The following is a 44,756-nucleotide window of genomic DNA, read 5'->3' on the forward strand; positions in this document are numbered from 1 at the left end:
TCGCAAACTCGCTGTAAATACTTCCATGTACGCTCCGCAGCCGCTTCCCTGCGGCTGAGGGTTTGCGCCTAATTCTCCACCGGTAACTTGTTGAATTACGAGCAGGCTGCGTTTACACGCCAAGCGGATTTTCAGGTGGACTTCATGTTCGAGTTACCGGTAGATATTTATCGCAAACTCGCTGTAAATACTTCCATGTACGCTCCGCAGCCGCTTCCCTGCGGCTGAGGGTTTGCGCCTAATTCTCTAGTAGTGATTGATAATTCGCTATTTGAAACAAAAGCTTGTGGTAATGAACCCTCAATTCAGTTGATAATAAACAGGCATTTTGTTTCTCAATTGACTCGGGGCGAATCATGGCAAGCTTTTCTTTTTTTTCGCGCGCTCTAATGGCAGCAACAGTCACTTTCCTACTCCTAGCCTGCTCCGCGACGGATCAGCGTAATTTCGTTCAAGCGTTACAAACTAATAAGCCCGAGCAAGCGCTAAAAAGCTTCGCTAAGCGAAAAGAGCTGCAATACAAAAACGATCCTACTGCGCTGGTCAGAGATATCCAAAGCATTAAAAAGCTATTAGATGAGCTACGAGGTAACGCCGGTAAGGTGTGGGGTAAAAAAGAAGCAAAGGTCCCCTCCAAAAAGAAATACGTGAAATATACGGATAACTACCGCTCACGCGCATTAGTGGATTTTGGCGCGGGAACCATCACCGTCGAAACGATTAATACTCAGAATCCCAATCAGCACTTAAAGGATGCGATTGTCACCACGCTTTTAACCACAGATGACCCAACAGCGACCGACATTTTCACCGACAAATCACCACAATTTAACGGTAAACCGTATCTTTATGGGCAGGTGTTGGATCATGACAAAAAACCCATTCGTTATCAGTGGCGAGCGTCACGTTATGCCGATCATTTAATTACAACGCAAATGAAATCGAAGCGCTCTAGCAAAGGCACAACGTACTATGTCACTGTGCCAATGGAGCGGAATCATGAGCAGTTAAGAAAACAGAAATACTCCCAATATGTGTTGGCGTCAGCGTCGAAGTATCAGGTTCAACCTGAGTTGATTTACGCCATTATCGAAACCGAGAGCAGCTTCAACCCTTTTGCGGTAAGCGCCGCTAACGCATACGGTTTAATGCAAGTGGTGCCTTCTACCGCAGGCAAAGATGTTTACACGCGTATTAAAAAGCGTAACGACAAACCGACGAAATCTGTGTTGTTTAAGCCGGAACAAAACATTGATATTGGCACCGCATACTTACACATCCTCGATGACATTTATTTGAAGAAAGTCAGCAATTCTACCAGTCGTGAATACAGTATTATTTCTGCTTACAATGGCGGCGCGGGCAATGTGTTCAAAACGTTTAGTCGCGATCGTAAAAATGCCCCAGCGGTGATTAACAATCTCACACCAAGTCAGGTGTATTGGCGGCTAACGCAAAAACATCCGCGAGCGGAGTCGCGCCGTTATCTGGAAAAAGTGACTAAATTTAAAAGCAAATACTAAAAGTAAATACGACATATCCACGACAAAATATTAGTCACCTGTAGACAATTAAACACAGCTATTTAAACTCGTGCATTAGCGCTGTGCTCAAGGGAATAACATTGAAGAAAATCATTGTATTTGGCAATTCTGGTTCGGGGAAGTCCACGTTAGCGTTGCAGTTAAAAGACGCGTGGCAGTTGGCGCATTTGGATTTAGATAGCATCGCATGGCTACCGCAACATCCTCCTGTACGAAAGCCTTTGGAAGCGGCTCATCTCGATATTACTCACTTTGTGAAAAACAATGAGAACTGGGTGATTGAAGGCTGTTATGCGGATTTACTGGCGCTGGTGCTTGATGAGGCTACAGAGGTTATTTTCCTCGATTTGCCTATTTCTCAGTGCGTTGAGAATGCCCAAAAACGTCCGTGGGAGCCGCACAAATACGCATCTAAATCGGCTCAAGATGAAAATCTGCCGATGCTCATTGAATGGATTGGTCAATATGAGCAACGAGAAGATACTTTTTCTCGCCAAGCCCACAGAGAATTGTTCGACCGCTTCGATGGCACTAAATCCCGATTCACCACAAACAAAGAAGTGTGAACCTGCTTCAAGATTGATGGACGGCTTTTCGACTTAACGTCAGCGCAGCAAGAATAAACAAGCTGCCAATGGCCAGTCGTCCCCAATCTGCTTGCCCTTGCCAAATAACAACATTCACCAAAATGCCAGCAGGAATGAGCATGTTATTCATGACCGCTAATTGTTGTGCCGACACTTTAGTGGAGCCATAACTCCAACCTAAATAACCTAAACCGGATGCAACAATACCGAGCCATAGCAGCACACTAAATTGGGTTGGCGTTGAGGGTAATTTGTTGGTATCACCAAGCATTGTTGTTGCTAATAAAGTGATGCATAACGCACCAAAAAAGAACCAAGCGAACCGAGTTTTATGAGGAATATTGATGTTTTGATTTAGGTGTCGATACCACACTTGCCCAAAAGCAAAGCAGGCGTTTGCCGCTTGAATAAGCAAAAATCCACGCCAATAATCATTGCTTAAATCAGTCCAGCGGATCACCGCTGCACCTGCGACTGCCAACAGTGCCGGGGCCCAAAAATGTTTAGGGAGTCGTCGTGCGAAAATATCGGAAAATAAACTGATATAGATAGGGGTGAAAATGGTGAAAAGCAGCAATTCGGGTACTTTTAAGTATTGGTAAGACTGATATAAAAACAAATACATGATGCCAATTTCAACCGCGCCAATCAGCATTAAAGTAACGGCTAAACGCCAGTTTATGCGACGCCAAAATGGCAGGAAAATCAGCAGCGCAAGCGCCATACGAGAAGTAACGGCAACATAAGCATCAACTTGTCCGGCAAGATACTCGCCAATCAATGAAAAAGAAAATGCCCACAAAAGAGTAATAAGCCAAAGTAATGCCATAGGCTTGATGGTCCTGCTTAAATGATTGGAATGTTATGTGGAGCGGAGGTTATTCTAAATCGCTCCACACCGCAAACTCATTGCCACTAGGTTCAATGAAGTGAAAGCGTCTTCCTCCGGGGAAGGAGAATATCGGCTTCGCGATTTTGCCTTGATTGGCTTCTACTTTGTTCAAGGTCGCTTCTAAATTGTTGCTGTAAAAGATCAATAATGCGCCACCATTTTCGGTCTGGTTACTTAAAGGTGAAGTGAAAAAACCACCGTCTAGTCCCTGATCGCTAAAAGCAGTATATTCTGGACCGTAATCGGTGAAAGACCAGCCAAAAACGGCTTCGAAGAAGGTTTTTGTGGCGGTTAAGTCAGAGGCGGGGAATTCCACATAATTGAGTTTTTCGTGATCAGGCATGGGCAAGTCCATTACAAATTGTTTAAGCTGTTTTTCTCTATGAACAGTAATATGCTCTATATTGTATATGACATCAACAATTGTCTATTTTGCTGTATAAAATGCTATACCGTTAATGTTAACTCGATAATTATATTAGGTTTTTTGGGTTAAAATGATGCTCATTAACACTCGTTTTATACGCTCTTGTTGTTATTGTATAAGAAGATAATTGACGTTCTGCTGTTGTTTTGAATAGCAATGTCACTGCTCTAGGACTTAAAAAATGCCGCAAACTCTATCATCCCGAGCGCTTGCTTTGATGATTTCTATTTTTTTACTTCTACTCTCCGGTTGCAAAGACAAATACACATGGCAGGAAAAACTGTGTGTTCAAGCAATACAGGATAAAGCGCGCTACGGATATGACATTCATGAAGTAAATAGCAAAAAGAATAAGCTATTAAAAACAGTAACGGATGTCACAGGCTTGGTAACAGTGAAAGATGGATTCGGCAAGGAAGAGCGTCAGTCGTTTCGCTGTTCAATCGACAACAGCCTGAAAGAAACCAAACATCCAGAGCAAGTGCGGGTTTGGATGTACTAAACAGCGACGCTATTCTTTTTAAGGTGCGCTATGTCAATGACATTTCTTGCTTCGTTCGGCTGCACTACTGTAAGTTGATACGCAATAAGGCACCATGTAGGTAAGAATGACTTTCCACCACACCACACTCTGATTTAAGAAATTTTCACCTTGGTTGATGATGTTTAAGATGGTGCCAACGATGATGGCTACGATAAATGCGCGCTTAACGACTTGCGGTTGTATAAAAAATTCGGTGAGCTGCGACATCCTGACCTCTGTAATATTGTCCTGTTGTATCGTCATATAAGGCGTAATAGACCACGGTATTCAACGCTGTTTATTGCTCCAACATCTAATGTGATAGTGTATCAATAATTGAAATCATGAGCCTATATTATTAGGCTTATGTGGCGTATTTGTTTGTGAAATATTGTTTCCAAATAACAGGTGTCACTTGGTCAATTTGCGTTAGAAAAACGAAATATTGGGAAGCTAACGGAGCGAGGAACTGAGTCTTGGGGAAGCTTTGAAGAACCATGGTCACTTTATAACCTATGGTTCCCCATACCAGCGTTAGTTAACAACCGCTTGCTGCATGTTAGATGCAAATTCTTTAACGTGTTCTGTTTTTTCAACTAGCTGCTCACCAATTTTCATATTGGTTGCTGAGCCTGCAATGGCTTTTTGGGCACCATCAGCTATTTCAGTAACCGTGTTATGGATTTCTTGCAGATTGTGGATTTGTGTTTGCGTTTGCTGATGAGCGTTATTCAAAATTGTATTTAACACATTCAGGGCTTCTTTAGCCTCACTTGAGCAAGCGTTCACTTCTTTTGAATCGTCTAAAGCGCCGTCCATTGTGTCGGATAAATCGGCAATATTTTTCGTGATAATATCCTGACTACCAACGAGTCGTGTCAAAGTTTGATTGATGCTGTCGGCATTTTCTTTGGAGTTGTTCGCCAACGCCTTAACTTCTTCTGCAACCACTGCAAAGCCCCTACCGGATTCGCCCGCTCTTGCCGCTTCAATGGCAGCGTTTAGGGCAAGTAAGTTTGTTTGTTCGGAGGTTGATGTAATGGTGGTCGCCAAGCCTTTTATCTTGTCGAATTCTTGAAGGAATGTGTTAATTTGCTCGCGCAAGGCATCAGATGCTTTCGCGGTTGTATCAATAGACTCAATCATAGAATTGATATATTGATGCACAATATTGAAGGTGTTTTCAGCCGTTTCTGCCTGTGACACGCCATCTTTAAATTCGGAGGCGAAAGAATCAAAGCTATTAGAAATTTCCCCCATTCTGTTCACCACCTCTTGTGCAAATGAGGCTCTTTCATAAGAAACGTGATTTACACGAGTCGCATTTTCAAAAACCTGTTTGGATAAGGTATCAATTTCGTTAAGCGGATCGAGCAACTTTTCCGCAGGATATTCTTTTGCTCGCTGCTCTTTTAGTTCTGTGGCGGTTAACTCTCTTCTCGCCCTGTCGATGGTCATACTAATTGTGGTAATAATGTAGGGGATAATGTAAGTCAGAACGATGCTATACCAAGTAAAGTCGCCTTCGACTAACCTGCCACCATGACTAACAAGCGTCAAAATGGTTCCGGCTATGATCATGATGATCGTGGCTCTTTCAATAACGGGACGTTCAAGGCAACGCTCCAAAAAGCCTTTTTCTGATGAATGCATAACATTGATCCTAATTTAAACCTAAAGTGGTCGTGTTGGTGGGGTGAAAATTTTTATACAAATGGATAATACCCCATTCATATCTTGATTTAACAGGTTTTTGGGGTACTATTTTTCTTTAAATTATCTGAATGTGAAAAAGACCATTTGCGTCAAAATAATTTGGGCAGGGGTTTAGGTTCAGAATAGAAAAAGCCTTGTTGGAAGTCGCACCCTAGTTTATTCGTGATTTCGTGCTCAATTTCCTGTTCAATACCTTCAACGCATACTCGGATACCGAGGCGGTGTGCCATCTCAACTACGCCTGCGATCATGGCGCGTTTGCCTTCGTCTTGAGTGATGAATTTCGTCATTTCTTTGTCGAAACTGAGAATATCAATGGGGATATTCAGCAATTGTTCCAGTGACACATCATCAACACCAAAGTTATCAAGGGATAAACGAATCCCCGCTTGTTTTATTAAGTCGAAACCAGCGAGTAATCGAGTCGGGTTTTGTCCTACTTCTTTCGATCCCACCTCCAAACAAATTGAGTGCGGAGGTATGTTCAATTCTTCCATTTGTGCAATGAATTGATTGATGTAGTGAAGGCTTGCAATTTGGGACGGTGTTACATTGATTTTAATGGTAATTTTACGGTCGCGGGGAGCAAGGTTTAATAGAAGGTTGGACTTTTGTAAGACCAATAATGTGAGTTGATTTTCCTGCTCGCCTTTGTTGAGTGCTGGAATAAATTCACCGGGCATCACGCTTCCCAAGAATAACGACTTCCATCGCAACAGAGCTTCAAATACAAGATGCTGGCTATCGTGAGTATCAACACCTTGTTGGAAATGTACGTCGAATTCTCCCTGTTCAATGGCATTAGGGATTTGAGTGTGAATTTGAAGCGAACGAGAGAACTGGTGGCGCATTTTTTTTGTATAGAAGCAAACAGGATTGCTAAGCTTCTGCTTTGCTAAATACATGGCTGAATCTGCTTGTTGAGCCAGCACTTCGGGAGTTTGCCCATCGGGATAAAATGCGACACCAATAGCTGGACGGCACGCTAACTGTATTGTATTAAGGTTAAAGTGTGGCTCAAACGCTTTCGTCAATCGGTCAATTAGCGCGAAAACTTCACATCGGTAGTCCATTTGTTCCGTTAAAATAGCGAATTCGTCGCCTCCGAGTCGCGCAAGAAAATCTGTACTTCGGCAGGTTTGACGCAATCTTTTGGCTACGTGTTGCAGCAGCTTGTCGCCTGCATCATGACCAAAGGTATCATTCACATGCTTAAAGTCGTTCAAATCTAAATAAATGAGCGCAACAGGTTTGCCTGAACGCATCGCGTTGTACAAGCGACGACTGATAATTTTATTAAAAGAAGCCCGATTAGGGATGTGTGTTAAATAATCCGTATGAGCAATCTTTTCCAATTCCGATATTCGAGTCTGCGAATCTTCCAGCGCACGTTGTTGATGTTGATCTGTTTGCAAGCGTGTTTGTGCGTTGTTGATTAACATCTTTAATAATTCGGGAGAAACCTCTTGTTGTGTGATGCATTCCTGAGCACCACTTTTCAGAACATCTGAAGCAAGATTGGCATCGTAATGACTGATAATGACAATGATAGGAATATGGGGATAACGTTGACGAATGGTGGCGACAGAGCCGCAATTGTTGGTGCTGTCTTGAATAATGAGAAAGGCGTTTATGGTGTTGAGGGGGGGAAGGGTTGAAATGTTGTCGTCATTGCTTTTTGGAGTTATAAGCGTCACCGGTGGAACCTGAAAATGAGTAGAAGACACGCCGCTTTGTTGCAGCATTTTGTCTATTCTCATGTTCTCTGCTTCACTTCCACCTATCACTACTACGGACAAAATCTCGTTTTTTGAGACGACTAGCGAATCCAGCTTTTTCATTTTTATTTTTCTTTAATTGTTGAATATCTATAATGCTTATCACCGTAGCAATGTACTTCCACAGACATGATAAAATAGAGTATAGACGCAACCAGAAAATGTGTTAGTTAAGCTGAGTATTTTTAGGGTAACTAACGCGCCCCTGTAAAATCGAGTTGGCGCCAAGATTCATAAACAAAAACGCTGACGGCATTTGACAAGTTCATGCTGCGACTATCTGGCAACATCGGGATCCGTAATCTTTGCGCCGCGGGCAAGCTTTCAATGATGTCTTCTGGTAAGCCTCGGGTTTCAGGACCAAACAATAGCGCATCGTTCGCTTTGTATTTGGGCTCAGTGAACCATTGAGTACCTTTGGTTGTGCAAGCATAAACGGTTTTGTTGGGTTTTTTTTCCAAATAAACCTGCAAAGAAGCATGTCGCTGAACATGGGCAAACTCGTGGTAGTCGAGCCCAGCTCGACGCACTTTCTTATCTTCCCAGTCAAAGCCTAGCGGCTCAATTAAATGCAGGTTATAACCCGTATTGGCACATAAACGAATGATATTGCCTGTGTTAGGCGGAATTTCGGGTTGATAGAGAATAATATCTAGCATGATTTATCGTGATAAAAAAACAGGGGCGCAGTATAAAACAAACCAATGGTGGCGTCTTGGGCTGTCACAAAATAGCTATTCAGTGACGACAGGTTGAGAAGGTTTGAACTCTTCAATTTGCGCACCCGTTTGAAAAAACTGTAATGCTTTTTCCAAAGTTGGGGTGCGGTATTGGTCTTGCTCCATGAACAACTCGTGTCGCGCTCCGGGAATAACTTCAAAAAGGCAATTTGGCATAGCGCTACAAACGGGTTGATGGGAAGTGTTATCGATAATGCTATCGCCCTCTGCTTGGATTAACAGCACTGGTGTTGTGATTTTGTGAGCCTGTTGAAGAATTTTGTCCATTGCAATTAAAGCTTGGTCTAGCCAATCAACGGTGACGCCTCCAAGGCGCGAAGCGGGATATTCTTTAAAAACATTATTATGGATGTTGAAGCGGATCTCGCTTTGCACAATATTATTGGTAATAAAGAATTCATTTGCATAAGGTTTTTGTCCGAAAAAGTACCAAGGCGTGCGGCTAAATAAGCGATTGATACGCTTAACAACGGAAATAACCTTGCGAGCTTGTTCTTGGGTAATTGGGCCTGCAATGCCAAACATTGGGGAGCTAAATACAATACGTTGGAAGTCTTTTGGGTATTTTATGGCATAAAGCGCCCCAATAGTGCTACCCATAGAATGGCACAGCAAAAAGGGAAGGGTTTTACTGTTGGGTAGTACAATGGAGTCGTAGAAGGTTTTGAAGTCTTTAACGTATAAATCGAAATTTTCGACATAACCTCGTTCTGGGTCCTTCAGCATTCTGCCTGATAAGCCTTGTCCACGATGATCAGCGGTAAAGACCGAGTAACCATTTTGATACAAGTCGTAGAAAAGCTCTTTAAATTTAACCCCTGCTTCGGTTCTGCCGCCGGAAATAACAATACTGCCTTTAGGCGTGGGATGAATGAGGTAGGCAGCAAAAATCTGAATACCATTTTCCCCTTCAAACCGTGTTTCCACCACATTCTGTTCCCAGAAAGGTTCAATGATATTGGGGAATACTTGAGGTAAATCGTGTTCTTTTGTGAGATAAATGGATGAGGTCATTGCACTAGCCGTATCGAAAAATTCTACACAGATTATAAAAGCTATACCGATAAAATGCTTCATCGCTTTGCCGGATTTTATCACATGTTTGACGTTTATCTCGGGCATACACGATGAAGCCATTCGCTAATAGGTTATCTGCCGTTAAATACTGGTTGCTGCGGCGTTTTATCGTCTTGATTTTCTGCCGCATGGGCTTTGAAATATAAGCCCTCGAATAATGTTTGCCAGCTTAGCCCTTGGTCCTGACTCACTTGCCAAGTTTGTGTGAGTGATGGACGCTGACCTTGCGGCGCGACGGCAAGCTTTTCCCAAACAATGCGGTGCATGATGAGCTTGCCGGATTGATCTAAACCTTTACCCCAAAGCGCCATTTTATTCTCGCTGAGGTTGCCATCAAGTTGCAATACTAACCCTGTGTTATCGACCCATGTTTGATGCCACTGCTGTGTGGATTGATCAAACGTATTTAAGCTTTTACCTTCATATCCATTTGCAGCTACATAATGCTCTTCTAATGCACAACCATTAAGTGAAGGGGAAATAGTATTTGTGCCAGCCACTTCGCCGTTGGCATACCGTACTTCCCATTCTCCAACCCAGAAATCAAAGTCGCTGAAGCGCGTGTCATTACAGGCCAATGCAGAAAATGAGCTGAGCAAACTCAACCCGAGAAGGGATAATCTGGGGTTCAAAGAAATTAACATATACAACCATCCTTAAAGTCAATTTACGACTAATTTTGCGGCCCCGAGGTAGGCAGCATATAATCGCCTCTCTTTTAAAGACTATTACTCGGCGCAATGAAATACAAAGATCTTAGGGACTTTATTAACCAGCTTGAGGAAAAGGGCCTGCTTAAACGCATTTCCCATCCTATTTCTACCGAGCTGGAAATGACAGAAATCGCAGACAGAACACTCAGAGCCGGTGGCCCTGCGTTACTGTTCGAAAATCCAATTGGCTACGATATTCCTGTGCTTGCCAACTTATTCGGAACACCTGAACGTGTGGCGATGGGAATGGGACAAACGTCGGTTTCTGCTTTGCGAGAAGTGGGCGAATTACTGGCATTTTTGAAAGAGCCAGAGCCACCCAAAGGCTTAAAGGATCTGTGGCAAAAAGTGCCAGTGTTTAAGCAAGTGTTAAATATGCCTGCCAAGGAAGTGAGCAAAGCACCGTGTCAGGAGGTGGTACTAACTGGCGATCAGGTTGATTTAACGAAATTGCCGATTCAAAAATGCTGGCCGGGTGATGTTGCTCCATTAATTACGTGGGGTCTTAGTGTCACACGAGGGCCGCATAAAAAGCGTCAGAATTTAGGGATCTATCGCCAGCAGTTGTTGGGGCCTAATAAGCTTATTATGCGTTGGTTGTCGCACCGTGGTGGCGCACTGGACTTTAAAGAGTGGTGTGATGAAAACCCCGGTAAGCCTTTTCCTGTATCTGTTGCCTTGGGGGCCGATCCGGCTACCATTTTAGGGGCTGTTACCCCTGTGCCGGATTCACTATCTGAATTTGCATTTGCTGGCCTTTTACGCGGTGAAAAAACCGAAGTCATTAAATGCTTAAGTAACGATTTACAAGTGCCTGCAAGCGCTGAGATAGTGCTTGAAGGTTATATTGACCCAAATGAAACTGCGCCAGAAGGACCTTATGGGGATCATACAGGTTATTACAACGAAGTGGACACCTTCCCAGTGTTTACTGTTTCCCATATTACGCACCGTAAAAATCCTATTTATCATTCTACGTATACTGGCCGACCACCAGACGAGCCCGCGATTCTAGGCGTGGCATTAAACGAGGTTTTTGTTCCGATTTTGCAACGTCAGTTTCCCGAGATAGTGGACTTTTATTTGCCACCAGAAGGCTGTTCTTACCGGATGGCAATTGTTACTATGAAAAAACAATATCCCGGCCATGCAAAGCGGGTGATGATGGGAGTGTGGTCATTCCTGCGCCAATTCATGTATACAAAGTTTGTGATTGTGTGTGACGATGACGTCAATGCCAGAGATTGGAACGATGTTATTTGGGCAATGACAACTCGTATGGACCCTGCACGAGATACAACAATGGTGGAAAGTACCCCCATTGATTACTTAGATTTCGCCTCTCCAGTATCGGGACTCGGTTCCAAAATGGGGATGGATGCAACAAATAAATGGCCCGGTGAAACGACTAGAGAGTGGGGTGTTCCCATCGTGATGGATGAGGACATCAAAACAAAGATTGATAACATTTGGGACGAGCTTGGTATTGATACTGAGTAACTAAGCCGCCTGAAAAGAAGCCTAAAGTTGGTATTTAAATGACAGAAATATTGTGTCAGGTAGAAAGTATGGAGCCGTTAACTCCAACTGTTACCGCAGTGACCTTAAGACCGAGCGTAGAAGTGAATTTTCATCCCGGTCAATATATTGAAGTGATTATGGCTGAAAATGATCGTCGTGCGTTTTCTATCGCTAATGCACAACGAACAGATAATAAAATAGAACTGCACATTGGCGCATCTGAACAAGAGACTCGCTCTTTAGAAGTGCTAGAACGAATGAAAGAAGGTGAAATCTTCATTAGTTCGCCAAAAGGTGAAGCGTATTTGCGCCGTGAAGATCCGAATCCAATGATTTTGGTTGCGGGGGGAACAGGTTATTCCTATGCACGTTCTATTTTGAATGCAGCATTGGAAGGTGCCTCTAATGTGAATGTCACGCTTTACTGGGGAACGCGTTCGCTAAATGATATGTATGAATATCAGTTATTAAGCGATTTAGCGTTAGAAAATGAGCGATTTACCTTTATTCCCGTAGTGGAAAATGCAGAAGTAGATTGGGTAGGAAAAACTGGCTGGGTACATAAAGCCGTTGTTGCCGACCATCAAGACTTAAAAGCCTTTAGCATTTACGTTGCTGGACGTTTTGACATGGCAAAAGTGGCGCGTGATGATTTCTATACGCAAGGGCTTTTGGCAGAAAACCTCGTAGGTGATGCTTACGCGTTTATCTAACGCGTTTCATTATATTATCGTCAATCGTTCTAGAAAAAAGCGCCGCAAACAGAATTGTTTCCGGCGCTTTTTTATGGGCTTTACGTTTGGTATTTCTGAATTGGCTAGGCGATTAAATCTTTCATTAAAACACCATAACCTTGTGTGACCGGATATTGCTGGTAATAGCCACGTTCAACTAGCAATTTATGTAATTCAGGTAATCGATAACAAGGTACATTGGGTATTAAATGATGTTCAACATGATAGTTAACTTTTGAAGGTGCAAAAAGCAAACGCTCAGCAAAATTAGCTAGTGTTGTACGAGTGTGAGCTCGTGGATCGCGGTTTAATGCGTCTGGCACTGCGCCATGTTCAGCAGCTTGGCGAATGCGTAATACTAGCATGTAGCTAGTGAAAAAGGCCCCAATCCAAAGTGCATAAAGCCACGTTACGTTGAGGCTCCATAACACTGCAACAAACAGCACATTTACCATTACACCTTTCACGACGGTTCGATAATGCTGATCGTCCTTTTCCATTAGCCCTGTTTTGTTCAGTATCAATCCCAAAATAAATTTAATCGCGGTGATACCAAATACATCTCTTCCCACTTTGCGTAAGAAGCTGGCTTTTGATACTGGATAGGCCCTGAAATTAGGGAGATCAGGATCGCGCTCTGTGCCGCTTAAGCCATGGTGGTGGCTATGTTGTTTAGCGTAATGTTCAGTATTCAAAAATAAGAAGTAAGCAGCAAACCAGTTCCCTGCGAATACGTTAGCTTGACGGCTTTTAAACAGCAAATGATGCCCTGCATCGTGCATGATAATCGCAAGGTTTAACTGCCGCCCACCGAGCAGAATAATGGCTGCAATAATTGAAATGGGGTTGGTCCAAAGAACAACCACGGCAAAGATAGCCACGATAGAAAGCCATGCTTTGGCAATCACCCACGCTCCTTGCCATGCATTCTTTTGTGTTAACGATTTTACTTCTTCAGGTTTAATGAATTGGCTTAAGGGCGCGGTTTTCATAATTGTATTCTCGTATCAACACGGGTAATCAGATGGATAAATATTGGGCAATTAACTTAACTTTAACATAGGAATTTGCGAGAAGGGAGAGGAGATGATTGCAGCAGAGTTGACAACGGTTAAGGGGTTTATGTCGGCAGATAAAAAAAACCCCTAGGACCAAAGGTTCTAGGGGTACAAACAAGAGAATGAAACAATTGCAACCACATTGGAGAACAAAGAATGAAATGGAGGTTTTGCTCAACAATGACACCAATACTACAACCCGTTAACTGAATTTCTTAACAACTTAAACTGAACCCTAGTTAAACATGATGATGTCTGTTGTTCTCGCCGAAAAGAATTGAATGTTATGCACAGAAGCTAACGCAACAGTTTTAGGTGTTACGCTTGACAGAGTAATGAAATGTTATAATATAACAGTTCGATATTTAGTGATGAAAATCATAACTCAAATTAGAAATTCTCAGTATGAAAACCAAACACCTCTCGCTTCTTGCTCTAAGCTTTGCGGTTAGCAGTGCGCTAAACGCCGCAACAATCACAGGTAAAGTCACTGATACACAAGGTCAACCCGTTGCCGACGCGCAAGTCACCATTGAAGGAACTAATCGCGTTGTTTATACCGATGAAAAGGGTCAATATCGTTTCGAAGATGTCGACCCAACTCACGTTCACTTGCACGTTTATTCCACCAAATATATTCATGGTGATAACGATGTAGGCCCTATTCCTGACAACTATGTTTCCAACTTTGTATTAAAACCAAGCAACATTGAAAACATCGTTATTCGAGCCAATTCTCTAAAAACCTCGGTGCTTGAATCCGTCACACCTGTTTCAGTTTTAAATGCAGAAATGCTCAGAAAGCAACAAGCGCCAACCCTTGGAGAAACATTAAAATCCACTCCGGGTGTTCACGGCACTTATTTTGGTCCTGTTGCCAGCAGCCCAATCATTCGTGGTACTGATGGCCCTCGAGTGAAAATTGTTCAGAACAGTTTGGATGTTTCTGATGCATCACGCATTGGCCCAGATCACAACGTTGCAGTTGATGTTGCTTCGGCAGAACAAGTTGAAGTATTACGTGGACCTGCCACGTTGCAATATGGCAGCGGTGCAATTGGTGGTGTAGTCAATATCGTTGATAAGCGTATTCCAACTTATGTTCCTAGTGCGTTAGAGGGTGAAGTTGAAGCGCGCTATGAAACGGCAGGCGATGAGCGTTTTGGTAAAGTTGATTTAACCGGTGGCGCAGGCAATTTTGCATGGCATATCGACGCGTTTGATCGTGATACCGGCGATTACACCATTCCCGGTTTTGCTGAACTCGAGCCTCATGAAGAAGATGAATCTGGCACGTTAGAAGGAAGCTCCATCAATACTTCCAATTTCACCGCTGGCCTTTCGTATATAACAGATGCGGGTTATTTAGGCTTTGCCGTTCAAGAATTAGATAACTTTTATGGTGTACCGGGTCATGGTCATCCGGGAGAAGAAGACGATCACGAGCATGAAGAAGAACATGAGCACGAAGCGTCACTAATGCCAGAAGAGGAAGAGTCGGTCAATATTGATGTAGATATGTCTCGCTATCAGTTAGCGGGCGAATTGTTCTCGCCATTTGAAGGCATTAACACCATTCAATTAAAAGCGGCTTATACGGATTATCAGCACGCTGAAATTGAAGAGGGTGCGGTAGGAACAGTTTTCACTAATGAAACCAGTGAAGCGCGCCTCAAAATGCACCATGATGAAATCAACGGTTGGCATGGTGTTATTGGCTTACATTACAACAATATTGAGTTCTCGGCAGTCGGTGAAGAAGCGTACACGCCTCCTAGCGAAACCGATTCCTATGCTTTATACATTCTTGAAGAAAAGCGTTTTGAAAATGTCACCGTACAGCTCGGTGGGCGTTTAGAAAGAACCGAGTTAGAAGCCGACCCGTTTAGTGTTGAGCTTGAGATCTTTGAAGAACATCATGATGAAGATGAGCACGAAGATGAGCACGAAGATGAGCACGAAGATGAGCATGAGCACGCGGTGGAAATCTTTGAGATTGCAAAGCAAAGCTTCACAAGTTTATCAGTTTCTGCTGGCGCAAATTGGGAATATGCACCCGGTTATTCATTAGCTTTCTCGGTCTCGCGTTCAGAAAGAGCGCCAAGTCATCAGGAAATGTTCTCTGCGGGAAATCATATTTCAACGCAAAGCTACGACTTAGGTTTGATTTATACGCTCGATGACGAACATGTAGAGCTTGATGAGATTGATGTTAAAGAGGAAGTGAGCACTAATATCGATCTGACGTGGAGGAAGTTCACTGGCGACTGGAGCTATACCGCGTCCATTTTCTATAACCAAGTCGACGACTATATTTATCAAGTCAATACGGGCTTAGTTAGTGTTGCTGAAGCCCATGAGCATGGGGAAGAAGAAGCAGAGCACGAGGAAGAAGCCGGTCATGAAGAAGAACACGATGAAGCCGGTTTCCCCATTTATCGCTTCTATCAAGATGATGCCGACTTATACGGTGTAGAAATGGAAGCCAAATACCACATAAACAGCAATTGGCGTGTGAGCTTATTTGGTGATTACATTCGTGCAAAAATCGATTCAGATAACTTGCCTCGTATCCCACCGTTGCGCGTAGGGTCCGAATTGAGTTATGAAACACAAAATTTCTACGGTGATTTAGAAGTAATTTGGTACGACGACCAAGACGACATTACTGAATTTGAAACCGAAACCGACAGCTATACCTTGGTTAATTTGAGCTTGAATTATCAATATCAAACCGAGGGCTTAGATTGGACTTTCTTCACTCGATTAACCAACTTAACGGATGAAGAAGCCAGAGTTCACAGTTCCTTCCTGAAAGATCGTGCGCCGCTACCTGGTCGAGGGTTGACCATGGGGGTCCGTGCGACGTTTTAAGTCTAAAGTTGCGAGAATTGGACGGCACAAGGACGTGTTATTTTTTGAGTCGCAATATCCATACTTAAGACAATTTTCAGTACCTATAAAAGCTTGCAACCCCTGCAAGCTTTTCGCATTATCCAGCACACAAAACATCACGCTAATACTACGCCATGTAAAGAAGGCGCATAAGGTGATGTAAAACGGATAGTTAGCAAAGGAGATGCTATGTCACTTGCTGTTGTGCACACTCGTGCCAGTGTGGGAATTGAAGCCCCACTGATCACTGTTGAAATTCATCTTGCCAATGGTCTTCCTGCGTTCAATATAGTCGGTTTGCCAGAAGCATCGGTGCGTGAATCTCGAGACAGAGTAAGAAGCGCGTTAATTAATGCAGGGTTTGAGTTTCCCGCCAAGAAAATCACCGTGAATTTAGCGCCCGCCGACTTACCCAAAGAAGGTGGGCGTTTCGATTTAGCCATTGCTATTGGCATTATTTCAGCCGCCGGGCAAATTCCCGAAGCCGCGCTACAGCCCTATGAATTTGTTGGGGAGCTAGCTCTTTCCGGGGAAATTCGGCCTGTGTCAGGTATTTTGCCTTTTGTTTTAGCGGCTAAAAAAGCAAAAAAATCGGTGATTTTACCCCAAGAAAATGCACCTGAAGCGAGCCTAATCAGTAACGCCACGTTATTACCTTCACATCATTTAATTACGGTTTATCAACACCTCATTCAGCAAGAGCTACTTGCGCCAGCGAATGCCGCCACTTTACAAGAAAAGTTAGCGCTACCAGAAGACGCTAATCACCTTGATATGAGTGATATTGTTGGTCAAGGCTTAGCCAAACGCGCGCTGGAAATTGCCGCCGCAGGTGAACATCACATCCTGTTTACAGGGCCGCCCGGAACAGGCAAAACGATGTTGGCGAACCGATTACCTAACCTACTACCGGATATGACAGAGCAAGAAGCACTCGAAACCGCCGCTGTTAATTCCATCTCACAGAAAGGCGCGATTACACAACTTTGGAAACAAAGAAGTTTTCGGGCACCTCATCACACTTGTTCAGCCGTTGCTTTGGTGGGAGGTGGCAGTCATCCGCGTCCGGGAGAAGTGTCGTTGGCAAACCACGGCGTATTATTTTTAGATGAATTGACGGAGTTTAATCGGCATGTATTGGATGTCTTGCGACAGCCTCTAGAATCGGGGTTTGTCACCATTTCTCGGGCTGCAAGGCAAGCTACGTTTCCCGCAAAATTTCAGCTGGTGGCTGCCATGAATCCAAGTCCAACCGGTGATGTGGATGATGGAAGAACCAGTTCCGACGTTATTTTGCGTTATTTGAGTAAAATCTCTGGCCCATTTTTAGATCGAATCGATTTACAAGTCGAAGTGTCGCGTCTTCCTAATGACCAATTTGAAAAAGAGATTCATAACAAAGGCGAAAGCAGCGAAGTTATTCGAGAACGCGTGAATGCCGCTCGAGAAAGACAAATGCGTCGGCTAGGTAAAACCAATGCACAAATGACCGGTGTGGAGATTCGTGAAGCTTGTGTATTAGCGCCTCAAGATCAAGTGTTTCTAAACGCTGCGGTGCTTAAGCTCGGGCTATCTATTCGCAGTTATCATCGTATTTTAAAAGTGGCGCGTACCATTGCGGATTTAGCCATGTCGTCACAAATTCAAAGGCAGCATTTAGCTGAAGCGATGAGTTATCGCGCATTGGAACGGTTAATTACACGTTTAAGAAATAATTAATGTGAAGCTTGTCGTCAGTTGAAACGCCATATCTGGGTTTACTGCGGATGCATAAAAGCACGGATTGCAGCCTCATCTTTGCGTTTTTTCAGGCAAGCAAGGCCAAGCTGATAAGGCTCAATATTAGGAATATCCAACATTTTGATTTTATTGCTAACCACAGAATATTCAACAACTACACGAGGCACAATACCAATGCCGCACCCGAGCGCGACCATACTTACTATCGCTTCGTTGCCCGCAACGTTGGCGTATACATTCGGTTTAATACCACGTGAATTAAACCAATCATTGGTAATGCGTTTTGATGGCCCAGATTCTGGTAAAACCACAGGTGACGTTTGCCAGTTTATTTGTTCCCAATGAGACTCGGGCGTATTGATGGGGGTAACAAGCACCAAAGGAATTTTATCGATTTCGAAGAAATATAAGGCTTCTGGAAAGTCAGGACGATGAATCGCAATAGCAACATCAGCCTTTTGCGTTAACACTCGTTGTTCCGCTTCAGCGGGATCGCCCGTAAAGAGCTTTATATCAACTTGAGGGTATTGCGTGGTAAAGCGGTCGAGTAATCCAGACATATGACTAAAGCTTGCGGTTACTGAGCAAAACAAACTTAGATTGCCATGTAATGCCGTGTTTTGTTCATTGATATTTTGTTGCAGTGTGCGCCATTCATCTAAAAATTGATCGCAAAAGAGCAGCACTTGTTTGCCAATAGCGGTGAGTTTAACGGAACGATTATCTCGAATGAACAAGGTTGCGCCACATTCTTCCTCAAGGCGTTGAATGGCGCGGCTTAAGGTTGAAGGGCTAACAAACATTGCTTCTGCGGTGCGGGTAAAGTGCAAAGAATAAGCAAGGTGTTGAAATAAACTCAGTGTGCGAATGTCCATGATGTGTTTGTTGCCTACTGCCAGTCTGTTTTGGTTTTACAACCGGTATTGCGTAATTTGCAATAAAGTATTGCATATATATCATTTTAAACAATACGAAATTAGCGTTACCTTAAGCCCACTCGGCGGAAATTATCGTACATTACCAGCAGTTAATGACGGCAACACAATTAAACACAGGTCTAAAAATGGCAAATTATTTCAATACATTGTCGCTACGCGAACAGCTTAAACAATTGGGTCATTGTCGCTTTATGCAAAGAGAAGAATTCGCAAACGGATGTGAGTTTCTTAAAGGCAAGAAAATCGTCATTGTCGGTTGTGGTGCTCAAGGTCTGAATCAAGGGCTTAATATGCGCGATTCAGGTTTAGATGTTGCTTATGCGTTACGGCAAGCCGCTATTGATGAAAAGCGTGAATCTTTCAAACGTGCTAGTGAAAATGGCTTTGAAGTGGGTAACTATGAAACGCTTATTCCGCAAGCTGATTTGGTCTATAACCTAACCCCAGATAAACAACATTCTAGCGTTGTTGATGCGGTTATGCCGTTAATGAAAGAAGGCGCTACGTTAGGCTACTCTCATGGTTTTAATATCGTAGAGGAAGGCAAGCAAATTCGTTCCGATATTACGGTGGTAATGTGCGCGCCTAAGTGTCCCGGCACAGAAGTACGAGAAGAATATAAACGTGGATTCGGTGTACCCACACTCATTGCGGTTCATCCAGAAAATGATCCGAAAGGTGAAGGGCACGATATAGCAAAGGCGTTAGCGTCGGCAACCGGTGGTGATCGTGCTGGCGTTCTTGAATCTTCATTTGTTGCAGAAGTGAAATCCGATTTAATGGGCGAGCAAACCATTTTGTGTGGGATGCAACAAACTGCCGCTATTTTAGCCTATGACAAAATGGTCGCAGAAGGTGAAGACCCCGCTTATTCCGCAGCCATTGTTCAATATGGCTTAGAAGCCGTTACCGAAGCCCTGAAAATTGGTGGCGTAACCAATATGTTGGACCGCTTGTCAAACCCAGATAAATTAAAAGTCATGGCGCTATCGGAAGAGATCGAAGGGTTGTTACGCCCGTTATTCGAAAAACATTTTGACGACATCATTAAAGGCGAGTTCTCTAAAACCATGATGCAAGATTGGGCCAATGATGACGCCAACTTATTAAGGTGGCGTGCAGAAACTCAAGATACTGGTTTTGAAAACGCACCTGTTTACGATGGCAAAATTGATGAGCAAACCTTCTTCGACAAAGGCTTATTCATCATCGCCATGATTAAAACTGGTGTGGAAGTGGCTTTTGAAGTCATGGTTGAAGGTGGCGTTCTGCCGGAGTCTGCTTACTATGAGTCGTTGCATGAAACCCCGCTTATCGCTAACACGATTGCTCGTAAACGTTTGTACGAAATGAACGTGGTGATTTCTGATACCGCCGAATACGGTAACTACTTATTTGCTAATCAAGCGGTGCCTATTTTGCGTGAGAAGCTCATACCAACATTGGATAAAGCTCTTGTTGGCGTTGGTTTGGAAGTAACAAGCACGAGTGTGGATAATCAAGCGTTGGTGGCCGCGAACGCGAAGCTGCGTCAGCATCCAGTAGAAACCGTGGGCGCGGAACTTCGAGGTTACATGAAAGACATGAAAGCGATTGTTGAGAGTAGCCAATAATCAAGTGATATTTACTTTTCCCAAAGAGGCAGTTTCTGTCGTTAAGTGCTGGCCGAGCACTTTTGGCCCTACCCATTTTGGGTAGGGCGTTTTTATTTCTGAGGGATGGTTTCTAGTTCAATCGTTTAGATGACTCACGCAACAGACATCGCCAGCGCTAATGCGCCTAAAATGCCTGAACGCTCTCCTAATGTTGGAGGGACAATAATCTCGCTTAACTTGCTATCCATTGCTAAGTAGTGATTTAAGCTGCTCTCTGTTTCTTGGGTAATGCTTTCTAATAACCCGGGTTTCGCCATTACACCACCGCCTAAAATCAATCGCTCAGGGCTAAAACTTACCAACAGATTATGACAAAACTTGGCTAATACCTTAGATTGTATCGCCCATGCTGGGTGATTGTCCGATAACTCTTGAGCTGGAACTCCCCAAATTGCCTTCATGGCTGCACCGGAAGCTAGACCTTCAACACAACTGCCGTGATAAGGGCAAACACCTTGTATTTCTTGAATATCACCTATCAAAATATGGCCCATTTCTGGGTGTAAAATTCCTTGTAATGGTTTGCCATTGATAAGCACACCAGCACCTACGCCTGTACCAACAGTTACGTAAATACTAACGTTAGTATTCATACTGGCGCCCCATAAATACTCAGCACGAGCGGCGGCGTTCACGTCTGTGTCGATTGCAACATTACAATTGAGCGCTTCGGCTAAGGTGCGCATTAGTGGTGCGTTTTTCCAACCGGGTTTTGGCGTGGTGGTTAAATTGCCGTAAGTGGGCGATGTGGGATTTAAATCCACAGGACCAAAAGTCGCCAATCCTAATTCAGAAAATGCTAAACCGGCTTCACGTTGTTGCTGAAAAAACGCGATGCATTGCCCCAATGTTTCTTCTGGTGATGTGGTGGCGATGCGGGCTTCTGCCACTATGTTTTTTTGTCGATCAAACAACGCACAGTTGAATTTGGTGCCGCCTGCTTCTATCGCAGCGAATAAATCAGACATAAATACCTCTTAGTGATGTGCGCTTAAGATAAAGTGCTTAGTCACGCTGTTTGTTTGGAGTAACTAAAACGGTGTTTAACGGTCAGTCACCTACAGAGATTTATCGCAAGCTCGCCGTGGATACTTTCATCTAAGCTCCTCAGACGATTCCTTGCGGCTGAGGGGTTACGCTTAACTCTCTGTAAGTGAACGATAATTTGGAACAGGTCTTTAGGCATAAGCCACCACCAACCATGTGGTGACAGCAAGCAAAATCACAGATAACACAAGGTAGTTCTTCCACCACGGCAATTTAAATTCAGCATCAATATCTTGCTGAAATTGCGCTTTGCTCCACATGTATTTTTGCTGCTCTTCGCTAGCACTATTTGGCTGAAGCACGCTGATAAAAATGCTGACGCTACAGGCAATCACAAACAAAAGCGCAGCAATATGTAAAAAATGAATGTTCAGCAAACCGATGGATTGGCTAACGAGTAAAGCGATGGAAATGACAAGCGATACCATGAAGCTAATAAAAGCGGCGTTTGCGGTGATGCCTTTCCACAACACGCCGAGTAGGAAAACAGCGACCACAGGCGGGGCAATGTAAGCCAAAACAGTTTGTAAGTATTTAAATAAAGAGCCGAATTGCTCGATGAAAGGTGCCCACGCTGCTGCGGCGAGCATGAAGCAGAACGCGGTAATACGACCTGTTTTCATTAATTGTTCAGACGTTAAGTTAGGCTTGGCTTTTTTGATGAAATCCATGGTCACAAGCGTGGAAGCGGAATGCAATGTTGAGTCGATACTGGACATTAGCGCCGCCAAAATACCTGCTACTACTAAGCCTTTTAAGCCAACCGGTAATAAATCGAAAATGAGTGTGGGATAAACCATGTCAGGGTTTTCTAAATCGGGATACAACAAGCGCGCCATGGTGCCGGGGAATACCATAATAAACAGTACGGGCAATTTTAACGCAGCGGCAAGGAGCAAGCCCCAGCGACCATGTTGATTGTTCTTAGCACTGAGTACCCGTTGCACCATGAATTGGTTGGTACACCAAAAGTAAAAGCCGAGAAGTGGCACACCAAACAGCAATCCTGTCCACGGCATGGCAGCATCATCGCTAGGGCGAATTAGGCTCATGGCTTCAGGCGGTGTAACTGCCATCACATTGTCCCAGCCTCCTACTTTTTCGTACGCAGCAAAGGTGACGGCGATAGCGCCGGTTAAAATCAAGACGGTTTGCATGGCATCGGTATAAATAACGGCTTTTAAACCACCTACAACCGTGTATAGACCAGCAGCTAACGACAACAATGCAATGATTAGCCAAAGCTCGTATTCGGGGAAAATCAACTTAAGTAACAAGCCGCCAGCGAATAAAGATGCGGCGGTATCAATTAGAATGTTACCGACTAGGGTCACGCCGGAAAAATAGAATCGAGAGCGCGCATCGAAGCGTCGCTCTAGGTATTCAGGCATGGTGTACACTTTGCTGTTTAAATAAACGGGCAACAAGAAAATGGCGAAAAACACCAAAATGACTGAGGCCATCCATTCGTAGTTAAAAACGGAAATACCCGTGGCGTAAGCATCGCCGGAGAGACCGATGAGTGTCGTGCTGGAAATATTCGAAGCAAAGAGTGAAATGCCCACAAAAGGCCAAATCATACTCCGACCAGCAAGAAAGTAGTCCTGTGCGTTTTGGTGATCAGAACCCACTCTTATCCCAACGTACATAACTACAAGAAAATACATGCCAATAAAAGCAAGATCGATCTGACTGAGACTGAAATCCACCATGTGCTACTCGTTATTCGTTGTTATCGTTTGTTGTTCCAAATTATCAATCACCTACAGAACGTTAAGCGTAAACCCTCAGCCGCAGGGAAGCGGCTATGGAGTTTCTGTAGGTGATTGAAATTGATACACCGCTACTTAGAAGGTGTACTTGATACTCACATTGGTCGTACGTCCGTTTAAAGGACGCGCACGAATAATGTCGCCAATGTTGGCTGAACCTTCCTCTGATTCCGTGATTACAAATTCATCGGTTACATTGTTCACGTTAATGGATGCCGAGAAATCATCGGTGATAAACCATGTGGCGAATAAATTAGTGATGACATACGCATCTTGTTGCAAATCGTTGTTATCTTGAACGTAGAAGTCGTCGGAGCCTTGGAAAGTGGCACCAATCAGAAAATCATCGTGTTCATATTGTGGCGTGATGGTGTAAATGTAATCTGCTTGACGGCGCGGCGTGTTGCCTACCAACGCAGGATTGAATTTGTCGTCGCTAATTTCAGCATCGGTCCACGTTAAGTTACCGGAGACCGAAAATCCTGCGCCAAATTCATAGCGTCCTTCAAGTTCGATACCCGTTGCTTCATACTCTCGGATAAACGTAAGGCCACTAGTGACTTCTGCTTGAGTATCTTCAGTTACTGTGTCGAATAAGGTAGCGTTGAGCTGATAGTCGCTAGTGCCAATTTTAATCCCCATTTCAAATTGTTCAGTTTCATCAAAGCCAGAAGTGGTGCTAGTTAAGCTGCCATCTGTGTTGAGTGTACCGGCAATTTGCAGTAAGCGGTCAGCAATGGCGCGTCCACCTTCGCTGTAACGCGCAAAAAAGGTAACGCTATTAGAATATAAGTATGAACCGCCCAACGAGAAGGCGTTATTGTCGGCTTCATAATTGACGATTTGGCTGCTCGCACCTGCGCGGTTGAGGTTAATAACACCGCCACCAAAACCAAACCCGTTAACCGATGAGGCGTCTTCGGTATTGCCATCAATAATGCCGTTTCCGTTTACATCGAAATCGGTATTACCCCCGCAACAGCTGCTAATTAATTCGCCATCGGCGTCCACGGTATCGCGACGCGCACTGATGTCGAACAACCACTTGTCACCCACTTCAAAGCCAATGTTGATATAAGGTGCAGTGGTGGTGTATTGCAGATCCCAATCCCACGATAAGAAGCTCGGTGTCCACAAACCGTTGTTGACTAACGCAGCGCCGTTGGCGTCGGTAATGTGTAAGTATTGAGAGTCGCTACCATCAACGGTTTGCACGAAGCTTTGCCAGCTATTCCAACTGGTGTCGATGTCTTGTCTGGAATAGTAGTAACCAAGGGTAACGGAAACGCCATTGTTGAATTCTTTTTTAATGTTGAGGTCGTTAATGGTGTTGCCTAAATCTTCAAATTCGGTATCGAAGAGCAGGTTAACAAAAGCTAGCCCATCATATTGTTCTCCTGCGCTCGAGCCATTGGCAAGACTAACGTTGGTACTTGAACAGTCAAACGTATTACCCTCACCATCGCGCGCGGCGGCGCAAATAGCGGCTGCCATACTACTCGCGCTCTGTGGGCCATAGTCACCAAATGTATCGGTGAACGGAGCGATAAAACCACCGTCGATGTCGCTATTTCTAAATTTGTTAACCAAGGTAATGCTGTTGGTCAGTTCCAAATTGGCTTCGAAGCCGAATGACGTTACGTTAGATTCAATGCCGTCAGTAAGATCGCGATTACGCGGGTTTCCGTAAGCATCAAAGCTGGAAATGTTCGAGGTAAAGGCTGAGTGCAACGTTTGATCACTCGCATCAAAGTTAGGTAAGGCATCGTAATCACCGTTACTTTTAACTAACACTGGTGCGGGCAAATAGGTAGTGGCGTTGTCATCTAAATGTTTGAAGTGAAAGCGAAGAAAACCGTTGTCTAATTCGCGAGTCAGGTTAAACCTTACCTGTCCGCCGCTATCGCCATTAAAGCCGGTTTCACGAGGACCTTCGCCGTGCCTTGAATGGCCTGCAATATGAAAATAGGTGTTGTTATTAATTTCGCCACCGTAAGCAAAGTCAACGCGGAATTCATCGTATCCCACACCAAATGAGGTGCCAATCGCACCGCCTTCTGTTTGTCCTGTGGCACTGATTAAGTTGATCACACCACCGGGAGAGTTGCTGGCAAAGGTAGAGGCTGAGCCGCCGCGCACCGATTCAACCAAAGCAACGGACCAATCATAGCGTAAGAAGTTGTCGGTATTACCAAAGTTAATGTCGCCAAATTCGAGAACCGGTAAGCCATCTTCGTGAATTTGCATAAACTTAGAGCCACCCGTCGCTAGTGGAATACCGCGAATGGTTAGGTTAGCGTTACCGCCGCCACCAGAAGACTCTGCTCGAATGCCGGGCAGGGCTCTGAATACCTCTGCTGTTGATCGAGGTGCGAGTTTCAAAATATCTTCATCATTAAAAGAGCTTACCGATACACTGGCTTCTTGCAGTGTGGCTCCGGCAGGGGAGGCGGTAACAACAATTTGTTCATATTTTGCTTTTTCAGTGGATTGTTCGGTTTCCTGAGCTAAGGTCAAAGGGCTCAAGATGGTACCAAAAGTAAGTGATAACGCGGTGGCGATGGTTGTAGGGTTAAGTTGCGCTTTCATCGAAAACTCCAAGCGTGAATGTAAACAGTGCTTTATCAAGAACATCTAAATGTTCAGTAATATTTTTTAATCATTTATGTTTAGTTCAACATGCACTAGTTAACAAATCGGTTGATCTAAAAACTTAAACGATTAAGATTAAAGTTAACAAACTTAATTTCTCTTGTAAAATATTTGTTAAGTGATCGATTTTTTTAATGACGATGGTGCTGCTGATTATGACCTTGAGAAGTGTTAGAAAATGGGGGTTATTGTGAAAAATGGCGTTGATTATAAAGATTATTTGTCGAATGCATTGCGTGTTTCTTCTTCACTTTTAAAGTCTAATAAAAACAAAGATGTATTTGAAAAACGTTTAGCACAACACTTTCCTCGATTGTTTAATTTACTCTTCGATGTTTATGGGGAACGTTACGATTTTGCTTTTTATATTAATCGTTTAACATGTTTCTTATGCAAATCTTTTATCGAGAGAGAAGATAAATTAAAGTCAATGGATGCGGCTCGCCAAGGCAATGCAGACTGGTTTCAACAAGAAACGATGTTAGGTATCGCGGTTTACGTAGATTTATTCGCAGGTGATTTAGTAAAACTGCAATCGCGTATTTCCTATTTACAAGAATTAGGTGTGACTTATTTACATTTGATGCCTTTATACGCCGTCCCTGAAGGGGAGAGTGATGGCGGTTACGCTGTGTCCGACTATCGAAAAGTCAATCCCGCATTAGGTAATATGAACGACTTAAAACGCTTGGCTGATTCTCTTCGTGAGGCGGGTATTAGTTTAGTGTTGGATTTTGTGTTTAATCATACTGCCGATGATCATGCGTGGGCAAAAGCTGCGAAGTCCGGTGATACCGAGTTTCAAAATTACTATTGGATGTTTGACGACAAAAGCATTCCTGAACGTTACGAAGAAAATTTGCGCGAGATATTTCCGCAAGTTCGGCGCGGAAATTTCACCTTTAATAATGAAGCCAATAAATGGGTGTGGACAACCTTCAACAGTTTTCAATGGGATTTGAATTATTCTAACCCAGCTGTGTTCAATGCCATTGTTGAAGAAATGTTGTTTTTGGCCAACGTTGGTTGCGAAGTATTGCGTTTAGATGCGTTAGCCTTTATTTGGAAAGAAATGGGCACAAACTGTGAAAACCAGCCCAAAGCTCATGCGCTCATTCAGGCATTTAATGCTTGCTTAAAAATAGTCGCGCCCGCCGTCAGCTTTAAATCTGAAGCCATTGTTCATCCCGACGAGGTGGCAAAATACATCGCCCCAGATGAATGCCAGCTTTCCTACAACCCGTTATTAATGGCGCTATTGTGGGAGTCGCTAGCAACGCGGCAAACCGAGTTGTTAACCAAGTCGATGCAAAAGAGCTTTGCGATCGATGCGGACTGTACATGGGTGAACTATGTTCGATGTCACGACGACGTTGGTTGGACATTCGACGATGCAGTATCGGCACAATGCGGCATAAATGGCTATGATCATCGTTATTTTCTCAATCAATTTTACACAGGTCGCTTCGAAGGAAGCTTTGCTAAAGGTGTGGCATTTCAGGAAAACCCAAGTACCGGAGACTGTCGTGTTTGTGGCTCGGCAGCTTCACTTGCGGGGTTAGAACAAGGACTGATTGAAAACAACGAATTACATATTGAACATGCTATTCAACGAGTGTTGTTGCTCCACAGTGTGATTTTAAGTATTGGCGGTATACCGCTTTTATATGCAGGCGATGAGTTAGGTGTACTCAACGATTATCGCTATTTGCATGATCCACATAAACAACAGGATTCACGATGGGTCAACCGTATTGCCCATAGCGAAGAGGTGATCCAGCAAGCGCAAAACCCAGAAGCACCTCAAAACCGAATTGCTCAAGGTCTGCAAAAGCTGATTGGCTTAAGAAAGCAGTATCCGGTGCTGGGAAAAGGATCAACTCATATTATTACCACGGATAACCCCCACCTTTTTGCTTATCATCGCCAACTGGGTCAAAACAATGTGTTGGTGATGTGTAATTTTAGTGAATCGACGCAACAAACGAGTCGATTAATTTTGGGTTACTTACAAGCAGAAAAAGGTGAAGACTTAATATCAGGTAAACATTACGCATTGCAGGGAGAATCGCTAGAGTTACAGCCCTATCAGGTTATGTGGATTAAGGCGTAACTCACACGATGCACTATTATGCGCTGCGCGTTGTTCCCCTGATGACCAGATCCGTTTTCACCGTGGTTTCGTTTTCTGCTTCAGGGTCGAGTAATACCGAGGCGGCAATGCGGCCTTTTTCAATGCTTTGTTGGCAAACCGTGGTAAGTTGAGGCTCGCAGCGTTCTGATTCAGAAATGCCATCGAAACCGACAATTTGGACTTGTTCTGGCACGCCAATATTTAAGGATTTCGCGACACGTAGTACCGCTAATGCCAACACGTCACTCATACAAAGCACGGTGCTTGGAAGAGGTCTGGTTGTCAGGATTTCGCGGGCGGCAATTTCTGCATTCTCGGGATCGTTTACCGGAACATGCCATACCATATGCGGTTGCAGTTCTGTTTTTGTTTCTTCTGCTGCTTCAAGATATCCCCTTAAGCGACGATGGGCGACGTCATTTTGCTCGCTAATCAAGTCGGCTTGCGTTAGGCGGCATACTCGATTGGACTCGATCAGTTTTAATCCTAAAACAGCAAGATTGCCTCGGTGACTTTTGAGGGCGTGAAGCGTAATATTTTTTGCGGCTTTTTGATCCTCGATTTGCACAACTTTCATATTACTTTCTGCTTGGAAGTCAACAGCAACAGCAGGCTTTCCTAAACGCATGATACGTTTTTCACAGTCACCAGAGGGTGCACCACAAAAAATAAAACCATCAGGTAAAGATTCCGCGCTGTTTTGCTCTTTTCCTCCTACTTGGCTGGATAAAAGTAATAATTGTTTATTATGTTGGGCGAGCACTTCAGCAACACCTTGCAAAAATTGGCTGGCAACAGGATCTGAAAAGCTATAACTCAATGAGTCGGCTAAAACCACTGCAACCACATCGGATTTTCCGCGGCGTAAAGAGCGTGCTGCGAGATTCGGGCCGTGATAACCCAAGGTTTCGCATTCCTTTAGAATTCTCTCTCGTAAACGTTCAGAAAGTTGATTCGGACGGTTAAAGGCATTGGATACCGTAGCCGTTGAAACACCCAAAATTCGGGAGACTTCTTTCAAGTTCAGAGGCTTTTTTTGATTCGGCATCAATTTGTAAACTTATGTAAATAGAATTAATAGAGGTTCAACCATAGCACAAGGTTACGGGGATAAAAAAGGGTTAATATCCGAGTTTTTGTGTAGGTAATTTAAATAGGCAAAATGAAACTCTAACAGAATATAAATAGGAATTCGCATTAAAATGTTACCGTAAATGCGTTGCTATCTTCTATTCGGTTTGCTAGCTTTTACGGCCATTTAATCGACTGTTGTAAAGTGCGTAAATGTGCATTAAACGTTTTACATTTCTCTCCCGCTTTTTATCTCTTTTAGTATTTTATTTGCCTTTTTCAATTTTGACACAAGCGCAAGAATCTCAGCAAAATATCACGAGTTTAGAAACGATTGTGGTGAGTGCTTCCAAGTTAGAATCGACGATTTCTTCAACAACCAGCAATATTAGCTTTCTAACCGATGAAGATATTAAGCGCATATCACCCACACACATCAATGAGTCTCTAAAACGTATTCCGGGTGTCTGGATAAGTCGAGGTAATGGTCAAGAACATCTCACCGCTATTCGCTCTCCTGTTTTGACTGGGGCCGGTAGCTGTGGCGCTTTCTTTATGGCGGAGGATGGCATTAGTTTGCGTGCTCCGGGATTTTGCAATGCAAATCAACTTTTTGCAGCCAATACCGAGCAAGCGGGCAGAATTGAGGTATTGCGTGGACCACATAGTAGTGTGTTTGGAGCCAATGCCTTGCACGGCGTGTTGAACATATTAACACCTGACGTCGCTAATATGGATAAATTAAGCTGGCAATTAGACGCAGGTGGATACGGTTATTTACGCGGTCGATTTTCAGCTACTTACGCGCAGAATGAGCAAGCGTTCGCGGTGTACGGTCATGCTAATAAGGATGAAGGTTTTAAAGACAATAGCGGGTTTGATCAGCAAAAACTTAACTTTTTGCATCAGTTTAGCGGGCAAGAACTTTCGGTAAAAAATCATTTATCGTTAACAAATTTGAATCAGGAAACAGCGGGTTTTATTGAAGGGTTTAAAGCTTATGAAGAGCAAGCGTTTAAAAGGACGAATCCAAACCCGGAAGCTTATCGTGATGCACAATCGGTTAGGGCGTATAGCCGTTGGTTGTTATCGCTAGGTGAGGATACTTCGCTTTTGGTGACGCCCTATGCTCGCTACAACAATATGACGTTTTTAATGCATTTTGTGCCTTGGCAACCAGTCGAAACAAACGGGCATCGTAGCTTGGGTATTCAAAGCCAGTACCAGCGTGACTTTGCCAATGTACAGCTTGCGCTTGGCGTAGATGTAGATTGGTCTGAAGGTTGGTTGAGCGAAGTGCAAGACGCGCCTTTTACGCCGAACTTACCGGCTGGTGTGCATTACGATTACCAAGTGGATGCGTTGAACTATTCTTCTTATTTGAATATAAACTGGTTGCTGACCGCGCCACTGAAATTGGAAATGGGATTGCGCTACGATGTGATGGAGTATGATTATGAAACCTTTGTTCCAGCAGGTTCAGCTTGTGAACCAAATGTGAGTAATTGCCGTTTTACGCGGCCCGAATCTCAACGCAATCAATTTAATGATTTATCGTACAAAATTGGCGCAAACTACGAGCTTACCAGTCAGCAGCACTTATATATGCAATATGCTCAGGGGTTCAGGCCACCTCAAGCCGCAGAGCTATATCGATTGCAAGCAGGTCAAAGTATTGCCAATTTGGACTCTGAGGAAATTCAATCCTTTGAAGTGGGCTTTAGAGGCCAATCAGGGTATGTGTTTTATGATGTCACTTGGTTCGACATGAACAAGGAAAACTATATCTTTCAAGATACTCAGCGGCGAAATATCGACAACGGCGAAACTCGACATCAAGGCGTAGAGATTCGAGCGCGTGCTAATTTAGGGGATTGGTATTTAGGCGCGTCGGCCACTTTTGCCGAACACGAATACGCCAATGATATTCAAATTAGCCGTAGTGGTAGTATTTTGGGGAACGAAATCGATACCGCGCCAGATACCCTAGCGAATATTCAATTAGGTTGGAAAAAAGACGGGCACTTTTGGGAATTAGAATGGAGCAAAATGGGGGATTATTATCTTGATCCCGAAAATACCGCTTCTTACGATGGTCACGAATTAGTGAATTTCCGCACGGGATGGCAGCTAACGGAGCAATGGCAATTATCCGTGCGTTTACTGAATTTATTAGACGAAGATTACGCCGAAAGGGCCGACTTAAGTTTTGGCAATTACCGTTATTTTGTGGGTGAACCCAGAGCGATTTATTTTTCTTTAGGCTTTCGCCAATAAACCTTGGATAACACGATGGCAAATGAAGACAACTATCAGCGAATTTGGAAAACCGCCAAACTCATTCCTGCGGGGAAAGTGGCAAGCTATGGGCAAATTGCTGACTTATCGGGTTTGCCGGGAAGAGCAAGGCTAGTTGGCAAAGCTATGGGTTATGCGCCAAAAGACATGCAAGTGCCTTGGTTTCGCGTGCTACGTACATCAGGGCAAATCTCTTTTCCCAAAGGTTCAGACATGGCAGCAAAGCAGAAGGGGTTGCTACAAGAGGAGGGTGTCGTTGTGTTAAACAACCGCGTTAAAATGGCTGAGTTTCAGTGGCAACCGGATCTTGCTGAACTACTTTTTAGCTTGGAATATTAGCGGAACATCAATGCTGCGCTATTTTCACAATAGCAGCAAGTTGATCGGGAGTGACGTAAGACGGACAAACACCTTTTCCCACCAGTTCATCCCGCAATTGCTCAGGCGATACACGCGTAGAATGCCGTAAATGACTGCGTATATATTTGCACAATGTTTTTTGTAGATTCCGAGTTAAACAAGCCATAACCACACCTCAAAATGTTAGGTAAATGAGCTATTGAATAGAACGGCTTCCTTTTTCTATCGACCAAATTCTCGACTTATATAAGTAACACTAGTGTCATGTGAGCACGTTTAACATAAGACTTTAGTCTTCTTTTATGAGGTTTTATTTATTTAGTGGTGCTTCGGAAAGATTACCATCCGTAATAACTGCGATTCGGCTTGAAAAGTCTAAATCTTTTGCATTATGAGTTACCATCACAATAGTTTGTCCATCTTGGTTTAATTTATAAAATTCTCTCATTATTGACTCTCCATTTTTAGAATCTAAGTTTCCTGTTGGCTCATCCGCAAAAAGTATTTCAGGAGAGGTGATTAATGCTCTGGCAATGGCAACCCTTTGTTGCTGACCGCCAGAAAGTTGGGACGGATAGTTATTCGCTTTATCAGTTAATTTAACAAGTTCTAAATACGTCTTCGCTTCTCGCTCTAGCTCGGTTTTGCTTAGCTTTTTTTTGTAGGTTAAAGGTAAGGCAACATTTTCCCAAATGTTTAGTTGAGGAATAAGATTGAAGGATTGAAAAACAAAACCAAAAAGCTGATTTCTAACAGCAGCAGCTAATTCATCAGAAAACTGCCCTACCTCTTGACCTTGCAATAAATAGCTACCAGATGTTGGAGGCTCAAGGAGTCCTAAAATTGATAATAACGTTGACTTTCCCCCGCCAGAAGGCCCTGTGAGAGTGAGAAAGTCGCCTCTATTAATGGTCAAGTCAATGCCGTGTAGGATTTGTTGGGATATACCTTCTTGTGAGTAGGATTTGGTTATACCCTTGAGCTTAATTTCTGTTTTCATCGCTATTTAATTACCTCTGGTTGTGTGCGCCTCCAAGTTTCTTTTGGATCAGACATAAGAATCTTTTGCGATGGTAATAAGCCGGAAATGACTTCTATTTGTCCGGAGGATACTGCACCCAATTGCACTTTTTTATTAACAAGCAGTCCATTTAGCTCATCAAAAAGCCATACCTCATTTTCGCTCATTGGTTGAGTGTTAGGTGGGCGCTCTACAAATAACGTGTTGGGAATTACCTGAGTAATAATTTCAACTTTTGCAGACAGAGCTTCTTTTAGCGCTAGATCTTGTTTATCTAAAGAAATGAATATGTCGATATATCCATTGTTTACTGTTGGGCTGATTCTTTCTATTTTTCCCGTTAGCCAAGCATTATTGACTCTGATTTTCGCTGAATTATTAACGTTGGTCTTTTGAGCTTCGCGCTCTGGAACTTGTGCTACAAAACGTAAATCATCTTGTTTTGTGAATTTCAACAGGGCTCGACCTAATTTAACTTTTTCACCAAGTTGTACATCGATAGACTGAATTTGTCCCACTTCGGGCGCTTTTACTATTAACTTTTCAATATCGTTGGCCGCAGAATTTAGTTCATTTTGTGCTTCCGCAATCTTTGAACGTGCAAGTTTGAGCTCCTTTTCAATTAATCGAGTCAAACTTTCAACTGTGCTGCTAGCCAGTTGAGCCTTCTTTTCTGCATTTTCTAGACGGACTTCTGTTTCCAGTATGTCTAATTTAGAGATAACCCCTGTCTTAGCTAATTTATTTTGAGCTGCGAATTTTGCTTTTAATATGTTTCTTTCACCAATAGCGGAAGCAAGCTCGGTTTCTTGTTTAACTTGATCGAGCTCCAATCTTACTTGCTTCAGTTCAAGTTCCAGCTTTGCGTAATTGAGCTGAGATTTAAGCTTTTCATATTTAATTTCAAGGTCGTCGTTATATAGCTTGAACAACCTTTCTCCAGGTTGGATTGCTTCTCCTGGTTCTATATATATTTTTTGAATAATACCTTCTACTGGGCTGGTAATTAATTTGGGTTGTCGGGATTCAAATTGCCCATTTGCTACCAGCTTAATTTTGAAATCACCTTTTTGTACTTCTGCAAATATTAATTCTGATAATTTCACTGTATTCGTTGAGGAGAAAGCTCCTAGAGCTGAAATCAGAATTAGAATCATAATGGCTATTGCTGACCCAATAAAAAGGCGTTTTTTTCGTTTTTTATCTACAGCCTTTTGTATATCTTGAAGTTCCATTTAGTTTTTTTCTCTCAATAAATCAGACGGTGTGTACGCAAATATTAATAAGCTTTTACTTGAAACGTATAAATGTAGGATGAGTAAAATAAACAAAGTAGAGCCTAAAAGAACGAATAATCCCGTTAAGAAATTAGCATTAAAATAGTCTTGTAGTAACGATGAACCTGCTATGAGTAGTAATAGGTTTATTAAAAAGGCAATACTTAAATCAACAGTATTTTCTTTGGTTAGCAATTTGAGTAAACTGCTTTTATCTGCTCCCATTGCTCTCATTACTCCCCATTCTAGGGAGCGCAATTTAAGAATTTTGTTGAAGTGCTGTGTGTAACCTAATGCCAAAGCCACTAAACAAGAAATCATCAGAATGGCGGTTAATTGCATAATTGCCCGATCATTTACTAATTCCTTTTCGATATATTCCTTAAGAGAACCTTTAAAGGTGATGTCGTATTCTAGATTAAACTCTTTGAGATTTTTATTTAACGTATTAAAAATTGCATCTGAGTCTTGCTTGTCGGCAAATAAAATTTGCCGGAGGTTTTCTGGTGTACTCGCCTTTCGGTAAAAAACGTATTGAGGGGATGTAACATGTAAATCATATCGAATGTCATCCACTACGCTGTTTATTCTATAGCGACTGCCAGCTTCATCTACTAAATATTGACCAATCGCTTCCTTTTCTGACCAGTTACAACCCTGCAACATACTTCTTGAAATAGCTATATGGTTAGAATCCCAATTATCCAGTGAAGAGGGAGACTCTAAGAGTAATTGGAAAGGGTTGCCAAAGAATTGATTAGACCAACTTTGAAAAGTATAAGAGCACTTCTCGTCATCGATGGTAAGAGGCTTGTGAGTCAATCGGCGATCACCAGGCATGGTTTGCAGTAATGATAGAGAGCTCGTTATTTGTCTTAAATTGTTGATTGTTGATTCCCATTGAGTTCCCGTTTTTTGATCTGATGATTTGAATAGTGAGATAGCATGAACATTTTCGTTTATCGAACCTAACGCTAAGGAAGAAATCTTATACCAATTTTGGTAGATAAACGAAATGACGAATAAGCTAAACACCATAAGTGTTATCAGTGACCGGGTTAATATTCTAACTGCAACAATAGTGCCGCGAGAATGGGATGCAGTTCTACCTGAAATGCCTTTTGTTAATATGTCCGCATTACATATGCTAGGGATGGTTAATAAAGTACCAATGGAAATAACTGCATAGTGAAGAGCAAGTTGGTGTGTGTATTGTTTATCTAAATTTGGAAGCTCTAGTAGTAGCGTTTTAAAGATAGCGCTTCCTAGAGGTAAAGACAAAAAACCCAATATCGTTCCGAGTATGAGAGGAAGTAAAATAAAAAGGTTTTCGTTAATGAATAAGCTTACCTTACTGCTGCCGATTGAAAATCTTAACGCTCGTTCAGGTGCTCGTCGTAAGCGGTGGCGAGACACTATGCTGATAAAAATCGCTGCCGAAACAAATGTAAGCAATAAGGCAGATATGGAAAATAAAAAAACTCTTGTTTCTGTTCGATTTTTCGTTGCTCTATCGAAATAAGCGCCTTCAATTAATCCGAGCTTCAAGTTATTGCTACCTGCCAAGTGAAACATTTTAGATAACTGGCTAGTTCTTGAGTTTTGGTATTGTTCCAATAGCTGTTGCAAGTATTGTTCTCGCTCAGATGCTGTTACCGCATTTGAAAGTTCAACAATAGTTTTAAATATTGGGAGGTGCTGCGTTATTTGTTCAGGAGTAACAGAGTGACTAAATAGCCCACTAATTGTGGAGAAGGTTTGTTGAAAACTGGATATGTTGGGAAACTCACTAATGTCTAAAACAATTTTCGCCGTGTCCCCATCTGGGAATTGAAGCGCATTTTTCGAGAGAATTCCTGATACTGGGTATAGATTACTACCTATTTGAATGTTTCCATTTTCGACTAAATGTTGTAGATCATAGCTAATGGCAACGCCAATGAGATAGCAGCGATCAAGCTCGCATCGAGATAGATGCCGACCCGCTGAGAATTTAGGCTTAAGTAAATGAATGTACTGGTCATTAATAAAAGCTACAGGTAACTCTTTTGCCACTTGGCTAGGACCAACAGATAGATTGTCAACATACCAACGAGTGTGTTGAGTAACGATATGTGATTCTGAAAGTAGATTGCTAAGAACTGCATCTGTTCTGTTGAGAACACCTGTGCTTGATTCGGTTCCAAATGCGGCAATTTTTTCTGAGAACGGTCTAAAAAGTGATTCTGATAACGCAGTAATTGAAAGGAGTGTTATTAGTTGAAAAATGATAGAGAAAGACAGAGCAATTAAAGTGAACTCTGTCTTGTTGTTGGACCAGTAACGCCATAAGCCAAACCACATAATGTAGAATATTTACTTTGACACTGAGACCGTAACTATATGATATTCAGATGCTTTGTTTTCAGGAAGGCTGTTTAAGTAGTCTTGGGTAATATTACATGGTTCACAGTTAACGACGGATTTATCGAACTTCACGAAAACTAATGTTTTACTTTCTTGATTCCACTTCTTCCCACTCTTGACTAGCTTCTCTAAAAAGCTAAAACCTTTATTTGGTTTTTCTTTAGAAAGCGCCACATTATCAATGTTAAAACCAGCACCAGAATGGGAATATGTAGCTTCCTTAGAGGCATCCCAAATGTAAATAGCCGGTAATGTTTTGCTTATTCCTGAGTTGAAATAATCGTGAATGTTAAGTGGGATGTCGCTATTTTGAGCGAAGGCTGAAAATGAAAGGACATAAAACAAAAATGGGAATGAAAAATATTTCTTCACAGATTTTCCTTATCTATAAGCATTTAGATGAGCCGACATGAATCGCCGGCTCAAGTCTCCTATTAATTACATTTAACAGAAGCTTTAGCTGTGCAACCGCTAGAGTTACACTCTACTTTAAGTGCTACTTCACAGCCACTAAGGCTACTGAATGAAGGCAAGATTAACATGGCAAAGGTAAAGATTGAAACTAAGTTTCTTGTGGTTTAGTTGCTATTAGTATCCTTTTTTATAAAAAATAATCCATCTCACTTACTTCAAAGAGTAAAAAATATAACTCTCAGCCTTCTACCCAAATGAAAGCTAGCAGAAAGGGCGTTTAGGAGAGTTGTATGCTGGGTGTACAATGTACCTGGTCGTGTCAACAAAGTAATGGATTTAAATGTTACCTATGTTATTTTCTGGGCGTTAGCCTGAAATAAGCCGTTTTTCACACTCCCGCCAATCCGGCATGAATTGCGTCATCAGATCGTAAAAACGTTGGTTGTGGTGTTTTTCATGTAAATGCACTAACTCATGCACCAATACGTAATCTAAGCAAATAGGCGGTTTTTCCGCTAACGACAAACTTAACCAAACACGCTTTGCTGTGATATTGCATGTGCCCCAACGCGTTTTCATTTTCCGAATACCCCAGTCGTTGACCTGTTTGCCAACCACAGGTTGCCAGCGTAATAACGATGTAGGAATGCGCTTTTTCATTTCTTGACGGTATAGGTTATCCAGCAGTTTAATTTTGTCTTCTTTTTCGCTGTTATCGGCGAGTTGCAATTCTATTTGCTGGTGATTGTTAACCAAGGCGCGCTTTTGTTTCCCTTCGGTAATGCATAATTCGTGTTGTTCTCCCCAAAGGTGCACGATGTCGCCGTTCTCATAACGCAATTTCGGCTTTGGATTCAGCTCCGCTAGTTTTTGTTGAAGCCACGCTAGGTTAGTTTGTACGAAGTTAAACACATCACGTTCTGAAAATTGATAGGGAGCGGAAACGCGAATTGTGCCGTCCTGAGCATCTATGCGCATCCGCATACTACGAATATCTTTAAATTGGATGTTCAGATCAATATCGAACCATTGTCGTTCTATCGTCTGGATGATTCGACCTGATGAACGAGAGCGTTTTCGCACGAAATTCAACCTTTTGGGTGATGGATAGGGTAGCTCCCGAACGATAACCAGAATGCGCTGGGTTGTCTACGTGTCATCGGTGCGAAATAACTGCGTTTACACTCCACTTCCTGCATAGAAAATGTCTTTCTTATATAAATTAACTTATTAGTATGAGGTGGCAAGTTTTCAAGGCAATAAAGTGAAAGGTAGAAGCGTTCTGGCTTTTTAAAGCCTTCTAATCCAATGCCAGCGTACTCTTGTACTCACCCTCAAAGCGAGAACCCTTGTAAAGTTAAGTAAGCGCCGCTATCTCGTCGTTTCTCAGCAAGATTATTGAATAAAACTGCGTTTTAAAACAATTGTCATTTGCTCAATATATTGCTCGGTATTCCAATCACAATCTCGAATTAATTGTTCCCAATTCTGAATAGACACTAAAGCCCAAAATAATTCGGTTGCCAATTCGGGTTGTAAGTGTGTCACAAGTAAGTTTTCAGCGTGTAAGGATTGGATCACTAATTCACTCATACCGTGCAAGTGAGACATACAGCTTTCCCATGCAGAAGCCGCCGCTTCGTCGGTGTCTCGAGTGTTTAGTAAGGCTTTAGCCAAGCCATAAATTTCAGGGATGTAGTTGCCCCAGAATTGCATGAAAGCTTCAAGCTGCTCGGTGGCGTTTTGCGCTTGTTGAATTTGTTCGATGCGTGCGTTTACGTCTTTAATTTCATCCACATATTGCACCGTGGCGAGCATTAACTCGGTACGAGAGGCAAAATGTAAGTACACCGCTTGACGGGAAATGCCCACATCTTTAGCAATGTCGCTCATTTTTACGTTCACGCCTAACCGTTCCTCCATCAATTTCCATGTGGAAGCGAGGATGCGAGTTCGCGTATCTATTTTCTCAATATTTTCACTTGACATGATGTAAAGCTTACCATAACTTGACACGGCGTCAACCCGTGTGGTTTTTAGTTTGAACTACCCAAACTGATGACTAACTGACCAAAACAAGTAGCGCGAAAGCTAAGCAGAAAGTGCCCTAAGAGAATTGTCAACCTACCTCTTAGGACAGGTGATCTCTGCATTTAGCGCCTTAGAATCTAAAGTCTACTTATCATTGGAGTAACTAAAGTGGCTGAACAAGATACTCTTGTAACAAAATTTAGCAACCTGATACTAAACAACAAATGGCTGGTCATTTTGCTATCTGTTGTGCTCGTTGTCCTTGCGGCAATGGGAGCAAAATATACTGTTTTTAACCCAGATAACCGTGTTTTCTTCAAAGAAGACAATCCCCAATTGCTCAACCTTGAACACATGGAAGAGACCTACAGCGGCCGCGATGAGAACGTCTTTATTGTGCTTGGTCCAAAAGATGGCAATGTGTTTACCCGCGATACCCTCGCCGTGGTTGAGAAATACACCAATGAATCATGGCAAATCCCAAATTCTACGCGCGTTAACTCCATCACTAATTTTCAGCATTCTTACGCCGAAGAAGATGATGTCATTATTGAAGATTTGGTAAAAGATGCAGAATCATTAAGCGATGCGGAATTAGCTCAAATACGCGAAACAGCGATGGCTGAACCGCTTTTGTATCGACGCTTAATTTCAGATAAAGGCCATGCTACTGGCATTAATGTCACTATAAAACTGCCGGAAGGCGTGGACAAAACGGCAGCAGAAATTGAAACCGTTGCGTACGCGAGAGACATGATTGCACGCATCAAAGCAGAAAACCCTGAAATGGAAGTGCATTTAACCGGTTTGGTCATGTTAAACACGGCCTTTAGTGAGTCTTCTCAAACCGATTCGTCTACCTTAATGCCACTGGTTTTCCTCATGTTTATCTTAAGCGTTGGCTTATTAATGAAAGGTTGGACAGCCGCATTTGCAGTATTTTGGGTGTTCTCGTTTTCCATTGCAGCAGCAATGGGATTAGCAGCATGGTTCGGGATTGAATTAACGGCCGTTTCTGCTTCAGCACCGACGATTATCACCACTTTGGCAATTGCTAACGCCGTACACATTCTGGTGAGTTTTGTGGAATTGATGCGGCAAGGGCGAGATAAACGCAGTGCCATGGCAGAAAGTATGCGTATTAACTTCCAGCCTGTGTTCTTAGTGAGCTTAACTACAACACTTGGCTTCCTAACCATGAACTTCAGTGAAGCGCCGCCGTTCCATGATTTAGGCAATATCATTTCCATGGGCGTTGTGGTGTCGTTTATCTTGTCACTGACGTTCTTGCCTGCATTAATGATGGCATTGCCTATGAAAACGCCGAAGCCGGAATCTTCCTCAAAAGGCTACATGAACAAAATGGCGGATTTCGTTATCGCGAATCAAAATAAGCTGCTTTGGGGAGGCGCTGCGCTTTTCATTGCAATCGTGTCTTTCCTACCACGCAATGAGTTAAACGACGAATGGGTGCAATATTTCGATGAGTCTTTGGCATTCAGACAAGCCAGTGACTACATGTCGGATAACCTAACGGGCTTCTATCGTATTGATTACTCCATTCAAGCCGACGGCCCAGATGGTATCAGTGACCCAGAATACTTGAAAAACTTAGCGGCGTTTATCGATTGGTACCGCGAACAACCAGAAGTGGTGCAAGTGAATGGCTTAACGGACATCGTGTCACGTTTAAATAAAAACATGCATGGTGATGATCCGTCTTATCATCGCGTACCAGACAGCAGAGAAGAAGCCGCACAATACATTTTATTGTATGAAATGTCGGTGCCGTATGGTTTGGATTTGAACAACATGGTGGATATTGAAAAATCATCTTCGCGTGTCACCGCCATTATTCATGACGTTACTATTCAAGAAACGTTGGCATTAGAAGCCCGCGCACAAGCATGGTTAGCGGAAAACGCCCCTGAAATTGCCGGCCCCGGAACAGGTAATAGCATCATGTTCTCGCACATTGGCATGAGCAACATTGTCGGCAGCTTAGGTGGAACGGCTTTCGCACTGGTGCTGATTTCCATACTACTGATCTTCGCCTTCCGTTCTGCGAAAATTGGCGCGCTGAGCTTAATTCCTAACTTGATGCCGAGCTTAATGGGCTTCGGTTTATGGGGATTACTCGTAGGTGAAGTGGGCATGGGCCTAGCCACGGTAGCAGGCGTGACCATGGGGATTGTGGTGGATGACACGGTTCACTTCTTATCGAAATACTTACGTGCGCGCCGAGAGCAGAATTTACCGCCTGAAGAAGCTGTTCGTTATGCTTTCTCAACGGTAGGTAAAGCCTTGTGGTTCACATCATTTGCGTTAGTTGCAGGCTTCGCGGTACTGAGTTTGTCAACGTTCAGAATGAACGGCGATATGGCAACACTCACCGCCGTTACTATTGCTATTGCACTTGCGGCTGACTTCCTGTTCTTACCGCCATTGTTGATGAAGCTCGATCGTGGTCAATACCCACAAAAGTCTAAAGGTACGGCTTCTGCCGCTGAAGACTTAAAACAACGTCAGGCGTAACAAGAAAACCGAAGGAGAAATAACATGCTAAAAGCATTCACATTGGTCGGAATAAGTTTCATGATGTCGGCTTCTGCGTTCGCCATGAGCGCAGAGGAGCGCGGAATGGAAATTGCCGTTGAAATGGATAAACGCGATACCGGTTGGACCGATCGCACCGTTGATATGGAAATGATTCTACGAAACGCTGCGGGCAAAGAAAACGTGCGTAAAATGCGTAATTTCCAACTAGAAGTTACGGGTGATGGTGATAAGTCGTTGACGATTTTTGACGAACCTCACGACGTAAAAAAGACCGCGTTTTTAAGCTTTACACACTCTAAAGTGCCTGATGACCAATGGCTATATTTGCCTGCACTAAAACGTGTAAAACGTGTGTCGTCCGCGAATAAGTCTGGCCCATTTATGGGAAGCGAATTTGCTTACGAAGACATCAGCTCACAAGAAGTCGACAAATACACCTACAAGTATTTACGTGATGAACCTTGTGGCGAAAACAGCGAATGTTTCGTTGTCGAATACTACCCAGAATACGAAAATTCAGGCTATACACGTCAAGTACAGTGGATTGATAAAGAGATTTATCAGGCGCGTAAAATTGAATATTACGACCGCAAAGACGACTTGTTAAAAGTGCTAACCCTAACGGGGTATCAACAGTATTTAGACCAATACTGGCGCGCCGATCGTATGGACATGGAAAACAAGCAAACAGGCAAAAGCACCACCATGTTATGGAATAACAATGAATTCAAAACCGGCTTATCGGAAAACGACTTCAATAAAAATGCATTAAAGCGTATGCGCTAAATAGCTGATACGATTTTAAGGAACTTTCCAAAAAAAGTTCCTTAAGATCCGTTGTATTTGTAATGTAGCTCTGTAGAGAACCTTTGAATATTATTAAGTAAGCCATTATCTTCAACTATTAGTTTACGTTGGAATTCAGATAATTTAGCAATCTGGTTTGTTATCGGGATGGTAATATCAATTTCTCCATTGGATAAAAATATATCGGTACACTTGAAAATATGTCTTAGCCTTTCTAAAGTTGTCTTAAGAGTATTCTGTGGCCTTGGAGTGAGTTTGATTTTTATTTTCATCCCAAAATTTTTAGAAATCTCCTGATGATTGGATAAAATATCTAAAAATGAGTTTGTGTAGATACGTTCTGTGCGGCTAACAACGGGATCATCATATAAATTATTTAGAAAATCGATTACTGTATCAAATGAATCATTTTCCACTAAATTTGAGGTGAAACTTATAGCTAAAAACGCATCTTCAGGTCCAAAACTTAAAAATAGTGCCGCACGAATATTATCTATTTTTTTTAAGGCTTCTTTAAAGTATCTAATAAAGTTTAGTCTAAAATCTTCCTTGAATAGGGATATTTTTACCAAAATATGTACCGGAGAATTTTCCTCTAATGTGTTAAAAACTATTAATGCATCTCTGCTTGAGGTATTCAGTAATGCATCATGGTTATTTTTAATATCTTGTTGTTTATTGTGACGATAAATATCTAAAAAGTCATAAGTTCCAAGTAGGCACTCAAAATAGTAGTCCGCTGTTCTATCTTTCCTTTCATCTAACTTAAAATTCGATGTGAGCTTTATCTGGCTCAGTTCAATTCTATATAATAGTAAATTATGATCTGTGCTATTATGTTTAGATAAAAATTCACTAAGGCACTCTTCTTTACTTCTGCAGGTGCTGATCTTTAGAAAATAGTCAATATTTTGGGACAAAACCTCTTCTATATTACATAATAAATCTAATTCTTTGGGAGTAAACTCCCTTAATTTAACTTTTTCTGGCTTTGTAGTGATGGATTCCACTTTTATTTTTGAAATTATAGAAATGAAATATTTTAATGATTTTAATATAGAAAGAGGTTCATTAATTTTCAAGTTAGTCGCACGTAAGGAGAAGGGATTTTTCGTAAATGAAGGGTTTAGTGGCTCAATTTTGTTTAATTCGGTGAGGCTAAATTTATCTAGGCAGTTGTTAGTTAATTCTTCCTTCAAATTTTTTATGTTAAGTTGATTACTTATCCAAATTCCATTTATATTTTCAAAGAAACTTTTATAAGATTCACCAGGATTACTATTAAAAAATTTCAGTATTGTAAAATGTAATGATGCAAGTATATTTCTACTGTTAAATACGTAATCTTCAATTAAAAGCCTAGAGTAGACTGCTTGGAAGGAAGATATTTGTAAGAGATCTTGATTATGCTCTTCTTCATTATCTTTTTCTTGTAGACAGTTCAAATGGGATATTTTCCAATTTATTATCCAAGAGAAATCGGAAACAGATTGTGGAATATCGTCAAGTCTTTGATTAGTAGTATCTGGTGACTTTTGAGGAGATAGTTTATTATTTAATAAAGAGATTAAATTTTCGTTTATTGCATTTCTGAGCCACTCAGATGTATTTTGAGTATACATCCAGTAGTCAGAGGAATAGTTAATTCTATCAAAGCCACTTCTGAGCTTCATCAGTGGTTCTCTTTTATTCCATATTTTAATTTCTTTTTTTATTTCCTTTACAATATAAAGGGCCGTGCCAATAATGTCTTTTTCATAAGTTGATATTAGTAGCAAATCTAAATGATCAGTAATAGCTTCAACAATTTCATTTTGAACATCTGATGATCCCATAGATTTAAGCCAGTATATTAAGCTTTTTCCTAATATATAGCGCTGTAAAACTTCAAACTCACTGTCATAGATTGGTTTGTTTATATTTGCGGTTATTAGGTTTTCATCTAACCGGCCAAACTCATCCATTAATGGTAAGGTATATGCGTCGGTATGAAATCCATTAATAAACCAACAATAAAGATATGAGTATCCAAAGCGAGTTGCACTTAATAAATCGCACATTAATTCAACTTCCATTTTTTGAAACTCAGATATACCGATATTCATCATAATGGGGCGATATACTCCAGATACCTTTCGCAAAAAATTACCTAGTGTACCAAACCTGCCTTTTAGGGCTAAGAGTTGAGGGATTAGATTTCTGGAGCCTATATTTCTCAATATTCGGTGTGCAACCTCATGTCCAATAACAGGTATCAAATTACGTTCTTGAAGCCAAAATGACAGTTGAAGGGGGCTCTGTTGATCAATTCATTCCATAGACAAAACATCAGTAATGAAGCCCCATTTCAGGCCACTTTGTAGGTTTCA

General features: G+C 42.4%; 35 protein-coding genes. 13 read left to right on the forward strand and 22 right to left on the reverse strand.

What is annotated here, in order from left to right:
• Positions 1 to 356: 356 nt before the first annotated feature.
• Both mltC and HJG39_RS17115 read left to right on the forward strand, forming a co-directional pair.
• Positions 357 to 1,523, forward strand: coding sequence for a membrane-bound lytic murein transglycosylase MltC (gene mltC, locus HJG39_RS17110; protein WP_268411170.1), 1,167 nt, complete (start codon positions 357 to 359; stop codon positions 1,521 to 1,523).
• 101 nt (positions 1,524 to 1,624) lie between these two features.
• The gene (locus HJG39_RS17115) at positions 1,625 to 2,110 is read left to right on the forward strand and encodes a shikimate kinase (RefSeq protein WP_268411173.1); all 486 of its coding nucleotides are present in this window, start codon (positions 1,625 to 1,627) and stop codon (positions 2,108 to 2,110) included.
• Between the two features lie 7 nt (positions 2,111 to 2,117).
• On the opposite strand, the gene HJG39_RS17120 is transcribed toward HJG39_RS17115, so the two are convergent.
• Positions 2,118 to 2,960 carry an EamA family transporter gene (locus tag HJG39_RS17120; protein WP_268411175.1) on the reverse strand — a complete coding sequence of 281 codons (843 nt, stop codon included), beginning with the start codon at positions 2,958 to 2,960 and terminating at the stop codon, positions 2,118 to 2,120.
• 49 nt (positions 2,961 to 3,009) lie between these two features.
• A complete protein-coding gene (locus HJG39_RS17125) occupies positions 3,010 to 3,366 on the reverse strand; it encodes a VOC family protein (RefSeq protein WP_268411179.1) in 357 nt (118 codons plus the stop codon).
• A 265-nt stretch (positions 3,367 to 3,631) separates the two neighbouring features.
• On the opposite strand from HJG39_RS17125, the gene HJG39_RS17130 reads away from it, so the two are divergent.
• Positions 3,632 to 3,952, forward strand: coding sequence for a hypothetical protein (locus tag HJG39_RS17130; protein ID WP_268411181.1), 321 nt, complete (start codon positions 3,632 to 3,634; stop codon positions 3,950 to 3,952).
• Positions 3,953 to 3,985: 33 nt separating this feature from the next.
• Here HJG39_RS17130 and nrtS read toward each other — a convergent pair whose 3' ends face one another.
• The 6 genes from nrtS to HJG39_RS17160 form a co-directional block, all read right to left on the reverse strand.
• A complete protein-coding gene (nrtS, locus tag HJG39_RS17135) occupies positions 3,986 to 4,201 on the reverse strand; it encodes a nitrate/nitrite transporter NrtS (RefSeq protein WP_268411183.1) in 216 nt (71 codons plus the stop codon).
• A gap of 306 nt (positions 4,202 to 4,507) precedes the next feature.
• A complete protein-coding gene (locus tag HJG39_RS17140; protein ID WP_268411186.1) occupies positions 4,508 to 5,626 on the reverse strand; it encodes a methyl-accepting chemotaxis protein in 1,119 nt (372 codons plus the stop codon).
• Positions 5,627 to 5,778: 152 nt separating this feature from the next.
• Positions 5,779 to 7,530, reverse strand: a complete 1,752-nt coding sequence (locus HJG39_RS17145; protein WP_268411187.1) for a two-component system response regulator — start codon at positions 7,528 to 7,530, stop codon at positions 5,779 to 5,781.
• A gap of 131 nt (positions 7,531 to 7,661) precedes the next feature.
• Complete coding sequence (gene trmL / locus HJG39_RS17150) at positions 7,662 to 8,126, reverse strand: tRNA (uridine(34)/cytosine(34)/5-carboxymethylaminomethyluridine(34)-2'-O)-methyltransferase TrmL (RefSeq protein ID WP_268411190.1); 465 nt, start codon at positions 8,124 to 8,126, stop codon at positions 7,662 to 7,664.
• 75 nt (positions 8,127 to 8,201) lie between these two features.
• Positions 8,202 to 9,221: an alpha/beta fold hydrolase gene (locus tag HJG39_RS17155; protein ID WP_268411192.1), complete on the reverse strand. Its 1,020-nt coding sequence runs from the start codon at positions 9,219 to 9,221 to the stop codon at positions 8,202 to 8,204.
• Between the two features lie 134 nt (positions 9,222 to 9,355).
• Positions 9,356 to 9,928 carry a hypothetical protein gene (locus HJG39_RS17160; RefSeq protein WP_268411194.1) on the reverse strand — a complete coding sequence of 191 codons (573 nt, stop codon included), beginning with the start codon at positions 9,926 to 9,928 and terminating at the stop codon, positions 9,356 to 9,358.
• Between the two features lie 96 nt (positions 9,929 to 10,024).
• Between HJG39_RS17160 and ubiD the strand changes: the two genes are divergently transcribed.
• On the forward strand, positions 10,025 to 11,497 hold the full coding sequence (gene ubiD / locus HJG39_RS17165; protein WP_268411197.1) for a 4-hydroxy-3-polyprenylbenzoate decarboxylase: 1,473 nt from the start codon (positions 10,025 to 10,027) through the stop codon (positions 11,495 to 11,497).
• Positions 11,498 to 11,535: 38 nt separating this feature from the next.
• The gene (gene fre / locus HJG39_RS17170) at positions 11,536 to 12,231 is read left to right on the forward strand and encodes an NAD(P)H-flavin reductase (RefSeq protein ID WP_268411200.1); all 696 of its coding nucleotides are present in this window, start codon (positions 11,536 to 11,538) and stop codon (positions 12,229 to 12,231) included.
• A gap of 104 nt (positions 12,232 to 12,335) precedes the next feature.
• Here the strand turns inward: fre and HJG39_RS17175 are convergent, their stop codons facing one another.
• On the reverse strand, positions 12,336 to 13,244 hold the full coding sequence (locus tag HJG39_RS17175) for a fatty acid desaturase family protein (protein ID WP_268411203.1): 909 nt from the start codon (positions 13,242 to 13,244) through the stop codon (positions 12,336 to 12,338).
• 471 nt (positions 13,245 to 13,715) lie between these two features.
• On the opposite strand from HJG39_RS17175, the gene HJG39_RS17180 reads away from it, so the two are divergent.
• A complete protein-coding gene (locus HJG39_RS17180) occupies positions 13,716 to 16,184 on the forward strand; it encodes a TonB-dependent receptor (RefSeq protein ID WP_268411205.1) in 2,469 nt (822 codons plus the stop codon).
• 210 nt (positions 16,185 to 16,394) lie between these two features.
• Positions 16,395 to 17,924, forward strand: a complete 1,530-nt coding sequence (locus HJG39_RS17185) for a YifB family Mg chelatase-like AAA ATPase (RefSeq protein ID WP_268411207.1) — start codon at positions 16,395 to 16,397, stop codon at positions 17,922 to 17,924.
• 38 nt (positions 17,925 to 17,962) lie between these two features.
• Here the strand turns inward: HJG39_RS17185 and ilvY are convergent, their stop codons facing one another.
• Positions 17,963 to 18,820: an HTH-type transcriptional activator IlvY gene (gene ilvY, locus HJG39_RS17190; protein ID WP_268411210.1), complete on the reverse strand. Its 858-nt coding sequence runs from the start codon at positions 18,818 to 18,820 to the stop codon at positions 17,963 to 17,965.
• 188 nt (positions 18,821 to 19,008) lie between these two features.
• Between ilvY and ilvC the strand changes: the two genes are divergently transcribed.
• Positions 19,009 to 20,496 (forward strand): ketol-acid reductoisomerase, encoded by a 1,488-nt coding sequence (gene ilvC / locus HJG39_RS17195; RefSeq protein ID WP_268411213.1) that lies wholly within the window; start codon positions 19,009 to 19,011, stop codon positions 20,494 to 20,496.
• 134 nt (positions 20,497 to 20,630) lie between these two features.
• On the opposite strand, the gene HJG39_RS17200 is transcribed toward ilvC, so the two are convergent.
• From HJG39_RS17200 to HJG39_RS17210, 3 genes are all read right to left on the reverse strand, one after another.
• Complete coding sequence (locus HJG39_RS17200; protein WP_268411216.1) at positions 20,631 to 21,506, reverse strand: ROK family protein; 876 nt, start codon at positions 21,504 to 21,506, stop codon at positions 20,631 to 20,633.
• A 210-nt stretch (positions 21,507 to 21,716) separates the two neighbouring features.
• Positions 21,717 to 23,297 (reverse strand): sodium:solute symporter, encoded by a 1,581-nt coding sequence (locus tag HJG39_RS17205; RefSeq protein WP_268411218.1) that lies wholly within the window; start codon positions 23,295 to 23,297, stop codon positions 21,717 to 21,719.
• Between the two features lie 135 nt (positions 23,298 to 23,432).
• Positions 23,433 to 25,946, reverse strand: coding sequence for a TonB-dependent receptor (locus tag HJG39_RS17210; RefSeq protein ID WP_268411221.1), 2,514 nt, complete (start codon positions 25,944 to 25,946; stop codon positions 23,433 to 23,435).
• 253 nt (positions 25,947 to 26,199) lie between these two features.
• Here HJG39_RS17210 and HJG39_RS17215 point away from each other — a divergent pair, with 253 nt between their 5' ends.
• On the forward strand, positions 26,200 to 28,122 hold the full coding sequence (locus tag HJG39_RS17215; RefSeq protein ID WP_442781042.1) for an alpha-amylase family glycosyl hydrolase: 1,923 nt from the start codon (positions 26,200 to 26,202) through the stop codon (positions 28,120 to 28,122).
• A 16-nt stretch (positions 28,123 to 28,138) separates the two neighbouring features.
• On the opposite strand, the gene HJG39_RS17220 is transcribed toward HJG39_RS17215, so the two are convergent.
• A complete protein-coding gene (locus HJG39_RS17220; RefSeq protein WP_268411224.1) occupies positions 28,139 to 29,191 on the reverse strand; it encodes a LacI family DNA-binding transcriptional regulator in 1,053 nt (350 codons plus the stop codon).
• Positions 29,192 to 29,484: 293 nt separating this feature from the next.
• Here HJG39_RS17220 and HJG39_RS17225 point away from each other — a divergent pair, with 293 nt between their 5' ends.
• Together HJG39_RS17225 and HJG39_RS17230 are read left to right on the forward strand one after the other, a co-directional pair.
• Complete coding sequence (locus tag HJG39_RS17225) at positions 29,485 to 31,491, forward strand: TonB-dependent receptor (RefSeq protein WP_268411226.1); 2,007 nt, start codon at positions 29,485 to 29,487, stop codon at positions 31,489 to 31,491.
• A 15-nt stretch (positions 31,492 to 31,506) separates the two neighbouring features.
• On the forward strand, positions 31,507 to 31,851 hold the full coding sequence (locus HJG39_RS17230) for an MGMT family protein (RefSeq protein ID WP_268411229.1): 345 nt from the start codon (positions 31,507 to 31,509) through the stop codon (positions 31,849 to 31,851).
• Positions 31,852 to 31,858: 7 nt separating this feature from the next.
• Here the strand turns inward: HJG39_RS17230 and HJG39_RS17235 are convergent, their stop codons facing one another.
• The 7 genes from HJG39_RS17235 to HJG39_RS17265 form a co-directional block, all read right to left on the reverse strand.
• Entirely contained in the window at positions 31,859 to 32,038 is a 180-nt protein-coding gene (locus HJG39_RS17235) for a hypothetical protein (protein WP_268411231.1), read from the reverse strand.
• Between the two features lie 144 nt (positions 32,039 to 32,182).
• Positions 32,183 to 32,872: an ABC transporter ATP-binding protein gene (locus tag HJG39_RS17240; RefSeq protein ID WP_268411234.1), complete on the reverse strand. Its 690-nt coding sequence runs from the start codon at positions 32,870 to 32,872 to the stop codon at positions 32,183 to 32,185.
• A gap of 2 nt (positions 32,873 to 32,874) precedes the next feature.
• A complete protein-coding gene (locus HJG39_RS17245; protein ID WP_268411236.1) occupies positions 32,875 to 34,128 on the reverse strand; it encodes an efflux RND transporter periplasmic adaptor subunit in 1,254 nt (417 codons plus the stop codon).
• A complete protein-coding gene (locus tag HJG39_RS17250) occupies positions 34,129 to 36,513 on the reverse strand; it encodes an FtsX-like permease family protein (RefSeq protein WP_268411239.1) in 2,385 nt (794 codons plus the stop codon). It lies immediately after the preceding gene.
• A gap of 12 nt (positions 36,514 to 36,525) precedes the next feature.
• The gene (locus tag HJG39_RS17255) at positions 36,526 to 36,948 is read right to left on the reverse strand and encodes a hypothetical protein (protein ID WP_268411241.1); all 423 of its coding nucleotides are present in this window, start codon (positions 36,946 to 36,948) and stop codon (positions 36,526 to 36,528) included.
• A 408-nt stretch (positions 36,949 to 37,356) separates the two neighbouring features.
• Complete coding sequence (locus HJG39_RS17260) at positions 37,357 to 38,073, reverse strand: M48 family metallopeptidase (protein ID WP_268411242.1); 717 nt, start codon at positions 38,071 to 38,073, stop codon at positions 37,357 to 37,359.
• A gap of 312 nt (positions 38,074 to 38,385) precedes the next feature.
• Entirely contained in the window at positions 38,386 to 38,979 is a 594-nt protein-coding gene (locus HJG39_RS17265) for a TetR/AcrR family transcriptional regulator (protein WP_268411244.1), read from the reverse strand.
• Positions 38,980 to 39,189: 210 nt separating this feature from the next.
• Between HJG39_RS17265 and HJG39_RS17270 the strand changes: the two genes are divergently transcribed.
• Positions 39,190 to 41,556 (forward strand): efflux RND transporter permease subunit, encoded by a 2,367-nt coding sequence (locus HJG39_RS17270; RefSeq protein WP_268411247.1) that lies wholly within the window; start codon positions 39,190 to 39,192, stop codon positions 41,554 to 41,556.
• A 24-nt stretch (positions 41,557 to 41,580) separates the two neighbouring features.
• On the forward strand, positions 41,581 to 42,366 hold the full coding sequence (locus HJG39_RS17275) for an outer membrane lipoprotein-sorting protein (RefSeq protein ID WP_268411250.1): 786 nt from the start codon (positions 41,581 to 41,583) through the stop codon (positions 42,364 to 42,366).
• A 41-nt stretch (positions 42,367 to 42,407) separates the two neighbouring features.
• On the opposite strand, the gene HJG39_RS17280 is transcribed toward HJG39_RS17275, so the two are convergent.
• On the reverse strand, positions 42,408 to 44,645 hold the full coding sequence (locus HJG39_RS17280) for a hypothetical protein (RefSeq protein WP_268411253.1): 2,238 nt from the start codon (positions 44,643 to 44,645) through the stop codon (positions 42,408 to 42,410).
• Between the last annotated feature and the right edge of the window lie 111 nt (positions 44,646 to 44,756).

The sequence above is a fragment of the Alteromonas sp. a30 genome (genome assembly GCF_026788005.1).
Classification (GTDB): Bacteria; Pseudomonadota; Gammaproteobacteria; order Enterobacterales; family Alteromonadaceae; genus Paraneptunicella.

What these genes read in the sequence shown, in the direction of transcription:
- mltC (WP_268411170.1), top strand. Translation starts at nt 357, where the DNA reads ATGGCAAGCTTTTCTTTTTTTTCGCGCGCTCTAATGGCAGCAACAGTC.
- HJG39_RS17120 (WP_268411175.1), bottom strand. Translation starts at nt 2,960, where the DNA reads ATGGCATTACTTTGGCTTATTACTCTTTTGTGGGCATTTTCTTTTTCA.
- HJG39_RS17125 (WP_268411179.1), bottom strand. Translation starts at nt 3,366, where the DNA reads ATGCCTGATCACGAAAAACTCAATTATGTGGAATTCCCCGCCTCTGAC.
- HJG39_RS17130 (WP_268411181.1), top strand. Translation starts at nt 3,632, where the DNA reads ATGCCGCAAACTCTATCATCCCGAGCGCTTGCTTTGATGATTTCTATT.
- nrtS (WP_268411183.1), bottom strand. Translation starts at nt 4,201, where the DNA reads ATGTCGCAGCTCACCGAATTTTTTATACAACCGCAAGTCGTTAAGCGC.
- HJG39_RS17140 (WP_268411186.1), bottom strand. Translation starts at nt 5,626, where the DNA reads ATGCATTCATCAGAAAAAGGCTTTTTGGAGCGTTGCCTTGAACGTCCC.
- HJG39_RS17145 (WP_268411187.1), bottom strand. Translation starts at nt 7,530, where the DNA reads ATGAAAAAGCTGGATTCGCTAGTCGTCTCAAAAAACGAGATTTTGTCC.
- trmL (WP_268411190.1), bottom strand. Translation starts at nt 8,126, where the DNA reads ATGCTAGATATTATTCTCTATCAACCCGAAATTCCGCCTAACACAGGC.
- HJG39_RS17155 (WP_268411192.1), bottom strand. Translation starts at nt 9,221, where the DNA reads ATGACCTCATCCATTTATCTCACAAAAGAACACGATTTACCTCAAGTA.
- HJG39_RS17160 (WP_268411194.1), bottom strand. Translation starts at nt 9,928, where the DNA reads ATGTTAATTTCTTTGAACCCCAGATTATCCCTTCTCGGGTTGAGTTTG.
- ubiD (WP_268411197.1), top strand. Translation starts at nt 10,025, where the DNA reads ATGAAATACAAAGATCTTAGGGACTTTATTAACCAGCTTGAGGAAAAG.
- fre (WP_268411200.1), top strand. Translation starts at nt 11,536, where the DNA reads ATGACAGAAATATTGTGTCAGGTAGAAAGTATGGAGCCGTTAACTCCA.
- HJG39_RS17175 (WP_268411203.1), bottom strand. Translation starts at nt 13,244, where the DNA reads ATGAAAACCGCGCCCTTAAGCCAATTCATTAAACCTGAAGAAGTAAAA.
- HJG39_RS17180 (WP_268411205.1), top strand. Translation starts at nt 13,716, where the DNA reads ATGAAAACCAAACACCTCTCGCTTCTTGCTCTAAGCTTTGCGGTTAGC.
- HJG39_RS17185 (WP_268411207.1), top strand. Translation starts at nt 16,395, where the DNA reads ATGTCACTTGCTGTTGTGCACACTCGTGCCAGTGTGGGAATTGAAGCC.
- ilvY (WP_268411210.1), bottom strand. Translation starts at nt 18,820, where the DNA reads ATGGACATTCGCACACTGAGTTTATTTCAACACCTTGCTTATTCTTTG.
- ilvC (WP_268411213.1), top strand. Translation starts at nt 19,009, where the DNA reads ATGGCAAATTATTTCAATACATTGTCGCTACGCGAACAGCTTAAACAA.
- HJG39_RS17200 (WP_268411216.1), bottom strand. Translation starts at nt 21,506, where the DNA reads ATGTCTGATTTATTCGCTGCGATAGAAGCAGGCGGCACCAAATTCAAC.
- HJG39_RS17205 (WP_268411218.1), bottom strand. Translation starts at nt 23,297, where the DNA reads ATGGTGGATTTCAGTCTCAGTCAGATCGATCTTGCTTTTATTGGCATG.
- HJG39_RS17210 (WP_268411221.1), bottom strand. Translation starts at nt 25,946, where the DNA reads ATGAAAGCGCAACTTAACCCTACAACCATCGCCACCGCGTTATCACTT.
- HJG39_RS17220 (WP_268411224.1), bottom strand. Translation starts at nt 29,191, where the DNA reads ATGCCGAATCAAAAAAAGCCTCTGAACTTGAAAGAAGTCTCCCGAATT.
- HJG39_RS17230 (WP_268411229.1), top strand. Translation starts at nt 31,507, where the DNA reads ATGGCAAATGAAGACAACTATCAGCGAATTTGGAAAACCGCCAAACTC.
- HJG39_RS17235 (WP_268411231.1), bottom strand. Translation starts at nt 32,038, where the DNA reads ATGGCTTGTTTAACTCGGAATCTACAAAAAACATTGTGCAAATATATA.
- HJG39_RS17240 (WP_268411234.1), bottom strand. Translation starts at nt 32,872, where the DNA reads ATGAAAACAGAAATTAAGCTCAAGGGTATAACCAAATCCTACTCACAA.
- HJG39_RS17245 (WP_268411236.1), bottom strand. Translation starts at nt 34,128, where the DNA reads ATGGAACTTCAAGATATACAAAAGGCTGTAGATAAAAAACGAAAAAAA.
- HJG39_RS17250 (WP_268411239.1), bottom strand. Translation starts at nt 36,513, where the DNA reads ATGTGGTTTGGCTTATGGCGTTACTGGTCCAACAACAAGACAGAGTTC.
- HJG39_RS17265 (WP_268411244.1), bottom strand. Translation starts at nt 38,979, where the DNA reads ATGTCAAGTGAAAATATTGAGAAAATAGATACGCGAACTCGCATCCTC.
- HJG39_RS17275 (WP_268411250.1), top strand. Translation starts at nt 41,581, where the DNA reads ATGCTAAAAGCATTCACATTGGTCGGAATAAGTTTCATGATGTCGGCT.